General features: G+C 39.1%; 60 protein-coding genes and 1 pseudogene (1 of these 61 cut by a window edge). 12 read left to right on the top strand and 49 right to left on the bottom strand.

Annotation, left to right across the window (positions count from 1 at the left end; translation table 11 throughout):
- A protein-coding gene (locus tag FTU75_RS09005; RefSeq protein ID WP_180115768.1) for an SfnB family sulfur acquisition oxidoreductase crosses the window boundary here: on the bottom strand, positions 1–472 show its 5' portion. The gene continues 776 nt to the left of window position 1, outside the view; 472 of the gene's 1248 nt are visible here — the first part of the coding sequence; the start codon lies at positions 470–472; the stop codon falls past the left edge of the window.
- 304 nt (positions 473–776) lie between these two features.
- Between FTU75_RS09005 and FTU75_RS09010 the strand changes: the two genes are divergently transcribed.
- Positions 777–2186, top strand: coding sequence for an LLM class flavin-dependent oxidoreductase (locus tag FTU75_RS09010; protein WP_180115769.1), 1410 nt, complete (start codon positions 777–779; stop codon positions 2184–2186).
- Positions 2187–2238: 52 nt separating this feature from the next.
- Here FTU75_RS09010 and FTU75_RS09015 read toward each other — a convergent pair whose 3' ends face one another.
- Both FTU75_RS09015 and hpaI read right to left on the bottom strand, forming a co-directional pair.
- On the bottom strand, positions 2239–2457 hold the full coding sequence (locus FTU75_RS09015; protein ID WP_111883736.1) for a transposase: 219 nt from the start codon (positions 2455–2457) through the stop codon (positions 2239–2241).
- 327 nt (positions 2458–2784) lie between these two features.
- Complete coding sequence (hpaI, locus tag FTU75_RS09020) at positions 2785–3579, bottom strand: 4-hydroxy-2-oxoheptanedioate aldolase (RefSeq protein ID WP_180094513.1); 795 nt, start codon at positions 3577–3579, stop codon at positions 2785–2787.
- Between the two features lie 252 nt (positions 3580–3831).
- Between hpaI and nfsB the strand changes: the two genes are divergently transcribed.
- Both nfsB and FTU75_RS09030 read left to right on the top strand, forming a co-directional pair.
- Complete coding sequence (gene nfsB / locus FTU75_RS09025; protein WP_111883737.1) at positions 3832–4485, top strand: oxygen-insensitive NAD(P)H nitroreductase; 654 nt, start codon at positions 3832–3834, stop codon at positions 4483–4485.
- Between the two features lie 115 nt (positions 4486–4600).
- Entirely contained in the window at positions 4601–4834 is a 234-nt protein-coding gene (locus FTU75_RS09030) for a hypothetical protein (RefSeq protein WP_078188692.1), read from the top strand.
- 338 nt (positions 4835–5172) lie between these two features.
- Here the strand turns inward: FTU75_RS09030 and FTU75_RS09035 are convergent, their stop codons facing one another.
- From FTU75_RS09035 to FTU75_RS09050, 4 genes are all read right to left on the bottom strand, one after another.
- Complete coding sequence (locus FTU75_RS09035; RefSeq protein WP_180115770.1) at positions 5173–6027, bottom strand: EamA family transporter; 855 nt, start codon at positions 6025–6027, stop codon at positions 5173–5175.
- Positions 6028–6138: 111 nt separating this feature from the next.
- Positions 6139–7176, bottom strand: a complete 1038-nt coding sequence (fba, locus tag FTU75_RS09040) for a class II fructose-bisphosphate aldolase (RefSeq protein WP_078193509.1) — start codon at positions 7174–7176, stop codon at positions 6139–6141.
- A 122-nt stretch (positions 7177–7298) separates the two neighbouring features.
- Positions 7299–7574, bottom strand: coding sequence for a hypothetical protein (locus FTU75_RS09045; protein ID WP_078193510.1), 276 nt, complete (start codon positions 7572–7574; stop codon positions 7299–7301).
- Between the two features lie 152 nt (positions 7575–7726).
- Positions 7727–8914, bottom strand: a complete 1188-nt coding sequence (locus tag FTU75_RS09050) for a phosphoglycerate kinase (protein ID WP_180084314.1) — start codon at positions 8912–8914, stop codon at positions 7727–7729.
- A 140-nt stretch (positions 8915–9054) separates the two neighbouring features.
- Here FTU75_RS09050 and FTU75_RS09055 point away from each other — a divergent pair, with 140 nt between their 5' ends.
- The 4 genes from FTU75_RS09055 (at position 9055) to FTU75_RS09070 (ending at position 11946) form a co-directional block, all read left to right on the top strand.
- Complete coding sequence (locus tag FTU75_RS09055; protein WP_078193708.1) at positions 9055–9438, top strand: DUF2237 family protein; 384 nt, start codon at positions 9055–9057, stop codon at positions 9436–9438.
- Entirely contained in the window at positions 9438–10031 is a 594-nt protein-coding gene (locus FTU75_RS09060; RefSeq protein WP_078193512.1) for a nucleoside triphosphate pyrophosphatase, read from the top strand. The genes FTU75_RS09055 and FTU75_RS09060 overlap by 1 nt, the downstream gene beginning before the upstream one ends.
- Positions 10032–10137: 106 nt before the next feature.
- Entirely contained in the window at positions 10138–10683 is a 546-nt protein-coding gene (locus FTU75_RS09065) for a hypothetical protein (protein WP_180115771.1), read from the top strand.
- Between the two features lie 96 nt (positions 10684–10779).
- The gene (locus FTU75_RS09070; RefSeq protein WP_180115772.1) at positions 10780–11946 is read left to right on the top strand and encodes a cupin domain-containing protein; all 1167 of its coding nucleotides are present in this window, start codon (positions 10780–10782) and stop codon (positions 11944–11946) included.
- Between the two features lie 50 nt (positions 11947–11996).
- Here the strand turns inward: FTU75_RS09070 and FTU75_RS09075 are convergent, their stop codons facing one another.
- The 6 genes from FTU75_RS09075 to FTU75_RS09100 all read right to left on the bottom strand — a co-directional run bounded on the left by FTU75_RS09075 (position 11997) and on the right by FTU75_RS09100 (position 17632).
- Entirely contained in the window at positions 11997–12692 is a 696-nt protein-coding gene (locus tag FTU75_RS09075; RefSeq protein WP_180115773.1) for a hypothetical protein, read from the bottom strand.
- A gap of 23 nt (positions 12693–12715) precedes the next feature.
- Positions 12716–14608, bottom strand: a complete 1893-nt coding sequence (locus tag FTU75_RS09080) for an ATP-binding protein (protein ID WP_180115774.1) — start codon at positions 14606–14608, stop codon at positions 12716–12718.
- A complete protein-coding gene (locus FTU75_RS09085) occupies positions 14608–15291 on the bottom strand; it encodes a response regulator transcription factor (protein ID WP_078188703.1) in 684 nt (227 codons plus the stop codon). Before FTU75_RS09085 ends, FTU75_RS09080 begins: the two co-directional genes overlap by 1 nt.
- Before the next feature lie 225 nt (positions 15292–15516).
- A complete protein-coding gene (locus tag FTU75_RS09090) occupies positions 15517–16296 on the bottom strand; it encodes a glutathione S-transferase N-terminal domain-containing protein (RefSeq protein WP_180115775.1) in 780 nt (259 codons plus the stop codon).
- Positions 16297–16443: 147 nt separating this feature from the next.
- Positions 16444–16956, bottom strand: coding sequence for a ribonuclease E activity regulator RraA (rraA, locus tag FTU75_RS09095; protein ID WP_180034795.1), 513 nt, complete (start codon positions 16954–16956; stop codon positions 16444–16446).
- A 10-nt stretch (positions 16957–16966) separates the two neighbouring features.
- Positions 16967–17632 carry an NAD(P)H-binding protein gene (locus tag FTU75_RS09100; protein ID WP_180115776.1) on the bottom strand — a complete coding sequence of 222 codons (666 nt, stop codon included), beginning with the start codon at positions 17630–17632 and terminating at the stop codon, positions 16967–16969.
- A gap of 215 nt (positions 17633–17847) precedes the next feature.
- Between FTU75_RS09100 and rpsT the strand changes: the two genes are divergently transcribed.
- Positions 17848–18114, top strand: a complete 267-nt coding sequence (gene rpsT, locus FTU75_RS09105; protein ID WP_078188707.1) for a 30S ribosomal protein S20 — start codon at positions 17848–17850, stop codon at positions 18112–18114.
- A gap of 104 nt (positions 18115–18218) precedes the next feature.
- Here the strand turns inward: rpsT and FTU75_RS09110 are convergent, their stop codons facing one another.
- On the bottom strand, positions 18219–20813 hold the full coding sequence (locus tag FTU75_RS09110; RefSeq protein WP_180115777.1) for a M66 family metalloprotease: 2595 nt from the start codon (positions 20811–20813) through the stop codon (positions 18219–18221).
- Between the two features lie 444 nt (positions 20814–21257).
- Here FTU75_RS09110 and FTU75_RS09115 point away from each other — a divergent pair, with 444 nt between their 5' ends.
- Positions 21258–21701 carry a hypothetical protein gene (locus FTU75_RS09115; RefSeq protein ID WP_180059081.1) on the top strand — a complete coding sequence of 148 codons (444 nt, stop codon included), beginning with the start codon at positions 21258–21260 and terminating at the stop codon, positions 21699–21701.
- Between the two features lie 88 nt (positions 21702–21789).
- Here FTU75_RS09115 and FTU75_RS09120 read toward each other — a convergent pair whose 3' ends face one another.
- Together FTU75_RS09120 and FTU75_RS09125 are read right to left on the bottom strand one after the other, a co-directional pair.
- Positions 21790–22533 carry a histidine phosphatase family protein gene (locus tag FTU75_RS09120; protein WP_078188709.1) on the bottom strand — a complete coding sequence of 248 codons (744 nt, stop codon included), beginning with the start codon at positions 22531–22533 and terminating at the stop codon, positions 21790–21792.
- A 69-nt stretch (positions 22534–22602) separates the two neighbouring features.
- Complete coding sequence (locus tag FTU75_RS09125) at positions 22603–23454, bottom strand: 3'(2'),5'-bisphosphate nucleotidase CysQ (RefSeq protein ID WP_180115778.1); 852 nt, start codon at positions 23452–23454, stop codon at positions 22603–22605.
- A gap of 241 nt (positions 23455–23695) precedes the next feature.
- On the opposite strand from FTU75_RS09125, the gene FTU75_RS09130 reads away from it, so the two are divergent.
- Positions 23696–23920, top strand: a complete 225-nt coding sequence (locus FTU75_RS09130; protein WP_180115779.1) for a hypothetical protein — start codon at positions 23696–23698, stop codon at positions 23918–23920.
- Positions 23921–23951: 31 nt separating this feature from the next.
- Here FTU75_RS09130 and FTU75_RS09135 read toward each other — a convergent pair whose 3' ends face one another.
- Both FTU75_RS09135 and FTU75_RS09140 read right to left on the bottom strand, forming a co-directional pair.
- The gene (locus FTU75_RS09135; protein ID WP_373685857.1) at positions 23952–24467 is read right to left on the bottom strand and encodes a glycoside hydrolase family 108 protein; all 516 of its coding nucleotides are present in this window, start codon (positions 24465–24467) and stop codon (positions 23952–23954) included.
- A gap of 248 nt (positions 24468–24715) precedes the next feature.
- A complete protein-coding gene (locus FTU75_RS09140) occupies positions 24716–25030 on the bottom strand; it encodes a hypothetical protein (RefSeq protein ID WP_180115781.1) in 315 nt (104 codons plus the stop codon).
- A gap of 150 nt (positions 25031–25180) precedes the next feature.
- On the opposite strand from FTU75_RS09140, the gene FTU75_RS09145 reads away from it, so the two are divergent.
- Positions 25181–27118, top strand: a complete 1938-nt coding sequence (locus FTU75_RS09145) for an acyltransferase family protein (protein ID WP_180115782.1) — start codon at positions 25181–25183, stop codon at positions 27116–27118.
- Between the two features lie 45 nt (positions 27119–27163).
- Here FTU75_RS09145 and FTU75_RS09150 read toward each other — a convergent pair whose 3' ends face one another.
- From FTU75_RS09150 to FTU75_RS09285, 28 genes and pseudogenes are all read right to left on the bottom strand, one after another.
- Positions 27164–28117, bottom strand: coding sequence for a phage tail protein (locus tag FTU75_RS09150; RefSeq protein ID WP_180115783.1), 954 nt, complete (start codon positions 28115–28117; stop codon positions 27164–27166).
- A 50-nt stretch (positions 28118–28167) separates the two neighbouring features.
- Entirely contained in the window at positions 28168–28509 is a 342-nt protein-coding gene (locus FTU75_RS09155; protein WP_180115784.1) for a phage tail protein, read from the bottom strand.
- A gap of 295 nt (positions 28510–28804) precedes the next feature.
- Entirely contained in the window at positions 28805–32338 is a 3534-nt protein-coding gene (locus FTU75_RS09160) for a tape measure protein (RefSeq protein WP_180115785.1), read from the bottom strand.
- Positions 32339–32399: 61 nt separating this feature from the next.
- On the bottom strand, positions 32400–32936 hold the full coding sequence (locus tag FTU75_RS09165) for a hypothetical protein (RefSeq protein ID WP_180115786.1): 537 nt from the start codon (positions 32934–32936) through the stop codon (positions 32400–32402).
- A 102-nt stretch (positions 32937–33038) separates the two neighbouring features.
- Positions 33039–33863 (bottom strand): hypothetical protein, encoded by an 825-nt coding sequence (locus FTU75_RS09170; protein WP_180115787.1) that lies wholly within the window; start codon positions 33861–33863, stop codon positions 33039–33041.
- A 93-nt stretch (positions 33864–33956) separates the two neighbouring features.
- Positions 33957–34118 (bottom strand): hypothetical protein, encoded by a 162-nt coding sequence (locus FTU75_RS09175; RefSeq protein WP_180115788.1) that lies wholly within the window; start codon positions 34116–34118, stop codon positions 33957–33959.
- A 403-nt stretch (positions 34119–34521) separates the two neighbouring features.
- Entirely contained in the window at positions 34522–34992 is a 471-nt protein-coding gene (locus FTU75_RS09180) for a hypothetical protein (protein WP_180115789.1), read from the bottom strand.
- A gap of 39 nt (positions 34993–35031) precedes the next feature.
- Positions 35032–35968: pseudogene (locus FTU75_RS18665) on the bottom strand (phage tail tube protein).
- Between the two features lie 65 nt (positions 35969–36033).
- On the bottom strand, positions 36034–36447 hold the full coding sequence (locus FTU75_RS09190) for a phage tail terminator-like protein (RefSeq protein WP_180115790.1): 414 nt from the start codon (positions 36445–36447) through the stop codon (positions 36034–36036).
- Complete coding sequence (locus tag FTU75_RS09195) at positions 36444–36818, bottom strand: hypothetical protein (protein ID WP_180115791.1); 375 nt, start codon at positions 36816–36818, stop codon at positions 36444–36446. Before FTU75_RS09195 ends, FTU75_RS09190 begins: the two co-directional genes overlap by 4 nt.
- A 55-nt stretch (positions 36819–36873) precedes the next feature.
- Positions 36874–37200, bottom strand: coding sequence for a hypothetical protein (locus tag FTU75_RS09200; RefSeq protein WP_180115792.1), 327 nt, complete (start codon positions 37198–37200; stop codon positions 36874–36876).
- A gap of 85 nt (positions 37201–37285) precedes the next feature.
- Positions 37286–37675, bottom strand: a complete 390-nt coding sequence (locus tag FTU75_RS09205; protein WP_218948341.1) for a glutamate 5-kinase — start codon at positions 37673–37675, stop codon at positions 37286–37288.
- Positions 37672–38046, bottom strand: coding sequence for a hypothetical protein (locus FTU75_RS09210; RefSeq protein ID WP_180115793.1), 375 nt, complete (start codon positions 38044–38046; stop codon positions 37672–37674). The genes FTU75_RS09205 and FTU75_RS09210 overlap by 4 nt, the downstream gene beginning before the upstream one ends.
- A 3-nt stretch (positions 38047–38049) precedes the next feature.
- Entirely contained in the window at positions 38050–38565 is a 516-nt protein-coding gene (locus FTU75_RS09215) for a hypothetical protein (RefSeq protein ID WP_180115794.1), read from the bottom strand.
- A gap of 50 nt (positions 38566–38615) precedes the next feature.
- Positions 38616–39572 carry a major capsid protein gene (locus FTU75_RS09220; RefSeq protein WP_180020902.1) on the bottom strand — a complete coding sequence of 319 codons (957 nt, stop codon included), beginning with the start codon at positions 39570–39572 and terminating at the stop codon, positions 38616–38618.
- Between the two features lie 20 nt (positions 39573–39592).
- A complete protein-coding gene (locus tag FTU75_RS09225) occupies positions 39593–40345 on the bottom strand; it encodes a DUF6651 domain-containing protein (protein WP_180115795.1) in 753 nt (250 codons plus the stop codon).
- A 240-nt stretch (positions 40346–40585) separates the two neighbouring features.
- Positions 40586–40960: a hypothetical protein gene (locus tag FTU75_RS09230; RefSeq protein ID WP_078191933.1), complete on the bottom strand. Its 375-nt coding sequence runs from the start codon at positions 40958–40960 to the stop codon at positions 40586–40588.
- A 41-nt stretch (positions 40961–41001) separates the two neighbouring features.
- Positions 41002–42126 carry a minor capsid protein gene (locus FTU75_RS09235; RefSeq protein ID WP_180115796.1) on the bottom strand — a complete coding sequence of 375 codons (1125 nt, stop codon included), beginning with the start codon at positions 42124–42126 and terminating at the stop codon, positions 41002–41004.
- Positions 42127–42128: 2 nt separating this feature from the next.
- A complete protein-coding gene (locus tag FTU75_RS09240; protein WP_180115797.1) occupies positions 42129–43562 on the bottom strand; it encodes a DUF4055 domain-containing protein in 1434 nt (477 codons plus the stop codon).
- 1 nt (position 43563) lies between these two features.
- Positions 43564–44850 carry a terminase large subunit domain-containing protein gene (locus FTU75_RS09245; protein ID WP_078191936.1) on the bottom strand — a complete coding sequence of 429 codons (1287 nt, stop codon included), beginning with the start codon at positions 44848–44850 and terminating at the stop codon, positions 43564–43566.
- Entirely contained in the window at positions 44789–45331 is a 543-nt protein-coding gene (locus tag FTU75_RS09250; RefSeq protein WP_180115798.1) for a DUF2280 domain-containing protein, read from the bottom strand. Before FTU75_RS09250 ends, FTU75_RS09245 begins: the two co-directional genes overlap by 62 nt.
- Before the next feature lie 62 nt (positions 45332–45393).
- On the bottom strand, positions 45394–45588 hold the full coding sequence (locus FTU75_RS09255) for a hypothetical protein (protein ID WP_257223749.1): 195 nt from the start codon (positions 45586–45588) through the stop codon (positions 45394–45396).
- Positions 45589–45659: 71 nt separating this feature from the next.
- A complete protein-coding gene (locus FTU75_RS09260; protein WP_180115799.1) occupies positions 45660–46283 on the bottom strand; it encodes a putative metallopeptidase in 624 nt (207 codons plus the stop codon).
- 40 nt (positions 46284–46323) lie between these two features.
- Positions 46324–46680, bottom strand: a complete 357-nt coding sequence (locus FTU75_RS09265; protein WP_180110113.1) for a hypothetical protein — start codon at positions 46678–46680, stop codon at positions 46324–46326.
- A gap of 81 nt (positions 46681–46761) precedes the next feature.
- On the bottom strand, positions 46762–47268 hold the full coding sequence (locus tag FTU75_RS09270; RefSeq protein ID WP_180115800.1) for a hypothetical protein: 507 nt from the start codon (positions 47266–47268) through the stop codon (positions 46762–46764).
- 42 nt (positions 47269–47310) lie between these two features.
- Positions 47311–47550, bottom strand: a complete 240-nt coding sequence (locus FTU75_RS09275) for a hypothetical protein (protein ID WP_180115801.1) — start codon at positions 47548–47550, stop codon at positions 47311–47313.
- A gap of 68 nt (positions 47551–47618) precedes the next feature.
- Complete coding sequence (locus tag FTU75_RS09280) at positions 47619–47891, bottom strand: hypothetical protein (RefSeq protein WP_180115802.1); 273 nt, start codon at positions 47889–47891, stop codon at positions 47619–47621.
- Positions 47866–48057, bottom strand: coding sequence for a hypothetical protein (locus tag FTU75_RS09285; protein WP_180115803.1), 192 nt, complete (start codon positions 48055–48057; stop codon positions 47866–47868). The genes FTU75_RS09280 and FTU75_RS09285 overlap by 26 nt, the downstream gene beginning before the upstream one ends.
- Positions 48058–48875: 818 nt before the next feature.
- Here FTU75_RS09285 and FTU75_RS09290 point away from each other — a divergent pair.
- Positions 48876–49742 carry a hypothetical protein gene (locus tag FTU75_RS09290; protein WP_180115804.1) on the top strand — a complete coding sequence of 289 codons (867 nt, stop codon included), beginning with the start codon at positions 48876–48878 and terminating at the stop codon, positions 49740–49742.
- A gap of 212 nt (positions 49743–49954) precedes the next feature.
- Here the strand turns inward: FTU75_RS09290 and FTU75_RS09295 are convergent, their stop codons facing one another.
- The 3 genes from FTU75_RS09295 to FTU75_RS18670 are packed head-to-tail and all read right to left on the bottom strand — an operon-like array spanning position 49955 to position 51089.
- The gene (locus tag FTU75_RS09295; protein WP_180115805.1) at positions 49955–50506 is read right to left on the bottom strand and encodes a hypothetical protein; all 552 of its coding nucleotides are present in this window, start codon (positions 50504–50506) and stop codon (positions 49955–49957) included.
- 9 nt (positions 50507–50515) lie between these two features.
- Positions 50516–50920 carry a DUF1064 domain-containing protein gene (locus tag FTU75_RS09300; RefSeq protein ID WP_180115806.1) on the bottom strand — a complete coding sequence of 135 codons (405 nt, stop codon included), beginning with the start codon at positions 50918–50920 and terminating at the stop codon, positions 50516–50518.
- Positions 50898–51089 carry a DUF1653 domain-containing protein gene (locus FTU75_RS18670; RefSeq protein ID WP_106986610.1) on the bottom strand — a complete coding sequence of 64 codons (192 nt, stop codon included), beginning with the start codon at positions 51087–51089 and terminating at the stop codon, positions 50898–50900. Before FTU75_RS18670 ends, FTU75_RS09300 begins: the two co-directional genes overlap by 23 nt.
- Positions 51090–51264 lie beyond the last annotated feature (175 nt).

Raw genomic sequence — 51264 nt, forward strand, 5'->3', positions numbered from 1 at the left:
TTGTTAAATCTGCAACTGTTTTGGAACCTTTTTCTGAAAATGCATTGCCAAAGCGTTTTCCTTGTAAGACTTGATCAAAGAAAAACTCTTGCTGTGATGGATTTGCATCCAAACGAATATGCTCGACAAAGGCCCAATGGTTTTGAGCAATTTGTCCTAGGGATGAGTCTGCACTAGAAATAATTTTGACCACTTCTGCAAGGGTTTTATAACTCACTCCTGCACCACCAAATTGACGGGGTACAGTAATGCCCCACAAACCTGATGCTGAATATTGCTGTACTTCCTGCAAAGGTAAGCGGCGTTCATGATCGCGTTTAGCTGATTCTTTTGTAAATTCCACAGCTAATTGTTCAGCAACATCGATAGCTTCTTGATCAGATCGAATAATATGCGCTAAACCGTTAGATTGATAGAAATCGCGCGGAATGTTTTGCGCCTCTTTTAATTTAATTTCAATTTTTGAAGTCATTCTTAAAATGCTCAGTTTAGATATTATTCAAATAAGCTAGCACTTTTTATTTTGATTATTTATAGAATTATCATCAAAACAAATCAGTTTTCATGACATGGAATTTACATTTTTAATTGTCAAACAAAATCTTTATAAGCCGTACCAAACAAAAAAAATATCTGCTTATCCATATGAATATATGAAATATTCAAAAATTATGATTAGCATTTATTCAGATTTGTTTTTGACTTTTTATTAATAAATGCAGCTGTATTTTTATATACCCTCTTATGCAAGAGATTAAATAACCCAGTAAAAAATCATGTCTAAAAATATTCGCTTCAATGCCTTTGAAATGAACTGTATTGCACATCAGTCACCCGGTCTATGGCGTCATCCATTAGACCGTTCTACAGAATACAAAGACCTAGAATATTGGACCGACTTAGCTAAAATTTTAGAACGCGGAAAATTTGATGGTGTCTTTATAGCAGATGTTTTGGGTATCTATGATGTCTATCATGGTTCTGCTGAACATGCGCTGACTGGCGCTGTCCAAGTACCTGTGAATGATCCTTTGCAAATTGTTCCAGCAATGGCAGCTGTCACCAAGCACTTAGGCTTTGGTGTCACGACTTCGATTTCATTTGAACATCCCTATCCTTTTGCACGACGTATGAGCACTTTAGATCACCTGACGAAAGGCCGTGCCGGATGGAATATTGTGACTTCATATCTAGAAAGCGGCTCTAAAAATTTAGGCCTAAAAACCCAAGTCAGTCATGACAACCGCTATGACATTGCAGATGAATACTTAGAAGTCCTCTATAAACTTTGGGAAGGCTCTTGGGAAGATGATGCCGTGCTGCGCGATAAACAAAATGGTATCTTTGCTGATCACCGCAAAGTGCATCCAATTCAACATGAAGGAAAATACTTTACTGTTCCTGGCATTCATATTTGCGAACCTTCACCCCAGCGTACACCGGTTTTATATCAAGCTGGCGCTTCAGCACGCGGACAACAGTTTGCTAGTCAAAATGCGGAATGTGTTTTCATCTCTGCACCAACTCAAATTGCTGTAAAAAAGCTGACAGATGGTATTCGTCATAATTTAGTGAAAGAAAGCAAAGATCCGAATTCTGTTCTGATCTATACCATGCTGGCCATAGTGGTTGATGAGACCGATGAAAAAGCCCAAGCAAAATTCTGTGAATATCAGCAATATAGCAGCTATGATGGTGGTTTGACGCTTGCTTCGGGCTGGTCAGGTGTCGACTTTTCGCAGTTTAAACCAACCGATCAAGTTGAATACATTCAGACCAATGCCATTCAATCCATGCTGCAATCTTATGTAGAAGCAGATCCTGATAAAATTTGGACGATTGAGGAAATTGCAAAATGGACCAGTATCGGCGGTAACGGCCCAGTCATTGTTGGCTCACCAACTACCGTGGCAGACCGCTTACAAGAGTGGATTGAGTACACTGGTATCGATGGCTTTAACTTAGCCTACATATTGGCGCATAAGAGTTTTGAAGATATTGTGGAATACGTGGTACCAGAATTACAACGTTGTGGTGTATATCAAACAGAATATGCTGACGGAACCTTGCGTGAAAAACTCTTCGGCCAAGGCGCGAAATTGCCCGACAACCACCGTGCGGCGCAATACCGATATAAAAACCAAGCTCAAGTTTTGAACAAGCATCAACACTTTGAAATGGCTTAAGCCGCTTTTTTTAGGCAAAAAAAAACAGCAGATGATCTGCTGTTTTTTGCTTTCAGGCTAAGCGATATAGCTGGTTTGGGCCAGTATAGAAGCTTTTACCATCTAGATTCAGGTTAAATGTCTCACCTGTTTCTAATTCAATCATTTGCCCAACATCAACCCAAATTAAACCAGCATTGGTATTTTGTTGACGTTTCAAAGGCACCAATTTCACATTAATTTCATCGCCATTTACAGCTTTGGCAGTTTGCCAAGTATTTAAAATATTCAAAAGATTTACTCAACATGTGAGCTTTTTGTGACAGAACAAAGAGATTAATCAATCGGGTTTGGAATAATAATTCTGTAGTTACAAAGATAAGATTCAAGTCAGAAGCTTGAATACAGATAAATCACAATCAGCTAAATAAAAAAGATAAGCAGGAACATTACCCGCTTCGAGTTAAGCAGAAGTATACAATATTGTGCTTTGATTAGCAAAAGTAGAGTTTACATATACTCTAAGCCACTACTTTTGCTAAAATTATTGAATTAAAATTTTAACCATCGAGTAAATTAATTACCCATACAGTGAATAATATAACGAAGGCTGTATCGCTTAGTAACCACCTTCTGTTTTCGTTACTGGGGTATCATTTTTGTATTTCGATAAAAGTTCACGTAACGAATTCATGAGCACACTGGTATCGACACCCACGGCAACAAATTCTGTGCCTAACTCGATATATTTCTGAGTCACATCATGTTGTGTCGACAAAATACCTGCAGCTTTACCCGCCTTACGTATGCGCTGAATCGCATCAATCACGGTTTTTTGTACTTCAGGATGATTCGGATTCCCTTGATAACCCATCGTCGCCGACAAATCTACTGCACCAATAAACACCCCATCGATGCCATCAATTTTCAATATTTCATCCAAGTTTTTAATCCCTTCAACCGACTCAATCTGAATCAGTAAACAGATATTTTCATGTGCATTTGCATAATAGTCAGCAATACTGTTCCAACGGGTTGCACGTGCTAATGCTGCACCAACACCTCTAATACCCTCGGGTGGATAACGTACTGCCTTAACCATAAGTTGAGCTTGTTCAACAGTTTCGACCATAGGGATGAGCAAGGTTTGCGCACCTATATCCAACAATTGTTTAATAAGTTGCACACTACCAATTGGAGGTCGAACCACAGCTTGCGAAGGATATGCTGCAATACTTTGCAATTGCGACAATGTCGTCCGCAAGTCACTTGGCGCATGCTCACCATCAATGAGCAACCAGTCATAACCTGCATTTGCAGCTATTTCAGTACCATAAGCATCGGCTAAACCGACCCACAAACCAATCTGCTGTTCGGTTTTTAATTTTTTCTTGAAATGATTGGTGTAATCCATCGCTGCTGTCTCATGCTTAAACTATGATTAACTACAATTGATTAAACGCCTTTTGGCAAAAACTACCAATAGCATTTATCTATCTTATGATTTTATATAACTCTAATTCGCACTTCATACAGCTTAAATCTGTTAATTTTTAGCCATTGAGTCCAGCATATACGACTAAGATCTATCTTTGGAAAATTTTCTCCTTAGACCATTTGGCCATTTATCCGCTAAACTACAGCAAACTATATCTGGAGATATTCGATGGATCTGTTAAACGTATCAAAACAACGCTATACCACGAAAGCATATAATCCTGCTAAAAAAATTCCACAGGAACAATTTGAGCGTTTATTACAAATACTCCGTTTAACACCATCTTCCATTAATATTCAGCCTTGGCATTTTTTTATTGCAGATCATGATGCAGCCAAACAACGCATTGCCAAAGCCTTAGTAGGAAAATATGCCTACAATGCCCCAAAAGTTTTAGATTCATCACATACGATTTTATTCTGTACTAAAGCAGACATCACTGCAGAGCATTTAGATAATCTTTTAAATCAGGATGATCGTAGTGGTCGCTTTAAAGATGACAAAGCAAAACAAGGTCAAAAAGACAGCCGTACAGGTTATGTCGATTATTATCGTAATGAAAAAGGTGATATTCAACGTTGGGCTGAAAATCAGACTTTTATTGCTTTAGGTCAAATGCTTTTGGCAGCAGGCATTGAAGGTGTGGATGCAACACCGATTGGTGGATTTGACGAAGCCATCATCACAGAAGAATTGGGCTTAGTTGAACAAAACTTGATTCCTTCTGTACTGATGACTTTAGGCTATCGTAGCGAAAATGATTTCAATGCGAAATTACCTAAATCACGTCTGAATGCTGAAGAAATTTTTACACATCTCTAGGCTTTTCATAAAACCGACGAAAGGGGCAATTTTGCCTCTTTTTTGTCATTTCGGGACTTATTATTTAAACAATTATCGAGTATATTCTGCTCAAAATATACTCAGGTTTCTCCCTATGCCTACAGCTATAAAATTACCCATGAAATTTCATTGCGAAGCGTGCAATACGGTTTATTTACAAAAATATGCGGGCGATATGCTCCATAGCTATCCAAACTGCCCAAACTGTAAACAACCGGGTCAGTTACAAGGCACCATTGAAACTCAAGATTTTCTGAAGCACCCTGTTGCTGTGGGTAAATGTTATTTTGAAAATACCTTACAACGTTTTCAACAACTCACACGTTAACTAAGCATCTAAAACTAAAAGCCCTCAATACGAGGGCTTTTTTAATAACGACATATTTAGTAACAATGTGAAAATATAATATTTATAAATTGGTCTGAACTTTGCTGAATAATTTGAATCAGAACAACAAATCAAGCAGAGGTGGGACATGTCATATTTACTACAAATGCCGATGAAGTTTGAATGCGGTCATTGCCATCAAATGTATCTGCATACTTATCAATATACTGATCATCACTGCCCTGAGTGTCCGAGTTGTCGAGATCAAGGACTGCTCATGGGCGTGGCTGAGTGGGATGATTTGCTACAACACCCGATCGTTTTTGCTAAAAGTTATCTTAGACAGACATGGCATATGCTAAGCAAACCACACTCATGATCCCTGCAATCAAACCAAAGACGGTTGCGACTCTCAATTTTTCTTTAAAGATGATGATGCCCGCAACCACGCCTAAAACCACGACCAGAATATTCATGCCAGCAAATACGATTGCAGGTGTGTCTTTAAGCAACATGTGGGCTTTCACATACAGTGCAATATTGGCAAAGTTTAAGAGACCTAAGCCCAATCCAGCGAGGATATTTTTGGTCTGCCCCAAACTGCCGTGCTGTACGATGTTATAAATACTCGAAAGTAAAAATGCACAAATAAACACCAGATTTAAAGTCACCGCAAACTGCATGCCCAAACCTGAGGCAAATTTTAATAGCACATCAATCAGTGCATAGCCTGCCCAAACGCTTAATAAAAATAAAATCCCCTGCTTTCCATCAATGCTTCCCTTGCGCTGTGAAAATAAAATCAGCAATACCGCAAGTACACCAAGTGCGATACCAATGAGCTTAATAGCATTAAAATATTCACTGAAAATAAAATAGGCTGCGCTAAGAGAAAGCACAACAGATAAACGCTGAGCCAATTCGGTTTTTAAAATACCCGCTGTTTGCAGTGAGCGTGCTAAGCAATAAAAAATCGTCGGTAGTAATACACCCAAAGCCGCAATTAAAACCCACGGCGTTTTATTAATCGAAATATGAGCTAGATCCGGCTTAAACCATAGAAAACATAAAATACTCGCAGATGCATAATTCCATGTGATCATTTGTGCAGGGTTAAAACCCCGATCACGACATAGTTTTAGAATTACTGAAACGAGAACACTGCAAATCGCGGCAGCAAAGATCAATTCCATGACACGCTCTTATTCTTGAGTTGTATTTAAAGCAATTTTTCTAAGTTCAAATCAAAGAAAAGCCCACTTAATTGTGGGCTTTTCTTCAAAAATAATCTATCTCAAGACAAATTATTTATAGTGACTCACCATTTTCTCTAAAGAAATTGGACGAATCTTGTCAGCATTACCCGCTGTACCAAATGCTTCATAACGATCGATACAAATTTGTTTCATTGCATCAACAGTTGCAGAGAAGAATTTACGTGGGTCAAATTCAGCTGGTTTTTCAGCCATCATACGGCGCATAGCACCTGTAGATGCAAGACGTAAGTCAGTATCGATGTTAATTTTACGAACACCGTGTTTGATTGCGTCTACAAGTTGGTCTACTGGAACACCATAAGTTTCACCGATGTTACCACCGAATTCATTAATTACAGCTAACCATTCTTGTGGCACAGAGCTTGAACCGTGCATTACAAGATGCGTATTTGGTAACGCAGCGTGAATTTCTTTAATACGGTCAATCGCTAAGATGTCACCTGTAGGTGGGCGAGTAAATTTGTACGCACCGTGTGAAGTACCCACTGCAATTGCAAGTGCGTCAACATTGGTATCAGCTACAAATGAACGCGCTTCTTCAACTGAAGTTAAAAGCTGAGAATGATCAAGTACGCCTTCAGCGCCTACACCATCTTCTTCACCAGCCATACCAGTTTCAAGGCTACCTAAACAACCGATTTCGCCTTCTACTGAAACGCCACACGCATGTGCCATTTGAACAGTACGACGAGTCACGTCTACGTTGTATTCGTATGAAGTTGGCGTTTTACCGTCTTCACCTAAAGAACCGTCCATCATCACTGATGAGAAGCCAAGTTGAATAGAACGTTGACATACATCAGGGCTAGTACCATGGTCTTGGTGCATAACCACAGGAATATGTGGCCATTCTTCGATTGCTGCCAAAATCAAATGACGCAAGAACGGAGCGCCTGCATACTTACGTGCACCCGCAGATGCTTGTACAATTACAGGTGAATTTGTTGCGTCTGCTGCAAGCATAATTGCACGCATTTGTTCTAAGTTGTTTACGTTGAATGCTGGTACGCCGTAAGCATGTTCGCCGGCGTGATCCAAGAGCTGGCGCAATGAAATAAGAGCCATAATATCCTCCCAGGTAATGCCGCATATTCTACATGCTCAATCATTTCAATTCAGCAACAAATAACACTATTTAAAAAAAAATCCCTGCATTTGCAGGGACTTTTTAAATAAAGACAACAATCTTAGTGAGCTGCTGCTGCTGAAGCGGCTGTTTCAGCGTCAGCTGTTGCTTCGTCTGCAGGTGCATTTGCAATTTCAGCAGGAACATCTTGGTTCTTTTCATCCAATACTGGCTTATCAAGTTCATCAATGGCTTTTTGTTGTTCTGGCGTTGTTTGAGCATTGTCTACGGCAACAGCAGATGCTTCTGATTCCGTTGGTGCAGACTCTTTTTTAGCACAAGCTGTCAAAGTTAATGGTGCGATTAAAAGTACAGCAAGTGCAAGTTTTAAGTTCATCGTTGTTTCCTACTACTGCGAATTAGGTGTTACGATGAATTTTATTGCAGAAATATTGCACTTTGATGACGGCAAAATGAATGGGCGATAAAAAAAAGGCTGACCGAAGCCAACCTTTTTTAATACTGTATTATCTTATTGATAATACTAAATTAAGCACGGTCAAGAAGCGCTGCTACAGCAGGAAGAGTTTTACCTTCAACGAATTCAAGGAAAGCACCACCACCAGTCGAGATGTAACCAATATTGTCTGCAACTTCATATTTATCAATTGCAGCAAGCGTGTCACCACCACCCGCGATCGAGAAGCCTTCAGATTCTGCAATCGCTAAAGACAATGCTTTGGTGCCTTCGCCGAATTGATCAACTTCAAACACACCTACTGGACCATTCCATAGAATAGTTTTTGAAGTTTTCAAGATTTCTGCAAATGCTTTTGCAGTTTCAGGGCCCACATCCAAAATCATGTCGTTGTCTGTTACATCTTCAACTTTTTTCACGACAGCTTTAGCAGCAGCTAATGAACCGAGGAAGTCTGCAAAATCAATTTCAGCAGCATCAGCAACAACAACATCTGTTGGAAGTGGTACAGATACTTTTGCAGCAATGGCTTTTGCTGTGTCGATCAGGTCATTTTCACAAAGTGATTTACCAACATTGAAGCCCGCAGCAGCTAAGAATGTATTGGCAATACCACCACCCACGATCAATTGATCACAGATGTCAGATAGTGAAGTTAATACATCTAATTTAGTAGAAACTTTTGAGCCTGCAACAATTGCAACCATTGGTTTTGCAGGAGTTTTAAGTGCACGGCCTAGCGCATCAAGCTCAGCAGCAAGTAAAGGACCTGCGGCAGCCACTTTTGCACAACGTGCTACGCCTTCAGTCGATGCTTCTGCACGGTGAGCCGTACCAAATGCATCCATAACGTAAACATCACAAAGTGCTGCATATTTAGCAGATAATTCAGGATTGTTTTTCTTTTCACCTACGTTGAAACGGCAGTTTTCTAGTAAAACCACTTGACCTGGCGCAACGTCAACACCGTCTAAATAATCAGTGATCAGTTGAACATCTTGACCCAAAGCTTCTGTTAAATAAGCGGCTACAGGTGCTAGAGACTGTTCTGCTTTAGGCTCACCTTCAACAGGACGACCTAAGTGTGAATACACCATTACAGCAGCACCTTTTTCTAAAGCTGCTTTAATTGTTGGCAACGCCGCACGTAAACGTGCATCGCTTGTAATCACGCCATTTTTAACTGGTACGTTAAGATCTTCACGGATCAGAACACGTTTACCCGCCAAATCTAGGTCAGTCATACGCTGAAAGTTCATGCATTACTCTCTTTTATTGATATCAAAACGCGACGATTTTAAATGATTATGCAGAAAAACGTTAGCTTCTTTTGCAGAAAAGCTATGTCGAGCCAAAGTTTTGTTATGATAGCGAAAAGCCTTATAAAGATTCAGCGCTTATGTCGATTCATCCAGACCCAAATATTAATCGTTTAAATGTTTTAGGCGAACCCTTGGCAAGCTGTTGTTTTGATCCGATTACCGGATATTTTAGAAATGGCTTTTGCCATACAGCAACAACAGACCTTGGTCAGCATACGATGTGTGCACAAATGACATCTGAATTTTTAAACTTTTCCCAAAAAGTTGGCAATGACCTAATCACACCCTTACCCGAAGTTGGTTTTCCAGGACTACAACCTGGTGACTTCTGGTGTATCTGTGTGACTCGCTGGGTGGAAGCGTATCAAGAAGGATTTGCCCCACCTATTAAAATACAAGCGTGTCACCAAGCGGTGCTGTCTTATGTACCGCTTGATGTACTTATGGAATATGCAGTGTAATGAGTACTTCCAAAATCATTTTGGCTTCTAGCAGCCAAACCCGTAAAGACCTAATGGACCGTTTACGGATTGATTACCTCTCAATCGTACCAGATATCGACGAAACACCTCGTGGTGAGAACCACGCTGATGAGTTAGCAAAGCGACTGGCATTTGAAAAAGCTTCAGCAATTGCAAACCAACACCCAGACGCGATTGTGATTGGTTCTGACCAAGTCGCATGGCGCGAAGGCGCACCAGATATTTTTATCGGTAAACCGCTTTGCGATGAAAAAGCCATTAAGCAGCTTCAAGCCAATTCTGACAAAATCGTTTATTTCAGTACGGCACTCAGTGTCCAACAAAAATCGACAGGTTTTGAACAAACCCTTGTCGAGCACTATAAAGTGAAGTTTCGCAAACTTAGCTTGCCTGAAATTGAACGTTATGTTCAGGTTGAACAGCCGCTGCACTGTGCTGGCAGTTTTAAATGTGAAAGTTTAGGGATTAGCTTATTTGAAGAAATGATCGGGCAAGACCAAACTACACTCATGGGTATGCCGATGATTAAACTCTGCAATATTTTACGTGAGCTTAAAATCTTAGTCCCATAATTTTAAAATCTTTATTTGTTACAGCATAATAAACACATCATTAGCTCTTTATGGGCTAATGATTAAAAAGTCACTTACTTATTTATTACAACCAAGAACTGAAAACATGAAAACGTTTAATTTAATGTCATCTAGCCTCATTAGCATTAGCCTTCTATTTTGTTCGACAAACGGTCATACCAATACAGTGAATCAAACTGTGACCAACTCTCAGCAATACAACAAAAACTTAGTCAATGAGTGGGTTCAATATAAATTTATCTATGCTGAATTAGAACAACAAGGCGCTGCGATGCAGGAGCAAATCATTCAACAACTGGGCACTAAAACCAAAACCGGTGGTACTAACACGCCAGAACAACAAATCAATAAACTGGTTGCTCTAGGCAAACAAAAATTTGAAAGCATTCAACCACAAACAGTTGAAGTGAAAAAACTTCTAAAACTACAAACCGAAAATGTTGAAATGATGGCAAAAGTCATGCCGAATCATTTCAAATTAATGTCTGATAAAGAAAATACTAAAATTGATACCAATGCACATTTTGAGCAATTCATGAAATTTTCAGCGACTACGGCTGCTGCCAATAACTATGATTTGGAAGTTGAAAAATTAGTCATGCAATATCTCAAAGACAATCCTTTAAAATAGTCTCAAGCTAATCGAAATAATTTAATGAAATAGAGCCTTGCTAAAAACTGGAATCTCAAGGGACAATATATCCATTGAAATTGTATGTATTTAGCTATGGCTCATTCTCTTGACATCCTCGGCGGTATCAGCGCTGAACAATTCCTTGCCGAATATTGGCAGAAAAAACCATTATTGGTTCGTAATGCACTCCCTGAAATTGCCCATATACTAGAACCAAAAGACGTTCTTGAATTGGCTTTAGAAGATAACGTCACTGCACGTCTCATCAAGCAAAAAGATCGTGATCCAAACCAATGGACAGTGAAATCTTCTCCACTACTTAAAGCCGATTTTCAAAAAATGCCGAAACTCTGGACTTTATTGGTTCAAGCTGTCGATCATTATTCTTTTGACTTAGCCGAGCTATGGAAGCAGTTTTCATTTATTCCGCAATGGCGTCGTGATGACATCATGGTGTCGTATGCACAAAAAGGTGGCTCTGTCGGGCAACATTTTGATTTTTACGATGTATTCCTCGTACAAGGCTATGGTCACCGCCGTTGGCAATTGGGTCAAATGTGTGATGCAGATACTTCATTTGTCGAAGGTCAACCGCTTCGCTTACTGCCAGAAATGGACGTTCATTTTGATGAAGTGCTTGCTCCCGGCGACTTACTTTATGTACCACCAGGCCTATCACACTATGGCGTAGCTGAAGATGAATGTCTGACGTATTCATTTGGCTTTCGCATGCCAAATGTCACTGAAATGATGGATCGTGTGACAGACAAATTCACAGACAATCCTCTACTTAAAAATCCATTAACTGACATTTTACGTGACAAAATCAGTGCGATTGGCCAAGTGACTGAAAATGAACTTGAGTATTTAAAAGAAAAGTTATTTGAACAATTGCAAAATTCAACCGTACTTGAAGATGCAATCATGAGCTTAATGTCAGAACCTAAATATCCTGACAATATTCCTGAAGCCGAAGAAATCGGCACTGGTGATCTTGAAGAGGCCTTAGATCAAGGCTATCAACTCATGTTAGAACCGGCTTCACGCTTACTATATACAGAGCAAGACGGTGATATTTTGTTTTGGGCAAATGGCGAAGGAATCTGTATCTCAGACGAATTTGCAGTGCATTTAAAAACCATTGCCGATGGCCAAAGTCTAGCGCTAGACGAATCTTTATATGATGCTGATATCTTAGAGGATATTGCCATGCTATTAAATGAATCTGTGCTGATGCTCGTCCCAACGGAAGCTGAATAAACTCAATAAAAAGGGAGCGTCATGCTCCCCTTTTATACTGCTGAATAGCATTATTTTCTCTTTCTACGATTTAAAAAATCTTCGACTTGATCGGCTTTTTTTTCCACGATGACGTGATAAACCCATACTATCAACAACACAAATCCAATAAACCACAGATAGCGCATTACACCGTATTGACTACCTTTGCCTTGCCAAATTTGTAATTCAATACTTTGAAACTCCACATTCCTCGACTCTAACAAACTTAGTTGACTGGTCATACTATTTGGATCAATGGCAGCATTGACTGAAAAAGGCGCACCGTCCATAACAAAAATAAATTCTTGTCCTGCATCCAATGTTTCTAATCGTTCAACCTGATCAACACCTGCATCCATTTGCATAAGATTGCTTGAGGTTTGTTGAATAGCAGCATTGTAGTTATCAATTTGAAATTTTACAGATACCTCACCACTGGTCATTGCCCTACCTCTGACCAACAAGACTGCACGATATGGGTTTTGGCTCGATGTCGCCGTGTAATCCACTGCAAAATTTTTAGTGTTTAATGCATTTGTATCGCTTTGACTTTCTGTGAGTAATTGCTGAATTTCTTCTGTGCTTAACACTGCTTGTTGGAACAAAATCTGCCCATACTCACCTGGTTTAGGCGCATGATCCTGCGAACCACAAGCTGCTATAAAAGTGACACAGCAGAAGAATGCAATGCGCTTTAGATGACTTAATATCGAATTGATCATCATTTTTATTATTTCAACATATTATTTTATGCAGCTGATTTTAAATTAATTTCTGTTTGAATAATGGTACAGCCTTGCTGAGAATGAATTTTGAAATTTCCGCCTATACGCTCCACACGCATTTTCATACTTCGCATCCCAATACTCATGCCATGATTAGAAACACTCTCAACATCAAAACCGACGCCATCATCTTCAATAGTTAATAACAAGGCGCCATTTTCGAACTGTGACAGCGTGACATTGACATGATTTGCTTGGCTATGTTTCACAATATTGGTCAGGCTTTCTTCAATCACTCGTATTAAAGTCAGACACTGAATTGCCGTTGGTTTGATCGCCCACTGCGAAGGAATACACCATTTGGCATTCATTTCCACTTCATCCATCAACTGACTAAAGCGATGTCGTACAGGTGCGATCCAGAGCAAAGGTGAATCTGGCACTTTACTGTCTAAAGATGATCCACTATCAATAATTTGCCTTAAATCATCGCGCAATAATTTCAACATCGACAAGAACTGTCTGTTTGGAATATTACTTTCACACTGATCAACCAAGATCATCGAGCGCACAATGGATGCGCCCAGACCATCATGCAGATCATGCGATAATTTAATGCGTTCCTGCAGGCGTACATTACTCAGTTCAAGCTGATGTTTATCATTCAAGCTACTACATAGTTCATCACTGACTTTCTGAACTTCAAATGCCAAATCATCATTATATTTTTCAATTTTCTGTATATTTCGATTGAGTCTCGCCCCCAAGATCACCACTATAAATAAGGTTATAATCGGTGAAGTAAAGGGTGATAAAGGTGTAAAATTTTCTTTTGGAAAGAGTACCAAGACCATGATGTCAGCTATGACTATCACAATTATCGCAGTCAAACAGATTGCTAATAAAATATAGTCCTTTCTTCGTTCTTTGAAACAAATTTTACACAGATAGAGGTAAGTGATAAAAAAGAATGCACAATACAAAAAGAAAATAAGGCTCGAAATATCTGCATTTTGTTCGAATGGCCAAATACACACCACACCAATCAGTGCAGCAGTCAACATTGTAAATGACAGTTCTATTCGTGGAAACTTACGCCCAAGAAAGCGTAAGATATAAATGCTAAAGCACTGAAAGTACAGCATTACAAATATCAGATTAGCTTTGGCAGAAAAAACCGAATCTGGGTATGGAAAGGTTTCAGTAGTCAGGGCATTACTGAGAAATAAAATCCACAGCACTGTTGAAAGCGCAAACCAGCCAAAACTGGTATCACGAGGACGCATCAACCAAATAATAAAGCAAATTAGACCCAAGACCCCAGAAAGAAAAATATTTAACTGTAATATGGTCCGACGTGTAAACGTTGTTTTTTCGGCTTGCTCTACCGTTGCCATTACATTGTTAAATATTACTGGACCCAAGCCAGCATTTAAACTCGAGTAACCATACACATAGATCAAAGTTTCATTATGATCATGTTTGATTCCACTTATCGGTAAAATCCAATAGCGCGCAACATTCCAACTTTTAGAAATCGGTTCTTGAAGATTTTTATTGGTCCATAGCAAGTCGCCATTCAGAAATACTGAACCCGTATTAATGATGTAATCAACATATAGTGCGATGGGTTCTGCCAAACGGGCATTATTTTTACAGTACCAAGACCAGTCTAATTTATACCAAGCACCACCTTGATAACCTTCCCAGTCTTTATCTTCTTTCCAACGGTCAGGTAATTGCGTAGTTTTCCATCCTGTTCTGGGTAATTCTTGATTGGATGGTGTCTTCACCCGTGAAATGCTATTCACAGTTACATTACATTGATCATTTACAGGGAAAACTTGCTCTGCATGACTCAAGCTCCCCCATACTAAACAGAGGATAAATAATACAAAATATCCTCCTTTACGCATTATAGAATACCCATAGATCTTGCTGTACTCACGGCTTTTGTTCGTTTCGTTACGGCTAATTTTCGGTAAATATGTTTAATATGGCTTTCTACGGTATAGCGTGATACAAAAAGCTGTTCAGCAATCTCACGATTACTCAAACCTTGAGCAACCAAACATAAAATTTCTTTTTCACGACTGGTCAGCAGGTTTAAGTCTGCTTCATCGGCGACTGTTTGTTCTGGACTTGGTGCTTCAGCTTCAGATATTTGTTTGAGGATTTCTCGTGCAATAAATGGGTCAATCGGCGCCCCACCACGTAAAATACTCCGAATAGATAAAAGTACTTCAGCATCATCACGTTCTTTTAATACATAGCCTGTTGCGCCTGCTTTAATCGCAGCAAATAAGCTTTCTTGTGTACTCCATGCAGAGACAACCAAGATCATAGTATTACTTTCGAGGGAACGTATTTTTTCAATAATTTCGATACCACTGCCATCAGGCAAACCTAAGTCAACTAAGGCTAAGGATATCGGTTGTGTCTCTACGGCTTGAATAGATTCTTTAACATTTTTGGTGAAGATAAGCTCTTCACGCTTATAACCCAGCTCCGTCAAAATTTGACGTAAACGTAATTGAATAATTTCCTCATCTTCAACGACAAGCACCGGTACGGGTAGTATGACTTCTTGTGGTGACATGATTTACTTCCCCCGAAAAAATGAAATGTCTTTTACATTAATGAGTTTAAACCTTTTAGGATATCCCTGTAATTAAGTAAATTTCTTATTTTTAATAATTTATTCTAATTCAATTGATGCAGTTATGATGCATTTTTCTTCTAATTTTAGCCCCATTTATCATTACAATATATGTATAGCCATCAGTCTGACTATACACTGTACTTAGCTTAAACTTGAGTAAGATTAGCTCAAATATTGCTTTTTCAGATATTTTACAATTTTTTCAGATTCAAAAAGTTCTACACCAGTATTAGGGTCTTTCAAGTATGGTACTTGAATATTGTTCCCCATGATTTTTAACACTTGTTCACGCTTACCACCTTTTAGAGGTACATATTTACCAGGTTTTAAGCGCATTATCGCTAATCCTTGATCTTGCCAACGCTCCTTAGCCACATTATGAAAGGTATATGCCAATTCCATTTCAGACAATGCGCTACGTACGATACGTGTATATGGACTCGCTTCAAAACCCCATAGTTCTAAGAGTTGACTTGGTGCATCACGATGGATAACTTTACGCTGCACCCACACGCCTTGAGCCCCATTAATTAAGGTTCCAACATAGGCAACATACGGAATTTTAGGATAATTGGCATACCTCTTAGGAGTCTGACCTGTTTTGCCATAATGTTTAAATAGATGATGAATTATTTGCTGAGATTCGTACAAACGATCCCCAGTATTGTCATCCACCAAGAAAGGAAATTGTTGTTTTCCACCCAATTTCTGCACGTCTAAACGGTATTTTTTAGCCCCTTTGGGACATGGGTAGACCTCATAATCCAAATTGAGTGTGGTTAGTACTTCTCGTACACGACGACAATAGGGAGACCCTTCAAATTCGTACAGTTTAAGGGCTTTTTCAGGTTGTTTCGGATAAGGCGTCCCATTTGTACCACGTCCGCCCTCTGCTACGCCTGAGAGCAACGCTTGCGCCACTTTTAATTGATGCAACAACATACTTTTTTTCCTTTCTTTTTTTATTTCGTATTTTTATACATCAGCCGAGAGTCCTCAGCTGATGTTTGTATTTTCTTTTTCACATTTATATCGTCATGTATGAGCAAGAATTACGCTTTCATTCCACGACTAAAAATTCAAGTACGCTTATAAAGCAACCAATTGCTCTTTTGAAACAACGATGCCGTTATTGTCAGCATAAATAAAATCACCAGACTGAATGTTTACACCACCAAAACTTAATGGAATATCTGTTTCACCCACGCCTTTGCGGTTACTTTTTTGTGGAATCGCAGCCAAAGCATGCACACCTAAATCAAGTTCTGCAATCGCATCAACATCACGCACGCAGCCATAAATAATGACACCATTCCAATGATTGTTGACTGCAGATTCAGCAATCATATCACCCATCAAGGCACAGCGCATCGAAGCGCCACCATCCACAACCAATACTTTACCCGTACCATCGGTTGCCAATAATTCTTTAACACGAGAGTTATCTTCAAAACATTTAACCGTCACCACCTGACCGCCAAAACTTTTTCGTGCACCATAACTTTGAAAGAATTTACCATCCAAAGACGGGATCACCACTTGTAATTCTTTGTCTGGATGATCATCAAGTAAATCACAAGTGACGAATGGAACTGTAGACACGGTATTTCCCTCATTTAATTGTTAGTATGCGTAAATTATCATAAATCTCGAACTTTTCAGTCTGAGTTTGTGCCGCCTCGACCATAGTATGAGCCACTTGCTGTGCTGTCACTGGCTTAAATTTGAAACGATCAGGTACAAAATGCGAAAAGCGCATATAAAGTTTCTGTGTCGCATCTTCTAAACGGCGAGATTCATGACGTTCACCAAGTAACAGCGAAGGTTTTAATATCGAAAGTTGATTTAACTTTAAGGTTTTTAAATAATATTCCAATTCCCCTTTGACTCGATTATAAAAAAATGCGGAATTGGCGTCAGCGCCCATAGCACTGACAATGATCAATTGTGTATCTGTATATTCTAATAATTCAGCAAAATGCGCATTGATGCTAAAATCAATTTGATAAAAATGATCTTTAGACCCTGCTTTTTTAATGGTCGAGCCTAAACAACTAAAGGCATGACTATAATCTCTCACATCATCCTGAGTCAGAGAAAGAAAGTCACTGATCACCATTTGTTGAACTTTTGCCAGTCCATTCAGTTCATGGTCACGCTGACGTACCACAGCCGTAATATTCTTACATCTTGCATTTTGACTGAGCTGACGAACCAATTCCCGCCCGACCAATCCTGTTGCTCCGATGACAATCGCATTCTCTATACTTTTAGTCATTTTTCATACAATCTCAATCACTTTAGACTAATCTAACGTTTTCTTTAAAATTTTTCTGCATCTAAAATGTTGTCAAAGCATGTCAAGACTTGACTTAAGCGCTTAGTTTAATCACAATATGGCACTTGTTTACGGGCTGGTGATAGTTCTTCTGATGTTGGTTTTCAGATGTAATTTCAGCCCGCCCAGACCAATCTATTTCAAGGAGTGCACGAGTGGCAAACTCTGCTCAAGCAAAAAAACGTGCTCGTCAAAACGTTAAAGCACGTCAACACAACGCAAGCTTACGTTCTATGGTTCGTACTTATCTTAAACGCACAGTAGCTGCTATTGCTGCTGGTGATTATGCTGTCGCTACAGAAGCTTACAAAAAAGCTGTTCCTGTAATTGACCGTATGGCTGATAAAGGCATCATCCATAAAAACAAAGCTGCTCGTCATAAGAGCCGTTTAAATGCACAAGTTAAAGCTTTAGCTAACTAATTTGTTGCGATAAAAAAAGCCCTTTTTAGGGCTTTTTTTGTACCTATAGGTTTTTAAAAGCAAAAAAATAAGGTCCTCGATGGACCTTATTTTCTATTTACAGATTATTTATTAATCAGTTTCATATTCGTCGCTGATAAATATGTCCATAATAAGTTTTGGCTTGCTGTCAAATTTGTCCAACGTTGATTGCCACCATTGGTACAGCTATATCGAATTAAATCCGCACGGTTATTTTGCAAACGTCCCGTATTTAAATCCATACATTGACCACTTTGACGAATCGTTGTAGTCGCAGGGTCCATGGTCCAAATTTGGTTGGTTTGGTTTAACACGCAGCGCTCTAGCGTCACTTTAGCTGAACCACCGTTGCCAGTTATGCATTGATCTGGATTTGACTTGCTGTGTATACGACCAATCGCATCATATACCCACTGTTCAGTATCATCCGCCGTACAACCGCTTGGGCCACTGATATATAAATTTAATGTTCCATCAGTTAAGGTTTCAGATTTCAAACAGTTGTTACCATTTTTGATCAATGTCGCCTGCTCGAACAAACCTTCTTGAGTGACTGAAAGCTTTTTCATAAATGCTTCGAGTGCGCTTTGCGCCTCAGGCACTTGATTGTTTAGGTCTTGAGCATACACATTCATCCATCGATTTAGTCGGTATGCGGTGTTTTGTTGCGATTCATAACGGGTTAATTGCTGACGTGCCACATTATTCATCAATGACTTGTCATTTTTATAGGACTCATACAGCATTTTTTCAGTTGGATTTAGTGCAACAACAGCATTTGCAGCTTGCGCTTCCAAAGCACTTTCTAATTGAGGAAGTTCGATAGCACGCAATGCACTATAACCATGCTGACGCCCAATTTTGACAGCCGGCTTGATCGCTGTGCTGTAGACTGGAATATCAATATTTGCTAATAATTTGGCTTCTTCACCTGCCTTTTTACAATATAAATTGACCTTCTGTGGTTGATCTGCCAAAGCTAAATTGACATGCAGTTTATTGGCATTACTACCTAATCGTGCAGGTGCTAAAGCAATATTGTTGACTTTATTCGTGTATTGCACATTCAACCAACATGCAGCTTGGTCTAAGGCCGTATTGGCCGCCGTTAAATCATAAACATTACCCCAGTTTGAACGTGCCGCAGGATATAACAAACCGACTTGATTGACTGGATCATAACCCCCTAAAATGGTAATGACAGGCTGGCCAAAGACCCGTGGTCGTGGATAATTTTGATCTGCGTTATACCAAACCGGAGCCGTAGAATTTGGCATTTTCGGTTGTGCGACTTCCATCTCACGAGTGGTTTTGTTCCACTTTTTGTAGCCGGTAGGTGATGTTTCATCCCAGACATAACGGTCAAAGTGCGGTTGAATTTTCAGGAATGTGCTGTAACCCGTGTAGTGCGTATATCGTGATACATTACTATCGGTATATCCGCCAGACATCGCATCTTTACCGTACGGGAACAGATTTTTAAAATTAGGGATCCCATTACCACCATCCCACTTCCATGTCGCCGTCCATGATAGATTTCCGCGCATCATATTGCGATTGGCAATATAACCCCATCCACTGTCAGCATGATGTGCAGCCCAAAATAGATTGTCACCTACCTGACCAGGGTAATGTCCTAAACCATAATGATGGCCAATTTCATGGCTAAATTCATTCCCTACAGAATCATAAAGCGTGAGCATGCCATTACCACCACTCAGTCCATGAGTATGCACACCATTGGCATAGTTCCCCTTCGTATGATGGACAACTACTGTTTGGGTTAATTGTGGCTGACTTTGATTGGCCATAGATGCACTGGTAATACCCCAGTTAGCAAGGTTTATACCAACACTAAAGGTTGATTTACCGACATCCTCACGCATGTCTCCTGCATAAACACCACCATCTCCGGCACTTTTACTGTCATAAATAACACCTGAAGATACCATTGCACGTGTTAACTGCATATCATCATATTGTGCAACCGTCATTTCTGCTGCAGGAATGGTTTGGAAATAATCTGTGCCCGCTTTTTCAGGCTCTAGTAGCATATAGTGGCCGGTAGAATTTGGCTTATCTGCCAACATACCAACACGGATATTATTTAAAACCAATTCACCTGGTGCAGCAAAATCGATTTTATCCTCAGCCAATTCACCGCTGACTTTATTTGCGTCAATAAATTTTAATCTTAGACCAGGTTTAACTTCATCCCAATTGAGTTTCGTGGTCCACGCACGTTTACTGTACCAAACATCTGGACGACCTCTTTGCCCACTCTGGTCTGAAACAGGCATTTGCGTCGGATCATCCAATGTCGCGGTACGAATTAAGCGGTTGTTTTGATAGATTTCTACTTTGAGTTGCTTGATGTTTTGCATATCAAGTGTTGGCGTCACGATAAGCAGCGCTTCTTTTTCACTGGTTAACCGTGGCATTTTCTTGGATTCGTTCGCATTAGGATCGACGACATGACTTTGACCAAATTGAACTTGCGCTGAAAAGTTGCCGACTAAATCATTTCGTATTTCACGAACAGCATCATTTGCATCGTAGTCATAAAAGCCAATACTGGTATCATCAACTATGTCTTGGGTCGGTTCTGGATAATTTGCAGTTGATGCAGAACCACTTGAACTATCACCACCGCCTCCACCACCACAAGCAACTAACATTAATGACACAATACAAATTGATAATTTGTTATATGAAAAATCTATCACACTTTTCACTACTATTCCCCAATTAGCCACAAAAAAATCCAATAAAGAGACTTACATAAAAATATATAAATCAATAATTTACAAAAAAGTTAATGCTATTTTCTTTTTTTTAATCATTCAATTACCGTGTTTTGTCACTTATTAACAATTCAAATAAAATCTAAATATTTTGTATTGGTAGAATCATTATTAATGTGACAGGTATTTCACTTTTCAACTAAAATTAAGATGTAGACCTGTTAATACAATCGTATATTCCCGACAGAAATTGTCAGGATATTTTTAGAAACTTTGTAAATAAAATTTTAAGAAATGGCTTAATCCCATATATTTTTTATGGTATTTTAATTTTCATCCTAGGCAGCCATTGCTGTACAAATGAAAAGAGGGATAAAAATGTCGATTAACCAATTTTTGCCATCATTAGAAAAATTTGCAGAAGCAGAAAATCAATATATTGAATATTTTACATCGAAAGGTGAAAAAGACATTTTAGGCAAAGTCATTTCAAATATGAAATCGACCGCAGAGATTCAAGCCTCTCAAGGCGTAGACTCATGGTTAGCATATGGCGTGTACTTACCAGCTGTAGAACGTATTTTTGCACTGCATCAAGGGGAAACAGAAGCTGAATTTTTTGAACGCACACAATATCCAGTTGAACTCGTGCAAGCGTATAGCATTAAAGATCATGACATTGCGACCTTGATTGCCGCTGACAAATATAGTCGAATCCACCAACAGCACCTCCCAGTTAATACTAGCCGCTGGCCTTATAGTGACGATGGTTCAAGTATTGATTTAAATCAGTACCCTGCACGAATTAAAGCCAATATTTAATCTTTTATTTAATGAAATACTGAAACAGATAAAAAAGGCATCCGCACATGGATGCCTTTTATAAATTTTTTATTATTAGCAAAATTTCTTAAAGTTGCTGTTCAGCTTGCTGAAATTCACGAATATTTAATTCATTTAGTTCACCACGCCAAATCCATTTCAGTTTTGACTCAAGGAATACATCTCCTTCAAACCAAACAAATAAACCTTCCATCATTTTAGGCCAATCTTCGCGTGTCACGATATTTTTACCTGAAATAATGGCAAGAATTGCAGCCAAAATCGTGTCATGACTCACCGCTAGACTCAGACCATAATCATTGGTTGGATGAGTGTTGTAAATCAACTCCAAAACATCTACCACCCCATGAATGGGCTGTTTCATACCCGGCAAAGCATTATTCACAAAACTATTGATAAAGCCCAAGGCACCTTGCTTTTGAAAATATGGTCCTGCTTTTTTAATATCCAGCACAAAACTTCCCGGCTCGACCAATAATCCTTGTTCAATGATCTCGATATGGTGGGTATTTGGCTCAATCGTGACGTTATCTGCACCTTGAATCATCAATGCTGCCGTATCCACACAGCGCTGAATTGGACTAGAAATACAGTGTTGAATAACACGATCGGTATTTTCAACCAAATAGCTACCCCACGCTTCGGCTAAATCTCGTCCTTGATGGGTCAGTTGTAAGTCATAACCGGCCAAACCCTGTCCTTGTACAACTTCACGAATGGAATGACGTGTAAACAATGTTACAGGCGTCTTTTCATCCGGCAATAAGTCTATTGCTTTCAGCATACTAGGAGGGAGCAAATCTAGGGCCATAATTGACAGTTCTTATATGCAGGAGATTTAACGGAGTGTGCAGACACTATAGCATGAACCCGATTTAGCTCAAGTTTTGTCAGGCATGTTTGCCAAAGCATTTAAGGCCAATTCTTTCATTTCGGCATTTTTAAATGCAATAAATCCACCATTTAATAAAGTCTTGCGCTGGTTATATAAAAAAGCGCGACCTTTAAAATCAACCAAACCACCACCAATACGCTCGATTAAACATTGTCCAGCGCTCGTATCCCATTCACAAGTCGGATGAAAACGCGGGTAAATATCCACTCGATCTTCTAACATCATACAAAACTTATATGCACTACCAGCATGGTATGCCTGATAAGGACTAAGTTTTTCTAAAGCGTCTAAATAATCCGTATAAATCGGCTTATTTTTAGCACTTTGACTCAAGCCAACGTGTACGACATTCTCTACAGAGGTTTGAACATATTCATACCATGTGGTTGACTGGCTATCATATTTCAATGGAAATCCTGCAAAAGGACAAATATATACACTATATTCCCCCGGAATTGCCAATATGGCAAAGGTAGTATTAGCACCCTCAACCAAACTCAGATTAATGGTAAATTCAGGTCTTTTATGTAAAAACTCTTTGGTACCATCTAAAGGATCAAGCAGCCAAAATTTTTGCCATTGCATACGTTCAAACTTGTCACCTTCTTCTGACAATACAGGCAAGTTAGAAACTTTGGATAATGCTTGAGTAATATAGCTATTTGCACGATAGTCAGCTTGCGTTACAGGTGAATCATCACTTTTATGTTCCACATCAAAATCCGCACCTGAGCAATAACGCTGATATTCTTCTCGCAAAATTTCGCAAGCTTGTGTCACAATGGGAACCAACTGTAAAATCAGTGGGTCTTGCGGTGCTGTTGTTGTTTTAAACATAGAATACCTTTATATGCCAAATTACTCAGAAAAGCCGACGATCATTTTCGATATGGACGGATATCTCAATAAACCATTAATTTAAAATATTTATTTATAAAAAATACTCTAAAATAAGTTTTTATGTACACAATCTTGTACACATTTAATTATCTGCTCTGATTAAGTATAAGCAAAAAGAACTAATTTAATACTTTGAAATTATATAATCTAAGTATTACTAATGAAGTGGTAGCAACACATGATCGATATGAAAATAAATAAAAAGTACCTCTCTTATGTAAAACAAGAAGAGGATCTTGATTACTGGGAATTGTCAGAAGTGAATTTTGTAGATCATTCAGGTTGGTGCTGGACCAATGATTATGAGAAAGCCAAATATTTTATGAGCGTTAGAGATGCTAATATTTTTTTGGCGAAAAAGAAGGGTGAATTTTGGGAAGGTGTGGAGATAGTTAGTGAGTAATTTAAAGAAGCCCTCATCGAGGGCTTTTCTTTTAATTATCTTGTGCAGCATACTTCAAGTTATCTGCTACCCGATTCGTCCAACCTTTGCCGTAGGTAGGCCATTTACTAAGTGAAGTGTAGAACTTCAAACGTTCAGTAGTCAATGATAGCAATACATCATTAAGATCTAATGCATTCACCGCTTCAATTGTTTTCGGGCCAATAATACCGTCAGCGGTGACGCCAGCTACTTGCTGTAATTCAATGATTGCTCTGTTCTTCCCTGCATTAATTGCGAAATCCCAAAGCTGAAAAGTAATAGCAGAATGCAGGCCATGACCTCCCAGCTTGTCCCACCAATCCTTTTTATAAATCTGCTTTGCTTGAGCTAGACTTAAATTTTTAATATCAAGGTTTGGATATGTATTTGCAGCTAAACCGAACTTAGTTCCTTTCAGTGTACCAACACCCACTTTGCCGCCTGTCCAGTTACCCGGATCTCGTTTATCTGTGCTATATCCACCTTCGTGCCCGACCAGACGATGAAATGCTTCGTCAAATGAAATTGAATCTGCAGGGATGCTGGCAAAGCCTAATAATGTTGGCTCGGGGTGCAATTCAGGTTGATATTTCTTTTTGCCGAAATAACTCAAAATTGGCAAGACAACTGATAGAAGTACGGTGTGGTATTCGGCTGGTATCACTTGCGTATCCATGCCTTGTTGTAAAACTGTAGGTAGCAAACCCAATATAATAGCCCCCCATAACGGCCACTTTACTGATAAATATTTCAATGGATTATCTGATATTAATTTCATTTGTTGTCCTCTCGATGACTCTGCATAACTGCTACGTCTTGCTTTAGCTGATTAATTGAATTGATCGTCCATGCACCGCCTGAAATCGCTACACCAAGAACAAACCCCATCCCCCAACGCAACATTGAAATAGCGCCTTGATGGATATGATTCTGCTGTTCAAGCGCTTCTACTTTGACGCGCTGCTGTTCAAGTGCTTGGTGGTAACTTTTATTAAGCGTGTTTGTTTCAATCAGCTGCTCTGATACTTTCTGTAGCTTTTCAGCTACTTCATTTAATTTTTTCCACAATGCAGTACTTGGTTCATTCACTGCTGCTCCCCTGATTTTTTGACATTAAAAAAGCCCTAGGCTTATTAGGCGCTAGGGCTTGTGGTGGTTTGTTGTGTAACTAAAAAACATTCCACTTTTAATCTTTAATCTATAAAATCAGGCAGATTTTATAGAAAAACACAATATATTATGAGTTCAAACTTTAGATACGATATAAACGGCCTTAGAGCTTACGCCGTAGCCTTTGTTGTTCTTTTCCATTTTAATATTTTTGGTTTCAGCGGTGGTTTTGTCGGCGTTGATATATTTTTTGTCATCTCTGGTTTATTGATGACCAAAATTATTGTAAAAGGTTTAGAAAAGGATTCTTTCAATTTTATTAAATTTTACTTATCAAGAGCTAATAGAATCATTCCTGCACTTGCAGTATTAATTACTATTATTGGAGTAATTGGCTGGTTTACTTTATTGCCTCAAGAGTTTAAAGATTACTCTCAACACTCTATAGCTAGTCTAAGCTTTTTATCTAATATTCAATATTTTAGAGAATCTGGATATTTTGATGCCGTATCTCATGAAAAGTTACTCTTACACACATGGTCATTATCGGTTGAATGGCAGTTCTATATAATTTTACCTATATTCTTGTTTATAACTGGAAAGTTGGTAAAGAACTTAAATAGTTTAAAAATTGTATATTTAATTGGTTTTCTATCGTCCTTATTACTATCAATTTATTTCACAAAAAACTACGCTTCAGCTTCATTTTATCTACTTCCCACACGTGCATGGGAAATGATGGCAGGCGGCTTGATTTTTCTTTACTTTGATAAGATACAACTCAAAAACCATACTAAAAATGTATTAGAAAAAACGGGATTTATCTTAATCTTTTTATCATTATTTTTATTCACTGGGAAAACTTTATGGCCTAGTTACAATGCACTTGTTCCCGTTATTGGCACTTTTTTAATACTATTAGCAAATAATAATTCTTTCTTTACGAATAATAAAGCTGCTCAGTTTCTAGGTAATACGTCGTATTCTATCTACTTATGGCACTGGCCAATAGTTTTTTACTTAGCTTATTTTGAAAAATCTAGCAGTATATTTTTCAGCTGCTGTGCAATAATTTTATCAGTAGTTCTCGGGTGGATATCATATAAATTCATTGAAAATCCTACTCGTAAATATTTATCAAATCTTTCAATTTTTAAAAATTGTGCTGCAACTTTAATATATATATTTATTCCGATAGCATTACTTAGCTTTATATATGTAAATAATGGCTTACCAAATAGATTAAGTGAAGATGTAAAACAAACCACTACAAAGAATGCGGAACGTAACCCAAGATTTAATGAATGCCAACCTTCCTCTGGATCAAATCTTCCAGAATGTCACTATGGTAAAGGTGAAATTAAACTATTGGTTATTGGTGACAGTCATGCTGAAGCTATGATGCAAGCTGTGCAAAGCTCATTGCCTGTGGAAAGTGCAGCCTTAGACTGGACATATTCTGGCTGCCCTACTGTTAAGAATATTAAGAAAATTAATAGCCCTGATTTCAAATGCGATGAAGCTATTTCATACTACTTAAAAAAATCAGTTAGCAGTTATCCCAATGCAAAAGTGTTAATCATTAATCGAACAAATGTTTTATTTCATGGCGCAGCAGATGGAGACCCTACTATTGATAAACCTATTCGGTATATTTCTAAACCATCAGAAAGCTATGATCAAAATTACCATCAAACAATGAAAGCTGCTCATATTGAAACACTATGTGAATTTGCTAAAAATCATGAAGTATATGTTACTAGACCTGTTCCAGAATTCCCTGTAAATGTTCCTAAAGTTTTAGGGCATAGATTAATCCTTAATAATAAAGAGAAAATTACAATTTCTAAAGATGATTACATGAGCAGAAGTAAGCTTACTTTTGAAGCGCAGGATGAGGCTAATAAAAAATGTGGTGTACACATCTTGGATACAACAAAATACTTCTGTGATGAAGAAAAATGTTATTCAGATAAAAAGGGAATACCATTTTATTTTGATGACGATCATTTAAGCGTTTATGGTGCTGAACAGCTAATTCCTTTGTTTAAAGAAGTTTTTAAATAAACTCTATGTTGTACATCCCTTAGCGGGATGTACAACATAGAATGGCTAGGGTTCGGTACTCTCTTGATCATCAATATTAGTAGATGATTCATTTAACCGGATATCAATCCAGCGACCTGCAGTAATATCCACAGGATTTTCCAAATCAGCGACAATAGAAGCGGTTTCAAGATCAAACTTTTTCTTATAAGTTTTTACTGAAATATCACCATTTTCTAAAGTTTCATAGACCACTGAAAATAGGACATTACCATTTGCATCTTTAGGTGTTTCGATATACCAGCCCTCTTGAGCAAAACCGCTCGATCCTTTGATGAGATAGTTGCCAACATCTAGTTTTTCAAAAGAAATATTCTGCTGCTGTGCTTCATCGTTGTGTTCGATCTTGTTTGCATATAACTGAATAATTGGTGATGCAGATTTAATAAATCCGTTACCATCTGTCGCTGTGTTCCCTTTGTGCAGAACTTCATGCATCGCCCAAGCACCAGATGCCACGGTGTTATGTGTAAATCGCAGATACGCTCTTCTTTCTAGTGGCGCTAATAGAATCTGAGCAATTGCCGAAGCTCCACGCGACATGGACAAGCCAACTGAATATTTTGGAAGTAAAGCCGTTGTAGCTGCATTTTCAGAGCGTACAAAACAATTAATATCTGGTGTTAGGGCTGTTTCATCAGCGATAGAGAAAACATTTGTTGTGCTATTTCCTCCCAGTCCAAAATCTCCAACTTTTGTAACTCTGCCTGCTGTTACATCTTGATGTGTTGTGGTTATAGTTAAACCTAAATTTGTCCGTGCTATTGCTGCTGTGGTTGCACCAGTTCCACCTTTAGTAACAGGTAAAGCTGCAGGTAGATTTGCATTGCCTGTACCCGTTCCACCTAAAAATGCATAAATTTCATCGTCATTTGCTTGTAGTTTGGCCGAACCTGTTCGGAACGTATCACCGCCTGCACCAGTAGGTGCTGTGCCTTGATTAATTGTTTGCTTAGCCATATTTTTCTCACAAAAAAACCCCAACATGTGAGGCGTGAAATTGATTTAAATCAAAGGTAAAAGACTTGGGTGAATGTTGTTGAGATTCGCCACACTAATCCACCCACTTTAGAGATTTGGTATTCGCCAGCTTTTACTCGGACTTCACCATCTAGTAGTGAGTCCCACAAGAAAGAATCAGCGCCTTTATGCGCGTCAAAAAAGGCTTTAATTTCTAAAATTTCGTCCTTTTTTGCCGTACGCTGATAGGGCCATTGCCCAAATCTATTGTTAATACCAACAGAGATGTTTTGCTCATAACCATCCCCAAATTTGCTTGAAAGCGTATTGAATGATGAAGTTTGAGCATTACCCTCTAAGTCTTGGCACCATGTGAATTTTTGGTTGCTCATATATTGCGTCCAATAAAAAAACCACCCGAAGGTGGTTTAACTTTTAATATTACTAGCTACTCTTCATCAGAAACATTCATGGCTGCATATTGAAAAGCATCAGAAAACTGTTGGGAGAATTTTTCAGCAAGTTCAGGACTAAGAGCTTTTCTAAAAACAAACTCTTAATCCTTCATAAATTCTTGAAATTCCACTAAATCAATAACACCCTTCTGAACTAGAAATTTAATAATGCTGTAATTCACAGCATTTTGAATTACAAAATTACCCTGTATATCGTCTATTAAGTCGCTCACTATCGGCCTCTTACAAAATTATAAATTAATCCACCTTGGCGCATTTCCTTTCTAGTGAAGGTTTCCATCATATTCTGAAAACCTTGAGCAAGTTGCTTTTGTCCTTGCGTATCTACTTTAGCCGATCCATCTGTATTTACAATAATCGTTTGGGATACTTTTACATCACCACCTGAAACATTATTTTCTTGCTCAATCGCATCTACAGTTCCCATGCCTACACGGTAAGTGTCTTTAGGGTTTACTAGGCCGCCGTCTGAATATTGGTTTGGAAGCTTTCCAGTAGCGTTCATATAATTCAGAGCATCCAGGCCTAAACTTTTAACCGCCGCTGTTTTAAACATAAACTCGCCATTAGATGCCATGATAGGAATCTCATCACTCGTTCCTGTCCCTTTTCCTGTAATATGTCCGCCAGTTGCAAAGCCTGCGATGGTTTGGGCTGCAATCATTCCAACATTTGCCATACCCATACCCAACGTAACGCTTGCCGCTGTTTGCTTACTTATAGTGTCAAATGTCCACGGGCTTGCAAGAACTTGGTTATATGCTTGAAAAGCATTGATAGTTGCTGAAGTTATCGCAAAAGCTTGTTGAGCCAAAAACATACCCTTGTAAACACTAGACTGCTCCCCAACCGAATCTTTAATAAGTGAGGTCATACTAGACCAAGTTGAAGATGTTGCAGATAAGAGCATACTCATTGAGTTTAGTGATAAATCCTGTTTATCTCGCTCATACTGACGCATTGACTCCAAAGACTGCGACTCATACTCCTTTTGCTTAATAAGGCCATTTTCGTACATGTCGTTGATGGCTTGTTGTCTATAAATAAAGTCCCTGTCAGCACTCACATCTTCACCAATAGCAGTCTTGTAGTTAAGTGTTGTATTGATTAAAACATCACCCTCCTCCTGCTTTTGATTGAATTGAGATGCAGATAACCTGCGGGCCTTTTCTCCATCAGAAATATTCGCAGTCTTGATGATTTCCTCTCGCTCCAGCTCATAACGCTTTCTAATAGCATCCATTTCTGGATACATCGCCTGTTCAGCCTGAAAAATCCGCTGCTCTTTGGCAAGTTTGATGAGGCCGAGTTCGTGTTGGTATTGATTTTCGAGCGCATTAATAGCGATCTCTTTATTTTTCTCGGTTATTTCCGAATTCTGATGAAGTTGTAACTTTTTTATATCATAAGAGTATTTAAGCTTTTGCTCTTCACTCATTTGAAATTCATTAATTTCAAATTGTAGCTGAGATAAATAAATTTGCTTTTCATAATATGCGCGCTTATTTGCTGCCTCCAAGAATGGTTCCGGATTGGCAAAATTCGCCTTGCGAATTTCATTTATTTCTTTGGATAGACTTAGTTCAATCTGCTTCTCTCTATCAGCATAAGCATAAATGTATTGCTCTCTTAGATTGCGTTGTTCTTCATCTGCGCGATCTGCTTCTTTTGCATCCTTCCGATGTTGTGACAAAGCTGCACTCGCTGCTTTAGCCGATCCTCTCTTAGCATTGGTAATTGCATCCTCAGAGGCTTGTAGTTTTTTATTTGCAGCAATATTCATGTCAATAATCTGAATATCTTTTGCTGAAACCTTCCCTCCATTTTCAAAGGCTGCTTGTGATGCCATTTTTGCACGCTCAATATTCCAACCTTTAGCAATTAGCTTGTTGGTCATAATGGTCTGTGCGGCACCCTTCTGTAGGTTTGAAATGTACTTGGACTGTGCATCTGCTGCTGCGTTCGCTGCATCAGCATTGTTATACATAGCGTTGGTATTATCGTTTACTTTACCAACGGCATTAGATGCAGCATTACCAGATAAAGTAACCTGCTGACCTAAAGTTTTTTGAGCATCTGCATTTTGCTGTGCTTTAACCCTAGCCTCCTCGTAACTCTTAATTAAATCCAAACCTTGGGATTTTTGCTCAGGTGTTAATAGTTTTAGTTTGTTTAATCTCTCGATAGCATCAGCTTGTGACATCAATCCTTTGTGCACCTGATCTGAGATTTCACGGACCTCTTTATTGCCAGCATTCGCATTTTTAACTGTGCGAATAAAGCCATTAAACGACAAGTTCAACTTATTCAATTTGTCGTTCTGGTCTTCAAATGATGCTGCCAAATCATCTTTAGCAACATCAAGCTGAACACCTTTTAGAGCCAAAAGTTCTTCCTTGGTCTTCTCAGCTACCTTGCCTTGTTCTTCAAGTTTTGCATTTGCTTCTGCTGTGCGTTTTTGAAGATACATGTATCCTGCAGTTAATGCAGCCACACCGATTGTGATTGCACCAATTGGGCCGCCAACCAAACCAAGCAACATAGCTCCGCGTGAACGGCTAGCATTTAGTGCATTTTCAGCAGCAGTTTGAGTGACTACGGCTGCTGTGCTCTGCTTAATGGCGATGTTGTGTGCAATTTCCGCTTGAGTCAATCGCATGGTTGCCGCTGCACGTGCTTGGCGCGTTGTGGCACTATTAAGCTCCTGACGAGCTAGATTGATCTCAGTAAGTGCTAATGCTGCTACTTGACGAGTACGTTGCACCTCCACCGCAGCCAATTGAATCTGAGATTGCAGGGCTGCTGTATCTGCTGCGCGACGTTCCAGAGTAGCAGAGATTGTTCCGCGAATAGCCACTGCTTGAGCAAGAATGGTTTTGGTAAGTAATGCCGCACCACCAACCATGGCAATGCCTGCGATAGCATCAAGGTTATTCGCCAGCAATTGAATTCCATTAGCTATAGTGGTTGCAGCACCCGAAGCTTTACCAGCTTCACCTGTAAATTTAGTGACTTCATTGCTTAGCAGCTGAAGCGACTGACCTATTGTCACATCGGTTTTTGCAAATAATTCATCTACTGATTCTTTTGATTTTGCTAAGGCATCAACGAGAACTTCACCAGTAATTTTACCTTCAGCAGCCACAGAGCGGAGTTGCCCGACTGTAATACCCATACCCTGAGCAATTGCTTTGGCTAAAGCTGGCGTTTGTTCAAGAATCGAGTTGAGTTCTTCACCACGCAATGTACCAGAGGCCAACGCTTGACCAAATTGAGTTAATGCTGCTTCAGCTGCTTGAGTGCTTGCACCTGAAATTGCAACAGCTTTCGAAACTGTTTCTGTTAATTCGGCTGTTTTAGCCATATCAATTTTTAGTGTTTTCGCATTATCACTAAAGCGCTGATAAACCTGAATCACAGAATCCCATGATTGGTAGGACTTTTGAGCAATAACGAAAGTATCACTCATTGCTAGATTTAATTGCTCTTGTGACTCTGTAACTAGTTTCAACCTATTTTGCATGCCAGTATAGGCATCCATTTTTGCTACTGCCGCACCAACAGTTAGTAGTCCTGCCATGTGCCCAGCAAGTTGACGGGTAGCTACAGACACACTATCCATAGAGCGCGACGCGTGTGTGCCGTTTCTATCAATATTTTCAAGCTCTCTACCAATGGCTTGTGCGTTGCGTAAAGCATTGCGGGAGTCAATCTCAATCACTAAACGGCTTAGTTGTGTGGTCATTTTGCTTTCCTGCAGGCAATAAAAAACCCCACATAAAGCGAGGTTAGTTTGATTATATTGACTAGAGCTTTTTGTACTCTTCTAGCATCTCATTGTATTTTTCAGTAAATCCAGTTAAGTCGGTTTCACCATCTTGATTATATTCATAAGGCCATTCTTTATATCGCGTGTAAGCAACTTTCCCTTTTTTCATTTGCTCAATAACTTTTTGCGGAGTGTTGCTCGATCCTTCATAGCCATAAATTGGAGCATTGTTATCAATTTTTATGACGCTCTGAGTGCGTGGAAAGTGATTTCGACCAATATAAACACTATGTCGCCCGCCATGTATTCCCACTAATAGTGCATTATATGGCTTACTTAACGTACAAGATTTAGTACCACTAAACCTATCTTTTGTGCAATTTAAATTCCAGTCTTCAGGTTTTGGTTTTGTTGTGTATGTATTCTTATCCACAACAAAGTTTCTATATTCTGCATCAGGGTTTTCCATTGAGCTTAAGATGGAATTTCCATCCCGGTCTTTTAGTGTGTAAAGGTCGTTAGCAAATGCGCTAGAGCCGCCCAGACTTAATAGCAATATAACAACCGATTTCATACCCACCCCAAATATATAATTTAGAACAAGATACTAATTTATGTACAAAAAAACCACTCCGAAGAGTATTCTTTGAAACTCTAATCGGCACCAAAAACCAAACTACAATGAAGATATTTTATTTTTAGCATCTCCCATTGCCTCTTGAAAGTTTGAATTAATTTTTTGTTTTAAATTTATTTGATCACTAAGATCATGGCGATTCGAATCAAACAAATCTAGACCAAAATCTGCTCTAAAACCTTTGTATATGGTTCCAATCAATCCAGAAATATTGTCAAAGTAGTCCAGTAGATACATCGCTAGTTTATGTTGCTCATGAAATAATAGCTTTACCTTTTCTGAACTCTCCGCGCTAAGCTCTTGTCCCAATTTAATATTCATTAAATATTCTAACTTTGCTTCTTCTCCAGCTTTAGCGTTATAAGATTTAGCACCCCCGTTATCAAACCACTCAACTTTTTTACCAATTTCATTAATTTTTTCCATCAGTTCATCTAATTCTCTTTCAATTTTAAAGATTGGTTCCTTCGCAGTTAAAATATAGTTTATGAGATAGCGGAAGTGAGCACTTAAATCAGCAACCTTTATTGATATATCCATATCACTTATTAGCTCTAATTTTTTCAACTTTTTTGTTTGTTCCCTATGAAAATCATTAAACTCATCAAGGGATGGTGCTGTTGCTACAGCTCCTAGCATTGCCTCGAAATCAACAATCGAATCAACAGCTTCTAAGTATATTTCTTTTCTAAGGTTAAATTTTCGTTCTCGATCTTTGTCCATTAAATCAAAATTGATTTTTTTATCACTATTCTTTGAGTTGTAATAATTCGTAATAATTACACCAGCCAAAGCTCCGAACAAGCCTAGCAGGCCAGTGATTAGCGCTGAATTTAATTGAAGGAATGTAGATATACCATTCATCGTTAGCCTTAATATTTTTTAAGAATCTTTAATATATATCGTTTGTAGTAACAAAAAACCACCCCGCAGGGTGGTTTCCATAGAACTAAACTTTTACTTATTCAACTGTGCTTCCACAAATGCATCAGTAACAACGCGAGCTTTTGAGCCAAAATCCTGTGTTGCACCACTAAATGGTAATGGGGCATTAAAACTAAGCGCAATAGCGCACACCAACAACCATAATGCGCCTACGCTCCCCACAATCTGAGTCATTACTATTCTCCTTTTTTAAGCTTAGGGAGAAACCAATATTACATACATAGCATTATACATCAAGCACAATATTAACGTAACATACTAATTTTATTGCATATTTCGTTAAATTTTCTTATATCTCATTGAATTAAATTTTATTTTTTTCCCCTAACTCCATCCAAAAAAAGATTATCCAATGCAAATATGCACTCAACAAAGATATGAAGCTCACAAGGCACTTCGTACAGCTCAAGATAAGCATTGATATGGCTACCATCTAACGGCATAGTCACAGGATGATATGAGCGCCCACGTGCAATTACATTGAATGCACTCAAAATAGCATGAGCTATATAACTAAACTCAGGCGCATCATCTAGCTTGCGCCCTTGCTTTTCGCGGATCTTCTTCTGAAAGTCGGTTAGTCCACCGTCTCCCGCGTGCCATTGGTAAAGCTTTGTGACTTTCCCAAAGTGTCAGCTTTAACCGCATCTGCTTCTAACTGGATTTGCTCTGCATGAGATTTCACAAAAGCCCATATTGCTACCCCCACATCACCCATGTTTAATAATTTGGTGGCATTTTCAGGTGTGCAAGGCTGCTCAGTTTCTTTGCCATTTTCACGGAAAGATACACCATCCCAGTCTTCAATAAGGTGGCAAGCAGCAGCTTCAAGTAATAATTCATGATAAAGCTTATCTTCACCACTGGCTGTTGATACGACGTAGCCTTTTGATGCGACTTGATTCTGTGCTCGCTCTAATGCAACACGATATGGTTTATATGCCTCACCACGAATCTTAAAGCGAGCTAATACGTTACCTTCAGCATCTTTGTATTCTTTCCAAAGAGATGTTTCTTTGCTTTTTTCAATTTCTACAACTAAGGTCATTTTCTTTTTCCAAAAATATAGCCCCTTTCGGGGCCATTGTTAAGCTGTTGTGCGTGTAATCGTTGGCGCTTCTTTCACATGACGGAATTCCATCGCCATAGTGTGATCATCATTTTTATTGGTATCTGAAAGCCCGTCATTATCAAGCTCCAGCTTCGTGAAATTGAAACCGTAGGCATTACCTTTTGAATCTTCCATGCCAATTTCAGATGTCATAGTTTCACGTGATTCAACGTAAGGAATCCATTCTTTTGATGTGGTTGTAAGAGCTAGTGTTACATTCAGGGTAATAGTGACATTACCTTCTGTGTAGCGGTTTGGAATCAAGCTGCCGTTTCCTAAACATGGCTTAGCGGTCAGGTTATTATTGATAGTAATTGTGAAGGACTCGGCACAAGCCGTTCCAACTGTGGACACACCACTAATTTTAAACTCATTCACGTTGATTGATGACATAAATGGAGTATCTGTGGCTGCAACAGGATTTACTACTGGTGTTGCTGTTGGATTGCTATAGCCGGTTGCACTAATTGAAGCTGTACCCGTGATTTTACCTTCTGTGTCGCCTTGAATAGTCAATTCACCAATTCGACAACCCGTGAAAACTTGAATAAACCCGACTTTTTTTGTCGTGCTTCACAATTGTGTATGTTGGTAGTGTGTCACCACCAATTTCCAAAGTTGAGACACTTGGTGTGCCTGAATCAACAAATAAATTACCTGCAACACCTTCAAAAAACATATCTTGGCTTAAGGCTGATAATTCAAATTCAATGCTACCCGTTGCTTCGGCTGAACTTGCCACAGAACCTTGTTCAAAACGTGAATCAACAATCTCATCCGATTGCGTCATCGATACCGTCTTTTTGAGTGAGTCTGAGTTTCGACGCAACGTATGCCAAACTGGCACCGCAGGCAAAGTATTAGGTGTTTCTTCTTTCGCAATGTGGATTACCACATCAGTGCCCTTTGACATAGTTGTCTCCTAAATTTAGGCATAAAAAAACCGCCCTAAAAGGACGGCTAAATAAGAATTTGGGTTTAGTTCACTACGTACGAAATATTCACGTTGTACTGGTAATAAAGTTCACCATGGGTACTTACATCAATAATAGAAGCCTCACGCAACTCTAAATCATCTTTTTTATGGAACTGCATATGCTCAGCCCACTTGTCGGCCATCTGTGATATTAAATCTGTGCCAGTATTTAAAGGCGCAAACAATTGGATATAAACAATACCAGTAGTGCGTGTACTTGGTTTAGATCCGATCTCTGCAATAAAACTGCCCGCATTTTTAACTGTAACCTTGGCCCATATCTCATTTGCAGGCGGCTCAAAAGGTTTACCACCAACAAGCGGATTATTTGCTAATTGAATGTTTGGTTTAGGCATTCCAGTGAATGTACCTACATGTGCCAAAATAGCCCGCAAGGCTTGAGTATTTGTCATCATTTGTATTTCTCACAAACATGCTGAAATGAAAGTGCATAAACACCATTTGGCGCTTGTTGAGAGTGACCGTTTTCTAAATCTAGGCCATACGGACTATTACTTTGGATATAGATCAGGCCACCAAAATTAGCTGAAGCTGCTACTTTAAGACCATGATTTAATGTTTCTGAGCCTGATTCGTCATAATTTTTTTGGTATGAGTTATCTGGTGAATCAAGCGTAACTTTGTGTGATGCTCTAAATTCACCATCCATTACAGGGGAACGTACAATGACTTGCTGAAGTGTTTCGCCCACGATATTTTTTACATGTTGGTCAGCATCCTTGAGCATGTGTGCAGCAAAATCACTGGGTTTATTTTTCCAGCCCATATTTCACCCATTAAAAAACCCACCGAGGTGGGTTGGTGTTAACTTTAAAATTCTTTTATTTTTTTCGACCAATCCTTTCACCAGTCACCTGCATTTGATCAGATGATCCAATTTTCAAGAAAAGATACCGTCTTTCGGTATATTCTGAAATTTCAATTTTACCAAAATCGTCAATAGCATCATTTATCTGACCAGAAATATTGCTTTCAAGATATTCTAAAGTGAAACGGGTATCACCAAACAGATTATATGAATATACCTCTGAATCATTTTTTAAGATAATCTCTAATACTAATTTAAAGTACTTACCAGAATTATCAATTGGTTGACGACCTAATCTATAGTCTTGGACGTTACTTGCTTGTGTTTTAAGTTGTTTCATTATTAGCCCTCATTTGCTTAAAAATAGAAATATCATCTTTATTAATTTAATGAAATATAAAAGATTTTAAATGAGTGCAAAATAATCAATTAGCTTTCCGCAACTGGCAAACCCAAATACTATCCGTTGGATCAGCTCCAATATTTACCACTTTAAAGCAGCCTTTTGATGTGACCCATACATCCCCAATCTGAGGCTTTTGCTTAACCTTATCTTTCAGCACTTCATTTTGAAGTACCGTGGCCTTAGAGTCTGTCACCTGATAATCAGTTGGTTTGACCATATCTTTTAAATACGAGCCAAACAAAACACCACGCCCCGAATATGACTCATCACCCACAACCGGATAAGTCTGCGTCTCAAAATCAAACTCACCAGAGTAAATCAGTTTTTCGCATGTGAAAGTGTCGACTGCATCGGCCAACTTTTTATTGAATGCCGCAGCCACTTTAGATTGAATTTTGTTTTTGATCATGCTCGAAACACCTCAAACCCAAAACCTTTAGACTTTAAATCAAGTGAAGCAATGTAGGCACGTGCAATCTGCTCAAACTCAGATACCTCAACACTGCCTTCAGCGTAACTTTCAGTGATCTGCACTGTGTCTGCTTTTACGCTTTCACTTGTAGTTTGACGAGCAATACCCACATAAATCACACCAGCTTGAATGCCTTTGATAATTTCGCATGCAGCATCAATTAAAACTGGATCTATAGTGTCTGGCACATATCCAACTTCGTTTCGCATCCATGTATTTGCTAATTTAAGGAGGCGAGCTTTATCACCAGCCGGCGCAAAGTCTGCCCCTAGAATTTGGTCAGCCTGTTCTTGGGTAATAATGCTCATTGGTTATTCCTTTGCTTCAGCAGTTTTGGCTGCCTTTACTTCTGTAGCGGTTTGTTTTTTGAGCTTGGCTTCAAGGTCTTTGACTTGACCTGCTAAAGCATTACGCTCAACTAGCACACCATTTAGCTTTACTAACGCATCCGATAGGCGTGAATTTTCAGAGAGTAATTCCGAGTTTCGCAATTCAGTCTGCTGATAAGCTTCAACTTGCTTTTTAAGTACTTCATTTTCAGCAATAACCTTTTCACATTCAGCTTTCGCATCATCAATGGTTTGTTGTAATTCAGGTGTGATGCCAACTTTTGCTTCAATGGTGACAATATTGGAATTATTGCGCTTAATCAGATCTAGATAAGCCTTAGGAACATCACCAGCCACTTCTGAGCACGGTTCCAAAGTATCAGCTTCGTGATAAGCACTAGCTTTGCGAAGGATATAACCTTCACCTTGAAGTTTTGCCACATTTTCGGGAGAGAAGTCATCCGTGAAATATAGGCGTTTATTAGATTCTTTTTTCATGTTTTCTATTTCCAATCAGGCAAAGAAAAGCCCCTTTCGGGGCACTTCATTTATGCAGACTTAATTAGGACGCCAGCTGTATCTTTCACGCTTGATGCGATTAGATCCCAGTTAGTTGGGGTGCCGATTGCTGCATCAGTTGGAGATTTTCCACCGGTAGCGGTATCCCATGCGTAACCTTTCACACCTGCACCGAATGTCCACTCGGCTTGGTAGGTGTACTTGATATTCTCACCACCAGTGCCAGGCACCAATTCAGCATTAAAGTCATTGTTGTCATTCACAACAACAGCGCCTTCAACAAGGCCTAGCGAGTTGTAGAATGCAGTACCTGCGTTATCACCTACCAAGGCAGGCGCATCAGTCACCACAAACACACGACCAAACGGATCACGAACCACATTCACACCATCATAACGGAACAGGTTTTCTGAGTTGGCCAGAGCATTATCAAACAGGTTGTGCATTGTTGTGGAGTGAACAATCCAAGCACGAATTGCGCTTGAACGATCACCAAGTTTCGCAGCACCTTTGTTAAGCAAGCGGAATGATGCAGCATCAGTACCGTCACCATGCACGGCATTGGTATTTCCTGAAATTGCTGTAGATGCACCCAAAATTCCCGCATTCAGCATGTCAGCTAAACGCGCTTTGGCCAACTGCTCACCAATTGTTAAGGCAGCAAGTTCAGGGTTTTGAAGAATCCAAGAATACTGCTGTTTTTCATACTCAATCGGCGGAGTGCCTGCAGCAACCTTTACAGCCACATCAAGTAATTGTTCTAAACGTTTTGCGGTAACTGTACCTGTACCATATGCATTACGACGACGCACAATTCCAGCAATTGCCTTGAACGATGCTTCAATGTTGAAATCACCACCGAAAGGCTCATTGATCAATTGGATTGCACCCTGTGATGCTTCGTTAAATTTATCAATGTCCTGTGCCACTGTTTCTGTCATTGCGGCATAGGTTTGCTTGTTAAATACCTGTAAATCAAAAGGCATATGCCTCTCCTTAAATTAATTTATGCTTTTTCGCCCACTTGCTTCATGTAAGCAATCTTTTCTTCTTTGGTTTTGCATTCAGCCAAAGATTTAGGGCCCGATTTGTTTCCATCACCACCCTGAAAACCCGCACCACCAGCTTGAGAACCTTTTAAAATTGAATCCTTATGTTGGTATCCGCCAACCAAAGTTTCTAAAGCTTCATCAAAGTCTGCGATTTCACCCGGGCGAGTGCGTGAAAAGATTTTTTGACCATCGGCACCAACTGCCACGACCTTGCCATTTTCGATCTGGAAGTTCTTTCCAAACGTGGCTTGAATCATGTCTACCGGTACAGCGATGTTGTCTTGAATGAACTTAGAACGAGCGAAACCGCCGCCAATAAGCTCGTTATGCAGTTGAGTTTGAAATGCATCACGCTCTTGAACAATTGGTGCATATTTATCTTCAACGGCTTTAATTGCTTCGAGTTTGATTTTTTCGACTTCACCAGCATCCACCAGTTTTTTATCGTCGAAGTTTTTCAAAGTTTCTAAAGCTTTTTTAGCAGCTGCTGGATCTTCAATGCCTTCGAATGCTTTAAGCGTGGATTCAGCCTTTTCATAGCGTTCACGGTTTGTTTTAGCTTCACCATTCAAACGCGAAATGGTTGCTACGGTTTGGGCTGCATCATGTGCTACTTCTTTGCCATCGTCATGAACATAGATTGGTAAGCCCTGTTCATTCACTTCCGCATATGTCTTGTTATCCACGGTTACTGTTTTAAGTTTCATAAGTCATCCGACCCTATTTCTAAAATGAGCATCCGCTCGTTACGCTGTCCGCATCCGCTTTCAGCAGGCAATAAAAAAGCACCTCGGGAGGTGCTCTATTTGAATTTAGTTTTTTGGGTAATTGCAAAAAAGCAATAACCTTCGAATTTCTAAAGTTTGTTTTCTGCAAGTTAAACTTCTGTTACTGCTTTTGAGATGTCCTTATGACCTAAAGAAAGCCCTTTCGGGTCATGATTTGGATTATTTGCATTTGTTCTCTGGTTGGTTTAATTGCTCACGCAACCATTCAGACTCATCTTGCAGGCTTTCTTTGGTGTATCCCATTGCTCGGACACCTTCTGAAGCTCCCTCATACTCCTTAAATCTACTTAAGACAAAATCATAAAGTTCAATATTCTCTTTCCAACCTTTGCAATCTAGAGCTTTAAGTTTATTGGACCTAGCTAGATCCTCTTGCTCATTCTTTGCCTCTGTAGAAATCACTTGATTTCTGTCCGATTGTGTTTGAACGTATCGCTCCATTAACTTGTAATATTTAAGTTCAAAGTCTTTTTGAGTTGAAGCAAAAGAGGTGCTTGATACAATTACACAAAATAGAAATGCGAAAAGCTTCATTGTTGTTATCTGCCTAGTTAAAATAGTGATGACTATTATATTTAAACACCTAACAATTCAAAGGTTTTTTTATCTAAAACCTTCAACTCACCCAACGTATAACCACGCTTATTCAGCGGATCAGCAAACTTATCAATGCTGTACTCACCTTTTTTATAAAGCTCATACTTAGATTTACCCAGCCAAGTGCGCTGAAAGAACTCATCCGACTGCTCGAAAAACTCTTTAAATGATGTATTGGCATCAAGCTGGCCAATAAGATGTTTGCGCTCATCCTTGGGAATATCTTTGACTTTACGCTCATCCATAACAAAAGGCCGTAATCCACCAATCTCACCATCCTTGTTGCAAGGCATATATGTTGTGCGGTTATTTGGATGCACTGGAAATCTTGGCCGCAATGGATCATCGATAGAAAATACGTCACCGTCGATTGATGCGCAGTACTTACAAGTGCGCCCATCCAAAGTGGCTACAACTTTTACATACTCATACCCAAGCGCCTTGTACGTATCGATATAAGTTGCAGTACTAATGTGACTGCGGGCTGTTCTTACTTGACGTTCAATTGATTCACGTGACGACTTAAGTAAGCCATCTTTATAATCTAAAGCCTTTCGCCCCTTGATTCGTTGCACAATCTGCTGATTGGTCTGCCCTTGTGAAATACCATCACGAATTGCACTTTCAACTTTCTTTCGTAGTGTTGCTGCAATATCTGCAAATAGATAATCAACCAAAGCACCACCTGAAAAAGGTGCTTTCTTAATGGTTTTATAAATCTTATCAGCATTAACAACTGCAGCAGTACCAGCAACTAACTTCGCAGAATATGAAGCCTCATAAACCGCCAACTGTAATGCTGATTTATCGAACTGCTCAAACAAGTCCACATCAATTGATTTGAACCACTCATTCAGAATGGTCTTAATATCTTCAATGTTTTTACTTGATTTAGCCTTACTCGAAAAGTTTAGGCTTTTAAGTGCATTTCGCTCTGAGTCTGACAGCTCGTTTAAGATATCTACTAAGCGGTTTAACTGGCTATTGGAAAGATTATTAAACTGAGCTGTAAGTTCATTTACTGCTTGAGGTGATGCGCGGTAGAGATAAGCTGAATGTTGGCTCAGCGCATCAACCAAGGCTTTCTGCGCTGAAATGTTCATGTTTAATCCTTATCATCTAGTGAATCAATTCCACCATCTTCACGCTTTTCAATTTTCTTAACGATGTCTTCCCATTTATCTTCTGGGAAAGTACCGGTCTGCTCGTAGTGATACCAGACATACATTGGTAATTCACCTGCAAGACAAGCTTCGTAAATCAATTTTGAGCGTGTTGGGTCATATTTTGGTTTATTGAAGTCCTGAGCAATCGTAAAGCTCAGCTCATCCACTTTTAGATCATGTTCAGGCATCACAAATTTGGCACACCAGCGCAGTGCATTGGTAAAGGCTTCAGATACATTCGCCACAACGAGTGACAAAACTGAATGTTGGACTGAGCTATCATTGTCTGCCTGAGTCGCTGTTTTATTAGCAGAACCGACTTCAATTAATCGAGCACCAAGCTCTTTCATTTGGTCCCATTTATCATTCATACGCTCATAAGCCAGTCCATTTTTTTCCGCTTGGACCATCTTTGCATCCGTAGGAATACCAGAGCGACTACCTACACTGGCTCCTGACTCCTTTACCATGGCGTACTGTTCTGGCGTAATATTCGGAAAGCACAAAGTAGGCTGACCAACAATAAATGCCGATTCTTCTACATCAGCAGTACTGGTGTAATAAGACAACTCCATAGTTGCCAATTCATACAGTGGTGCTGTACCAATTTCATCTGAGTTGTCTACTGCGCCGCAGAAAGTGAAAGGAATATAATCCCAAGGCTGACCATGGTAATCAGTTGGAATGTACTTCTCTCCTTCTACCCATTCGCCTTTATCGTTCTTCGTATAAATTTGAACTGTGTAAACAAAGCTGCTACCACCTTCTTCAAGCGCCAAAATTCGATACTGATCGCTGGATTCAACCTTAAATCCATTGCGAGTTTTAACTGTCTCAAGCAGCTTCACAAAACTTAGCTTTTTCTGGTTACCGACAATGATGTAATCCCAATCCTTGATTGCGCCCGCCTTGATGATATGAATCATCGGAAAGGCACCTTTAGACTTTTCCTCTGCCTTACTTCGACTTGGCGCTACGTTTGGAAAATCAACATATACTCCACAGCGGTAATTTCGGTTGATCAAGCGTGTTGCACGTTGAGCACTTTGATAAATAGATCGACCTGCACCATCCGCATTGCGCTCCAAGTATTCCAATTCATCGGGTTTGTTGAATACTGGTGATTTGCCATAAGCCAAGCCAATATGACTCGCCAAAGTTCGACTAGTCACACCAGGAAAGATTGCGCGCATCAAATATTCTTTATAGCGGTTTGTACCATCTGGATCATTCTTTGAATTAAACAGAGATGGCTTAGGCAGGTACTTCTCTTTTGCTGCCTTAATAACTTCCTGACCACCACAAACATCATCCAACTTATTCCAAGTCGCAATGTGCTTATCATAGTCGGCATGTGTTGCTGTAATGCTCATATTAGAATCCAAACATTGGTATATCGATGCGTGTGACAGGTTTAATAATTGGGAACCGCTTAACTAAAGGGTAACCACCAGCATCACCCACATGATCTAGTCCTGACTTTTTATCAGGCGCCCCAAAATCGTCATAAACTTGTTGCTCTAGAGTTTCGGTAAATCTAGGGCACTTATTGGTGTTTACCTTTAACGTACGCTCACCATCACCATTTAAAATCAAGGCATTAACTGAGTTGATACGGTCCTTAATTGCTGGATTGGTACCATTAACCTCAACTCTCAACCCTTTGTCTCTTAAAATTTGATGATCCGATTCACTACTATTTTTAGATGATGTTGATTGCCCAGCAGCATCTGGAATCACAGTCATTTCATGAAAAGGAAACCGCTCAATAAGCAATGTGGCCATAGTTGGTGTATCACGTACTCCTACCATCTCATCCAATGCCAAAGGTTTTCCATCACGAATTACATATACAACAGCTGCCATCTTCAGGACGTTAAAGTCCATCCCAATGATCAAATGCTCATTTGGTTGAATTTCTTCATCTGTGTGATTTAGTTTTCGATCAAAGTCAGGGTAAACGGCACCACTGGTTAGGTTGACGAATTGTCCACGTAAATATGCTGAAATTAATTGAGGTGGATACGACTCGTACAGTGATGAGATATAGTCATCAGGTAGATTCTTTTCATTATCATAAGTTGACGCCTGAATCATTCCATACAATGCACGTTTGGCGGGTGTTGAATTGGCTTCTTTTACAAACTGCTCATAAGTAAACTTAAAGCCCTCTGGAGTGGTGGCGACATCAATACCATTCATCAAACCTGCTTGTTTATAACGCATACGAGCAATGATTTTTCGCCAAGCCTGTTGCGCCTTATCCTTATTCATCACATCAAGCTCATCAATCAGAGCGTGACCAATTTTAAAACCTACAATCGTTTGTGGCTTTTCCATTGAGCGGCAAATAATCGTTGTTCTATATTGCCTGCCATAATAAATATCAACTTCTTTATTTGTTTCATAGATCTTGGCTTTTAAACCCCAATCAAACGCTACTTCATCAATGGTTGGAAAGAAGATGTCTCGAATCTGCGGATAGGTAGGCGCAAAGTAGCCAAGCGGCACTTTAGGAAATTCCCAAGATTTGTCACAAAGGCTCGAACAACCTACCCAAGTTTTTCCACTACCAAAACCAGCAACAAAGGCCCTGAATTTATTCTTCAGCTGAAGGAAGTTCGCCTGCGGAACATTCAGTGTCGGATTGATGTTCGGCATTTGATTTACTCGCATTTACAACTTGAATTGTGACTTTTACGGGAGTTGGATCATCTGCCCCCTCACCATCGCCATTTTTGATTTTGTCAATTTCAAGCTGCTTTAATTGAATATCTAAAAGTTGAGCATCATGACCGTGCATTTCATCTTTGATCTGCTTAATGATGCCTTGCTTCATGTATCTATTTTCACCCCACCCGTAATACATCTTCTGTAGCTCGGCAAGGCGTACAGCTTTATTGGCTAAAGGAATGTCATAAACATTAGACCTAAATTCAGTCCTTGTTTTTTGAAAAAGGTCTTTAAGCTTTTTACTTAAATTCCGTCCAGAGTGTTTTGTCGGGTCGTATAAAGCCACCTGCTGGCGACTAATTTCAATTTTAAATTCCTGCTTTACAGTGTCCGCTACTTGTTGAGGGGTTTCAAAGCAAGCAAGAGACTGGACTATAAAGATTTTTACAGGCTCTTTTAGTGCTGCCACAGCCACCTCTCCGTAAAGCTACGTAAAGCACGATAGATAAAAAAAATCCCCTGCTTAGGGGATCATTTTGAAATGCTTAATGCTTCTTCAACTTTATCTCTGTGCTTTTCAGGGCAAGGTTTAACTCGTTCTTTGCCTTGTCTATTTGATCGCATAACAACACCATGTTCTGATTTAACATGAGCAATCCAGCATGATTGAGCTGTAATACCGTGTTTGCCTTTTATGAATTCTTGAATCTGCTTATATGTAGCCATATCACCCCCAATTTTTATCTAACTCTATTAAATTTAATGTCATTAAAAAAGTAGAAATGTGATCCTTTTGATCAAGCCAACTTCAATAAACACGTACCGCATGCATGAGCAATATTTGCCTTAGAAATTGTTGGGCCGCTATTAACAAGCTCTGCCATTTTATGAATTCCTGAATGCCCACCATAACGCTGCACTACACCAAAGAACTCTTCAACATCATGCCCACGCATTTGTAATACTGCATGCCCTGTATGGCTGTCATAACATGGTCCACCGTTAGGACTAATCTTTTGTTTTAAGTGATAAAGCTCATGTTCAACCAATGTCATGAACGATGAATCAGAACAGTCTGAGCAGTAACGCGCATCCAGTGTGATTAGTGCTTTCGGGAGAAACCCAAACCATTTAATCAATTGCGCTTCTTGTCTGTATTTCTTCCATCCACTCGCTTGAAATTGAACAATCTCCGCCTGCCCCAAAACCACACGACCTTGTTTTTCAAATGCACTTTCAGCCCACAAGAATCCAATGCCTGTGTGACCAATCAAATGCATGTGGTCTTTGTTGTATAAATCGCTATTTGGATTAAGGATTGTCTCTTGCAACCAATCATGGATATCTGCAACTGGTTCAAATAGAAATTCTTCCGACCAGTCTTTATCGATAAGATGTTCAGGCGGGTAAGGTCTTTTCATAATTTCTAGCCATTAAAAAACCTCCCGAAGGAGGTTTGGTTTATTTTGTGCAATATTTTAAATACATTGGGTACATAGGATTGGTTTTTAATAATACCGTCCCATCTTGCGTGGCTGGTATGCGTTTTTCAACCCCATCAGTATAATATGCTGTAGAGCCATCGAAATATATGCGCTGACCAGCACATTTTATATGGAAACTAATTTGATATCCAGCAACAACATCATCATTTGGCGTCTCCTTAACAAAAGAGAATGCAACCCCTTTAGGGTTAGTCATTGGTGTAATTGAGGAGTGGACCACTCCATTTGGAATATAACCTGCGGCATGGAGCTCTGACCCAAAAATCATAATAAAGCCAAAGATGCCGCCAATTTTTTTAAATAAATTTTTCACTTATCTACCCCTCTAGAAAGTGCCCTTACTTTACTCTCTAAAAAGTCAGATATAATTCATATAGTTATTCAAGTGCTCACCCTATGACCAAGCAAACATCAAGTCATCAGGCGTATTCAACCAACACCCATGTTTATTACAAAACGCATGAATGTCATTTAAATACTCAGTGAATTGATCTACCGTTGCATCCGTCGTACTAATTAATTCATTCAACCCATCCACCACCTGCTGATACATCGGATGACTTTGCTCTTTTAAAACTTTGACTGCTTCAAACGTTTTTCGATACTGGCCCACATCATCGCGATCATAGATCCGAGATAAGAAATACTTCTTAAAATACAAATGCTCTGAATCTTTATCTGTGCCTTGGTGTTTAGACCATTGATTCACCCACATCCAATACAAACGATTCTGTGCTTTGCTGCGGTCATCTTCTTTCTGATTGATCCGAACAACTAAAGGCTTGCCATCATTGAGCGCATTCGCATGGTGTTTGTGCATATATGCAATAGCCCTGCCGACTTCTTCGAATGACTTGATGACAAATGTTGCGGGGTCGAGTTTTGGAGTAATCTTATTCATTTATTACTCCCATAAAAAACCACCCGAAGGTGGTTATGTTAGTTAGGTTAGGTAACTCAACCAATCTCGCTTAACTTGCTCAATTTGTGACTGTGTTAAATTATCAAGCCCATAGATAGCATAAGTGATATCACCTTCAATCTGAGAGAAAAGTTTCATCATTCTCCCTTTATTACTCTCAACATATTCCGCTGGTGATTGATTTGAAGGAAAGATCTCTTCATCAAAAATATAATCACCGAAATCATCAAGTTTGGTAGAAAAACAAACAACTTTTTGCATGCTAAATCCTTTTAGCTAGTTTTAAAATCACACCTTACACCAATTAATTCTTTCATACCAAATTTGATTTAAAACAACTCATCTCTCTTACCCATCATCAACTCAACCGTAACCAACCATTGCTCAAACAGCTTTTCACTTTCTTCACGATTACTCAACTTGTACTGATCAAATTGACTATGGCATGAATGACATAGCGGCACTGTGAACTCGTCACTAGCTTTGATTGATCTACCCTTGCCATGCTTGGCGCTATTTGAATGCGCTGCCTGACTATCTGGATTACCACAACGGACATAAGGTAGCTTTCTAATTTTAGCGAGTCGTTTTGGGTTTCTCATGAAGTAATTCTTCTATGCTTGCGATCTGCTTACCAATCTTTCTTAACTCAGCTCCGCAGTCTTGGCGAAATGCATAGCTTGAATACAAGTGGTTGTAGTTCATCAATCGAGCTTGGTTTGCTTTAAGCACTTCAAGGTTTTTAACTGCTTCTATTCGATCAACCATACTCACCCCGCAATAAGAAAAGAAAAACCCCTCAACATCTAGAATGCGAGGGGCTTTTGTGTGCCGTAATACGTTCGGCGATTTATTTGAGCCACCCACCAAAAAAAGGGAAGCGCATTGTAAAGAGGCAAAATCAAATAATAAAATTTAAATTTATTTACTTTTCAAATACTTAATATTTATTCAGCAATAAAGTTGTATAGGCTATTAATTTACAAAAGGGCAAGTTAGAATACTCATATAACTTATTTTAATGAGTTATGTAACCATTCATAAAGAGGTATCAGATAAAGATGATGGAGTTTGAATTCACCTTTAAGGTGAGACTTAAAATTACTCGGAAAATGGCTTTAAAAGTTTGGACGCTTGCACTGCCATTTTCCGAGTTAGCATTATTAATCAGCCGATTTCCTTCCAATATAGAAGATTTAACTGATTTAATAATTTGGTTCGTATTTTGTTTATTCATAAACATAAAATACGTTTTTTTAATTCCAATGTAAACTTTAATAACTTTGCTGGGTGGCTAAGGCCGCCCAGTTATTTAACTTCTTTCAAACAGCTTCGACAAACTTTTATCTCATCACCATCGATCGTGTGGTCAATTTCAACCGCACCATAGAAGCCGAATAAGCATTTTAAAAATTGGAGCATGTGGATCTCCTTACACTGGAACTCATGCAACTTAAGCTTAATACTTATATTTCACCTTTAAATTCATCTTAGAGGAGAGCTCTTTTTTAAATTCCCTTATAAGCTTTAATCTTAAGTATGTGATAAATTGGCACTTTCTATTACTTTATAAAAATGAGGGTTCCATGCTGTCCAACAGCCAAAAAAACTATATCATTGGATTAATAAGCCTAGTGGTATTGATTGTTTTAGCATTATTTGTCTATAAAAATCTCAAAGTTGAGGATAAGACAACAGTTGCACAACCACAACCATCTGTAGAACAGAATAAATTGGTCGCTGGATTGAATAAAGAGCAATACATATCTAAGTGGTGTGAAGCAAATTCACAAGATCCATTTGTTTGTGTAACCGCAATTCAAGATTGTAAAAATGACATAAAGTCTAGTAAATGTGATAGCGAATCTTTTAACCAATTAGAAAGTAGTTGGAATCAAAATAAGAACCCAGATCCGAACTCAGAAAAGCCCCAATCAAAAGTCGATCAAAAAGTTCTTGCGGAATACTGTTCTTATACTGTTGATACCAAAACCTGTATAAAAGATATGAACGCTTGCTTTGATGGAACTAGCACTGACAAGAACTGCAAAGCCTATATTCGAGCCTTCAATGATGAAACTACCAATGGAACTGATTATGGTTCAGATACATCAAATAGCAACCCTACACTTGAAGACATCTACCAAAATAATGTGGCCGTTGAATCAGTAAAGGCTTGCAAAGGTAATGCCAACTGTAACACTTTCCACGCATTAGCAAAAAATTGGGAGGCAATTCCTCAAAGTGAAACAAAACAGCTAGCACGTGATGGTGATGGTTATGGCTTATGGAAAGGTTATTCTTACTCAGATGAAAGAATCAATGAGTTAGCAGAAGCTGGTGAGGCAGCATTTTATCGCGGTGGTGCAGCCTCACCAAAGGAAGAACGAATATTTGGCCAAGGTCTAGCCGTTCTTCTTTATCTTCAGGGGCCTGAAAACTTCGAATACTAATAAATCCAATAAATCTAACAAAAAAGACAAGTTATGTGACTTGTCTTTTTTTCTTTCATAATCATAGTTTGTTATTTTTTTAGATACATATTATTAAATTACAGGCATTAAAAAGCCCACCTTTTAGTGAGCTTAATTTAGTCATGGTCAGAAACTGTGTAATACGACCAGTATAGAAATAAGATACCCTAGTTATCATTTTAATGATAGCCTTATGCTCGCATTTCTTTGTAAGTTTCCTTTTTATATTTTTTGATCGCATTTGATGCTTCGTCAATTGCAGATTCAAGAGCCAAACTCATTAAATCCTCATACGGTTTCCATGTTAAACGATACACATTAGTTGTCATCTGCATCGAATTAATCCCCGCATAATACAATCGACCTTGCGCTGTAAAATTTCCCTCAAGCTCAGGATTCAAAGCAAAGTCAATTACCATACGTGCAACCAAGTACGCCAAATGATTCATGGTAATATGCTCAGGCTCCCGCTTCTTATCATCCTTAGCATTGACCAACATAATTTTAACCAAGTGATTGCGCACATACTCATAATCACTTTCACACTTCCCATCAAAGACAATAAGCGCTGTAACTGACTTTGCAAGCTGTGTTTCCATGCTCGCAATCGCACCCAAACGATCTTCATAATTCAAAGGCTTCTCCCCAGTGCCATGTGCCTGTGGTTCAAAGTTTGGTGACTTCGCTGTAATACCCTTAGTCAACCATTCAAACGGTTCAAATTTTTCTGCTACTGCATTCATCCCAATCCCTCAAACTTCTCTAATATCGATATCGTGTACTGTTTTCATAAGGTGTTTCTTGTTGCGATAACTTGGTAAATTTCCCGTTCCCGCCGACTTCACATCTTCAACAATGAATTTCCCGTTTTCGATGTATGTAAAATCCGCGTAATACCTCAATTCGGGTTTTGCCCTTTTCTCGCCTTCCAATTTCACTTTAGGTGCCAAGACAAATTTGACCTGACACCGTAATTCTGAAATTTCACCCCTCTGCATGCGCGCTGTAAGCTCGATATAGCGCTTGTACTCTTTGACGCTATCAAACTTCACTCCATCCTTTTCAATGCGCTGAGCGTTAAATTTGCTGCGCCCAGACTTGGGTTTGGTCTTGGGCGCATATTGTTTATGGTATTCAGCGAGTGAGATGCTGGTCATGGCTCACCATCGTAAAAGCGTTCGCAAAATCCCGATAAGGCCTTGCATAAACACTCCCATCATTCAGACTTTGATAAACGGCCATTTTTGGAAACTTTTCGTTGTTACACTTATTTGCTGTTGCGATGTAGCTGTATAGATTTCCAGTCTTGTTGTGCTTATAGATCACGACTCACCTCTCTCAATCACTCTCGTCGTCAGCGCTATATGATTGCGAATGTCTGATACATGGTCGGTTCTGTCGTAGTCAGCGATGGCAGCACTAAGATCATCGTACGTAAACCCCTCACTTGATCTGTGCCACATCCCATTTATGACTGTGAACTTCATATCATCAGGACAGC

Source organism: Acinetobacter sp. YH12140, from assembly GCF_013418475.1.
GTDB lineage: Bacteria > Pseudomonadota > Gammaproteobacteria > Pseudomonadales > Moraxellaceae > Acinetobacter > Acinetobacter amyesii.

What these genes read in the sequence shown, in the direction of transcription:
- FTU75_RS09010 (WP_180115769.1), top strand. Translation starts at nt 777, where the DNA reads ATGTCTAAAAATATTCGCTTCAATGCCTTTGAAATGAACTGTATTGCA.
- hpaI (WP_180094513.1), bottom strand. Translation starts at nt 3,579, where the DNA reads ATGGATTACACCAATCATTTCAAGAAAAAATTAAAAACCGAACAGCAG.
- nfsB (WP_111883737.1), top strand. Translation starts at nt 3,832, where the DNA reads ATGGATCTGTTAAACGTATCAAAACAACGCTATACCACGAAAGCATAT.
- FTU75_RS09030 (WP_078188692.1), top strand. Translation starts at nt 4,601, where the DNA reads ATGCCTACAGCTATAAAATTACCCATGAAATTTCATTGCGAAGCGTGC.
- FTU75_RS09035 (WP_180115770.1), bottom strand. Translation starts at nt 6,027, where the DNA reads ATGGAATTGATCTTTGCTGCCGCGATTTGCAGTGTTCTCGTTTCAGTA.
- fba (WP_078193509.1), bottom strand. Translation starts at nt 7,176, where the DNA reads ATGGCTCTTATTTCATTGCGCCAGCTCTTGGATCACGCCGGCGAACAT.
- FTU75_RS09045 (WP_078193510.1), bottom strand. Translation starts at nt 7,574, where the DNA reads ATGAACTTAAAACTTGCACTTGCTGTACTTTTAATCGCACCATTAACT.
- FTU75_RS09050 (WP_180084314.1), bottom strand. Translation starts at nt 8,914, where the DNA reads ATGAACTTTCAGCGTATGACTGACCTAGATTTGGCGGGTAAACGTGTT.
- FTU75_RS09055 (WP_078193708.1), top strand. Translation starts at nt 9,055, where the DNA reads ATGTCGATTCATCCAGACCCAAATATTAATCGTTTAAATGTTTTAGGC.
- FTU75_RS09060 (WP_078193512.1), top strand. Translation starts at nt 9,438, where the DNA reads ATGAGTACTTCCAAAATCATTTTGGCTTCTAGCAGCCAAACCCGTAAA.
- FTU75_RS09065 (WP_180115771.1), top strand. Translation starts at nt 10,138, where the DNA reads ATGAAAACGTTTAATTTAATGTCATCTAGCCTCATTAGCATTAGCCTT.
- FTU75_RS09070 (WP_180115772.1), top strand. Translation starts at nt 10,780, where the DNA reads ATGGCTCATTCTCTTGACATCCTCGGCGGTATCAGCGCTGAACAATTC.
- FTU75_RS09075 (WP_180115773.1), bottom strand. Translation starts at nt 12,692, where the DNA reads ATGATGATCAATTCGATATTAAGTCATCTAAAGCGCATTGCATTCTTC.
- FTU75_RS09080 (WP_180115774.1), bottom strand. Translation starts at nt 14,608, where the DNA reads ATGCGTAAAGGAGGATATTTTGTATTATTTATCCTCTGTTTAGTATGG.
- FTU75_RS09085 (WP_078188703.1), bottom strand. Translation starts at nt 15,291, where the DNA reads ATGTCACCACAAGAAGTCATACTACCCGTACCGGTGCTTGTCGTTGAA.
- FTU75_RS09090 (WP_180115775.1), bottom strand. Translation starts at nt 16,296, where the DNA reads ATGTTGTTGCATCAATTAAAAGTGGCGCAAGCGTTGCTCTCAGGCGTA.
- FTU75_RS09100 (WP_180115776.1), bottom strand. Translation starts at nt 17,632, where the DNA reads ATGACTAAAAGTATAGAGAATGCGATTGTCATCGGAGCAACAGGATTG.
- FTU75_RS09110 (WP_180115777.1), bottom strand. Translation starts at nt 20,813, where the DNA reads ATGTTAGTTGCTTGTGGTGGTGGAGGCGGTGGTGATAGTTCAAGTGGT.
- FTU75_RS09115 (WP_180059081.1), top strand. Translation starts at nt 21,258, where the DNA reads ATGTCGATTAACCAATTTTTGCCATCATTAGAAAAATTTGCAGAAGCA.
- FTU75_RS09120 (WP_078188709.1), bottom strand. Translation starts at nt 22,533, where the DNA reads ATGGCCCTAGATTTGCTCCCTCCTAGTATGCTGAAAGCAATAGACTTA.
- FTU75_RS09125 (WP_180115778.1), bottom strand. Translation starts at nt 23,454, where the DNA reads ATGTTTAAAACAACAACAGCACCGCAAGACCCACTGATTTTACAGTTG.
- FTU75_RS09130 (WP_180115779.1), top strand. Translation starts at nt 23,696, where the DNA reads ATGATCGATATGAAAATAAATAAAAAGTACCTCTCTTATGTAAAACAA.
- FTU75_RS09145 (WP_180115782.1), top strand. Translation starts at nt 25,181, where the DNA reads ATGAGTTCAAACTTTAGATACGATATAAACGGCCTTAGAGCTTACGCC.
- FTU75_RS09150 (WP_180115783.1), bottom strand. Translation starts at nt 28,117, where the DNA reads ATGGCTAAGCAAACAATTAATCAAGGCACAGCACCTACTGGTGCAGGC.
- FTU75_RS09155 (WP_180115784.1), bottom strand. Translation starts at nt 28,509, where the DNA reads ATGAGCAACCAAAAATTCACATGGTGCCAAGACTTAGAGGGTAATGCT.
- FTU75_RS09160 (WP_180115785.1), bottom strand. Translation starts at nt 32,338, where the DNA reads ATGACCACACAACTAAGCCGTTTAGTGATTGAGATTGACTCCCGCAAT.
- FTU75_RS09165 (WP_180115786.1), bottom strand. Translation starts at nt 32,936, where the DNA reads ATGAAATCGGTTGTTATATTGCTATTAAGTCTGGGCGGCTCTAGCGCA.
- FTU75_RS09170 (WP_180115787.1), bottom strand. Translation starts at nt 33,863, where the DNA reads ATGAATGGTATATCTACATTCCTTCAATTAAATTCAGCGCTAATCACT.
- FTU75_RS09175 (WP_180115788.1), bottom strand. Translation starts at nt 34,118, where the DNA reads ATGACTCAGATTGTGGGGAGCGTAGGCGCATTATGGTTGTTGGTGTGC.
- FTU75_RS09180 (WP_180115789.1), bottom strand. Translation starts at nt 34,992, where the DNA reads ATGACCTTAGTTGTAGAAATTGAAAAAAGCAAAGAAACATCTCTTTGG.
- FTU75_RS09190 (WP_180115790.1), bottom strand. Translation starts at nt 36,447, where the DNA reads ATGATGACAAATACTCAAGCCTTGCGGGCTATTTTGGCACATGTAGGT.
- FTU75_RS09195 (WP_180115791.1), bottom strand. Translation starts at nt 36,818, where the DNA reads ATGGGCTGGAAAAATAAACCCAGTGATTTTGCTGCACACATGCTCAAG.
- FTU75_RS09200 (WP_180115792.1), bottom strand. Translation starts at nt 37,200, where the DNA reads ATGAAACAACTTAAAACACAAGCAAGTAACGTCCAAGACTATAGATTA.
- FTU75_RS09205 (WP_218948341.1), bottom strand. Translation starts at nt 37,675, where the DNA reads ATGATCAAAAACAAAATTCAATCTAAAGTGGCTGCGGCATTCAATAAA.
- FTU75_RS09210 (WP_180115793.1), bottom strand. Translation starts at nt 38,046, where the DNA reads ATGAGCATTATTACCCAAGAACAGGCTGACCAAATTCTAGGGGCAGAC.
- FTU75_RS09215 (WP_180115794.1), bottom strand. Translation starts at nt 38,565, where the DNA reads ATGAAAAAAGAATCTAATAAACGCCTATATTTCACGGATGACTTCTCT.
- FTU75_RS09220 (WP_180020902.1), bottom strand. Translation starts at nt 39,572, where the DNA reads ATGCCTTTTGATTTACAGGTATTTAACAAGCAAACCTATGCCGCAATG.
- FTU75_RS09225 (WP_180115795.1), bottom strand. Translation starts at nt 40,345, where the DNA reads ATGAAACTTAAAACAGTAACCGTGGATAACAAGACATATGCGGAAGTG.
- FTU75_RS09230 (WP_078191933.1), bottom strand. Translation starts at nt 40,960, where the DNA reads ATGAAGCTTTTCGCATTTCTATTTTGTGTAATTGTATCAAGCACCTCT.
- FTU75_RS09235 (WP_180115796.1), bottom strand. Translation starts at nt 42,126, where the DNA reads ATGAACATTTCAGCGCAGAAAGCCTTGGTTGATGCGCTGAGCCAACAT.
- FTU75_RS09240 (WP_180115797.1), bottom strand. Translation starts at nt 43,562, where the DNA reads ATGAGCATTACAGCAACACATGCCGACTATGATAAGCACATTGCGACT.
- FTU75_RS09245 (WP_078191936.1), bottom strand. Translation starts at nt 44,850, where the DNA reads ATGCCGAACATCAATCCGACACTGAATGTTCCGCAGGCGAACTTCCTT.
- FTU75_RS09255 (WP_257223749.1), bottom strand. Translation starts at nt 45,588, where the DNA reads ATGGCTACATATAAGCAGATTCAAGAATTCATAAAAGGCAAACACGGT.
- FTU75_RS09260 (WP_180115799.1), bottom strand. Translation starts at nt 46,283, where the DNA reads ATGAAAAGACCTTACCCGCCTGAACATCTTATCGATAAAGACTGGTCG.
- FTU75_RS09270 (WP_180115800.1), bottom strand. Translation starts at nt 47,268, where the DNA reads ATGAATAAGATTACTCCAAAACTCGACCCCGCAACATTTGTCATCAAG.
- FTU75_RS09275 (WP_180115801.1), bottom strand. Translation starts at nt 47,550, where the DNA reads ATGCAAAAAGTTGTTTGTTTTTCTACCAAACTTGATGATTTCGGTGAT.
- FTU75_RS09280 (WP_180115802.1), bottom strand. Translation starts at nt 47,891, where the DNA reads ATGAGAAACCCAAAACGACTCGCTAAAATTAGAAAGCTACCTTATGTC.
- FTU75_RS09285 (WP_180115803.1), bottom strand. Translation starts at nt 48,057, where the DNA reads ATGGTTGATCGAATAGAAGCAGTTAAAAACCTTGAAGTGCTTAAAGCA.
- FTU75_RS09290 (WP_180115804.1), top strand. Translation starts at nt 48,876, where the DNA reads ATGCTGTCCAACAGCCAAAAAAACTATATCATTGGATTAATAAGCCTA.
- FTU75_RS09295 (WP_180115805.1), bottom strand. Translation starts at nt 50,506, where the DNA reads ATGAATGCAGTAGCAGAAAAATTTGAACCGTTTGAATGGTTGACTAAG.
- FTU75_RS09300 (WP_180115806.1), bottom strand. Translation starts at nt 50,920, where the DNA reads ATGACCAGCATCTCACTCGCTGAATACCATAAACAATATGCGCCCAAG.